Source organism: Thermogladius calderae 1633 (assembly GCF_000264495.1).
Classification (GTDB): domain Archaea; phylum Thermoproteota; class Thermoprotei_A; order Sulfolobales; family Desulfurococcaceae; genus Thermogladius; species Thermogladius calderae.
Map to the genome: position 1 here is coordinate 734,380 of NC_017954.1, position 57,671 is coordinate 792,050.

A 57,671-nucleotide genomic window follows, 5' to 3' on the forward strand; every position below is an offset into this window, starting at 1 on the left:
TCTCGCAAACTGGTTCAAGGACAGGGTGGGGCCGCTCATGAACCCTGTTTTGACCTTGCCTAAGTCCTTCGTGTAGACGTACTGCAAGAACTCGAAGGCGTCGCCGCCCCTCACTAGAAGCCTCCCCATGTGGGAGACGTCGAAGAAAGCCGCCCTCCTTCTCACTTCGAGGTGTTCTTCTATGGCGCCGCTGAACCTGTAAGGCACCTCCCACTCGCCGAACGTGCCCGGCTCGGCGCCTAGTTTTTCTATGTAGAAGTCTAGAAGCTGGATTTTAGGCATAGTCTCGATCTCCGTCTTATCAACTGTACAGATATGATTCCTCTAAGTAAATATAAACTCACGCGACATTCATTATCACGGATGAACGGAATGACCCCAGGACATTCGCAGCCGTGGATATCCACACTCAACGGCAAAGACGTAGAAAAAATGCTGAAGACGATCGGCGTCAAGAGCGTAGAGGAGCTGTTCAGCGACATACCGGAGACGTACAGGTTGAAGTTCGAAGACTGGTTGAGACTGGACATAGGGTTCGGCAGGCCCTTGTCCGAGGTTGAGCTAAAGAGGTTAATGGACGAAAAGCTTAGTAAGAACACGGTTCTGAGAACACCCCCGTTCATGGGCGGGGGCGTCTACCCTCACTACGTACCACCCGTAGTGAAGTACACAATATCGAGGGGCGAGTTCCTAACAGCTTACACACCCTACCAAGCCGAGATATCGCAGGGGCTTATGCAGGCTATCTTCGAGTACCAGAGCCTCATGGCCGAGCTTCTAGAAATGGACGTAGTGAACGCGTCGATGTACGACTGGGGCTCGGCACTGGCCGAAGCCGTTCTAATGGTCGCTAGAGTCAATAAAGGGAGGAGTAAGTTCCTCATACCGAAGAACACGAACCCGTTCCACAAGAGAGTGGTAGAAGCATACACCAGGCCCCACGGTATTAGGCTCGTGGAAGTAGGGTACGACAGGGTAACCGGTGAAGTCGACTTAGAGGACGTCAAAAGCAAATTAGACAGCGAGACGGCCGGCGTCTACGTCCAATACCCGAACTTCTTCGGGGTGATCGAGAGCGGTGTGAAGGAGGTGTTCGAGCTAGCACACGAGAGAGGGGCATTGACAGTCGCCGGGGTATACCCGGTATCCCTCGGCTTGCTCAAGCCACCGGGCGAGCTCGGAGCCGATATCGCGGTGGGCGAAGGCCAGTCCCTGGGTCTCGGAATGAACTATGGAGGACCCCACCTGGGGATATTCGCTGTCAGGTACGACATGAAGCTGATCAGGCAGATGCCCGGCAGGCTAATAGGCCTCACAACCACGAGGGACGGGAGCGAGAGGGCGTTCTCGATGGTCCTCCAGACAAGGGAGCAGCACATCAGGCGCGAGAAGGCGACCAGCAATATATGCACAAACGAGGCTCTAATGGCGATCGCCGCCGCGGTGTATATGTCGCTCCTGGGAGGTACCGGCTTGAGGAGGCTCTCCGAGATCAACTACTACAACGCCCACTACGCTCAGATGAAGCTGTCCGAGGCCGGCCTAGACACCAAGGTCTTCGAGTCAGACTTCTTCAACGAGTTCCCTGTTTCCTTCAACGGGGTCGGCTTGAGGTACAGGGAAGTCCACGAGGGGTTGCTGGCGAGGAGAATACACGGCGGGCTGTACGTCGGGGACTACTACCCCGAACTAGGCGAGACGGCCTTGTTCGCCTTCACGGAAGTGCACTCAAAGGACGACATCGACCTCCTAGCGGGCACACTGAGTGAAATCCTAAGAGGGGAAAGGGGGGTGCCGTGAGATGTTCAGGCAGGCCAAGTGGAACGAGCCAATAATTCTAGAGAACCCTGACAAGGGCTTCACGGGGCTCAGCCTAGACTCCTACAGCGACAGCACGTCTAGGGCCGTGGGCGAGATTAAAATACCAAAGGGCGTCCTCCGAGAAACCCCTCCTAGCATACCCGGTCTCCCCGAGGTCGAGGTGGTCAGGCACTATACACGGCTCTCTCAGATGTCCTACGGGGTCGACAACGGGCCGGTACCACTAGGATCCTGCACCATGAAGTACAACCCGAGGATAGCCTGGGAGATCGCATTCGACGAGAGGATCGCGAACCTCCACCCGCTCCAAGACGAGAGGACAGTGCAGGGACTACTGGAGATACTCTTCGAGCTACAGAAGTGGCTTGCCAACATCACGGGCATGGACGTCTGCACTCTCCACCCCGCGGCGGGCGCGCACGGGGAGCTGGCGGGCGTACTGACGATCCGGAGGTATCACGAGGTGAAAGGGAGGGCCGACTTGAAGAGGGAGATCATAGTTCCAGATAGTGCTCACGGGACTAACCCGGCCAGCGCCTCAATGGCTGGTTTCGTCACCGTCACCGTCCCAACGGGTGAAGACGGAAATATCGACATGGAGGCCCTCAGGGCGGTCGTCGGGAAGAGGACAGCTGGGCTGATGATCACCAACCCGAGTACCCTCGGATTGTTCGAGGAGAGGATAGGGGACATAGTGAAGCTGGTGCACGAGTACGACGCTCTACTCTACTACGATGGTGCCAACCTGAACGGCATCTTAGGGTACGCTAGGCCCGGTGACATGGGCTTCGACATCGCCCACCTAAACCTACACAAGACGTTTAGCTCCCCCCACGGTGGGGGTGGCCCCGGGGCAGGGCCGGTCTGCGTAAAGGACAGAGTGGTAGACGAGACCAGGAACATCAGACTAAGCGACCTCTTACCAGGTTACCTAGTGGTTTACGACGAGGAAAAGGGCATATACAGGCTGAAGCACCCTGGTCCTCATAGTGTCGGCCTGATAAAGTCCTTCTTCGGCAACGTCGTACCGCTGGTGTGGGCTTATGTATACATAGCATCTCTAGGGCCGCAGGGGCTAAGGAGAGTGTCCGAGCATGCCGTCCTGGCCACAAACTACTTTATCAAGCTCATCGAAGGAGTGAGAGGCTTCGAGATACCATACGGTAAAGGCAGGTTCAGGAAGAACGAGGTCGTGTTGAGCGCGAGGCCTCTCGCAGAGGAGACTGGTGTTACTGCTATGGACGTTGCGAAGGGGTTGCTCGACGCCGGCTTTTACGCGCCCACGGTCTATTTCCCCCTAATAGTGAAAGAGGCGCTACAGGTGGAGTTCACCGAGAGCGAGACTATAGAGAACATAGAGAGGTATGCTGAGAGGCTGAAGGAGATCAGTAGGGTGGCCTACGAGAACCCCGACGAGGCGAAGAAGTGGCCTATTAATACCAGCGTCAAGATCATCGACTACGTGAAGGGGGACCACCCCAGGACGCTAGCACCTACGTGGAGGGTTTACGTGAGAAAGCAGAGAGGTGAGCTATCGTGAAGCACGACGTTGTAGTTGTGGGGAGCGGTGTAGCAGGCTACCCGGCGGCGATTATGCTGGCCAGGAGGGGCCTCAAGGTCGCAGTCGTCGAGGAGCACTACCTCGGGGGCGAGTGTACAAACTACGGATGCGTACCCAGCAAGGCCTTCTACCACATTGCTGAAGCCGCTAGAACGGTGAAAAAGGTCGGGGGAAGTGCGGAGCTGTCTTGGGAGTCAATAGTAGAGTGGTCCAACTCCATGGTCGAGGCCGCTCGGCAAGGCATAGAGTACCTGTTCGAGTCTTATGGTGTTAAAGTCTACAACGGGAAGGGGGTCATCAAGGAAAACAAACGAGTGAGGGTCAAGAACGGCGAGAACGTCGAGATAGAGACGGAGAAGGTCCTTCTCGCCCTCGGTACAGACCCAAGGCCCTTGCCGGGTCTCGAGTTCGACGGGAAGCTCATTGTAAGTAACAGAGAGATCTTCCAGATGAGGGAGCGCCCCGGTTCTCTGGCTATTGTGGGTGGGGGTGTGATCGGAGTCGAGGTCGCCAATGCCTTCGTCAATCTCGGCGTAGAGGTAACTGTTGTGGAGAGGTCTAACCAGATCCTGTCGTTCCTCGACAGTGATGTAGCACAGGCAGTTAAAGGCCACTTGAGGCGTCGTGGAGTCAACGTACTAGAGGGTGTCGAGGTCGCTGGGGTGGAGAGGGGAGAGAGCGGTGTTCGCCTGAAACTGAGTGACGGGAAGGAGATAGCGGTGGATGAAGTGCTTGTTGCCGTAGGGCGTGTGCCTAAGACGTCCGGAGTTAACTTGGAGAACGTAGGGGTCGAGCTCGACAACGCTGGTTTCATCAAGGTCTCGCCTAGGCTGGAGACCAGCGTCCCCAGTATCTACGCTGCTGGAGACGTAGTCGGCGGCCCCCTGCTCGCTCACAAGGCGATGGTGGAGAGCATGATCGCGTCGAAGAACATCACGGGGATGGAGGCCCACAACATCGACTACAGGCTGGTCCCGTTGACGATTTTCACAGGCCTAGAAGTAGCCTACGTGGGTTACACGGAGAAAGAGCTCACTAAGCTGGGTATAAAGTACGTCAGGTACAAGGTACCATTGAACTTCCTCTCGGCTGTGAAAATAAAGGACGGGTCATACTCGTTCATAAAAATACTGGTCAGCGAGGACTCTTCGAAGGTCTACGGGGTCCACATAGTCGCGCCGAACGCCTCGGAGGTCATTTCGGCCTTTATCCCCGTCGTGATCGGGAAGATGATGTTCGAGGACGTCTCTCAACTCCCCTACCCGCACTTAACGGTGGGAGAGGCCCTTCGTGAGATAGCTCTCCTGATGCTGGGCGAGCCTGTGCACATTCTAGTGAGGAAGTAGGGTCTGAAGAAGGTGTGTAGGTAGCATATAGAGTGGACAAAAACTTTTTCACTCAAAAACGTATAGTTCCTCCTCGTATCTCCTGTCTAGTACAGTGCCCGGCGGCAACCTCATTATCCTTTTACTAGACAAAAGCCCCTTCACCCGCCTGTTGACCTCGTCTTTCGGCATTTCGCCCGTTAACCACTCGAGGGGGACGTTGATGTTCATGGGCCTCGCTGGTATGACGTGTCTCGTAGCCTTGTGCGTGAAGACTTCACCCCTCAAGGCGACTCTCCTCACCTCGTCTTTTGTTATCACGGGGGGTATCAGCGAGGCGGTAGCTTTACCGGATTTCACCGCGTCTATCGAGTCTTTTTCAGTCATGTAACTGATCTTGAAGCCCCTGCCCTCTAGTGCGGACTCGACCTCCTTGACTTGGTCGTAAATCCTCTTGATGTCGTTTTCTCCAGAGGACACTACATAGATGTCTGAGGGCGTGACGAGCACGCCAACAGCCTTCCTCTCGCTTAGGAGCCGTTGACCCTCCTCCATGCTACGCAGTTCCCCGACGTGGAACCCGATGCTTTTGATGGCGTCTACAAGCTGTCTCCAGTCGCCGCCTACGAAGACCCTGCCCCAAGCGTGCAGTTCTATCGACTCGTTGTCGTAGTCCACGAGGCAGACGGGTATGTACTTGAAGCCTATCTCCTTAGCCGCAGCCACCCTGTGCATCCCGTCTAGCACAACCAGCGTTTTCTCGTCGACTAGGATGGGGTCTTTAAACACCTTGTCGCTCCTTATTTTTTCTACAAGCCACTCAAGTATGCTGGGTATTATCTCCTCGTGTATGTGGAGTTTATCCAGGTCCTCTACCGATATCTTCAGTACGAGCCTGGGTGTCTTTATCTCGTAGAAGCTCGATACTATTCACCTCGCTGAGTACTGTGGGGAATGATTCAGGGTCTCACTAATTAAGTTTTACCCGTTGAGCTGGGGTATCGTGTCTTGGGTGCCCTACGATACCCTACGCCCCGTCAAGAAGGTCTCTATAAGCGTCCTCGCCTCGGGAGACCCTGGGAGGTACTCCCCAACTATCTTCCCCTCAACGAGGTGGTAGACCCTATCTGCTACGCTCATCGCATAGTCGACGTTTTGCTCGACCAGGAGGATCGACACCCCCATACTCTTGATCTCTAGGAGCTTATTGAGTAGGCTTTTACTGGCCTTGGGAGACAGGCCCGTAGTCGGCTCGTCTAGTAGGAGTAGTCTCGGCTTGGACATAAGGGCTCTCGCGATCGCTAACATTTGCCGTTCCCCCCCGCTCAAGTTCTTCGCCTTGCTCTTCGCCCTACCGGCTAGCTCGGGGAAGAGCCTGAAGACCTCCTCGACGTCGTCTCTCAACCTGTCGTGGCGCCTCGTGTAGGCCCCGAGTAGCAGGTTTTCCAGGACGCTAAGGTTGGGGAAGACGTTGTTGGTCTGCGGAGAGTAGCTCAAACCGAGCGCTACTCTCTTCTCCGTCTTTAACCCGGTTATGTCGGCGCCGTCGAAGTAGACCTTCCCACTGTAGACCTCGGCCAACCCCATGATCGAGTTTAGTAGCGTTGTCTTGCCAGCCCCGTTCGGACCCACTACAGAGACTACCTCTCTATCCCCAACCCTCAAGGACACGCTGTCTAAGACTTTCAGCTTCCCGTAACCGGCGACTAGACCCACGACCTCCAGCATCCTCACTTCCCCAAGTACGCCTTTATCACTCTCTCGTCCGAAACCACCTCGCCGGGTTTCCCCTCAGCGAGTAGGCTACCGTTGTGAAGCACATAGACGTAGTCAACACCCTCCAGTAGCTCGGTTATCCTGTGCTCTATGATCACGAACGTCGAGCCCTTCTCCCTGTTAATCTTCCTTATGGTCTCGGTCAACTTGCGCGCCATCCAGCTCTCCACTCCTGCGAAAGGCTCGTCGAGCATGAACAGCTTCGCGTCGGACATGAGACCCCTCAACGTCTCTACCAGTTTAAGGTGTCCTGCGGATAGCTCGGCCGGTCTTTTGCGTGCTATGCTCTCGAGGCCGAACTCTCTCAGGATGCTCATTGCTCTCGCTATAGCTGCCTCCTCGACGTCGACCCACTTCCTGCGGAGGCTGCAGGTGATCGATGCGCACGAGCCGTAGTCGTAGAACAGTAACATGTTCTCTAGTACGGTTAGCGAGGGTATGAGCCGCGGTATCTGGAAGGTTCTCGCGACACCTAGCCTCGAGATTCTGTCAGGGTTCCACCCAGTGATGTCGACTACTCTACTGGAGCCCTCGATCAGCACCTGCCCCTCATCGGGCGTGTAGTAGCCCGTAACCACGTTGAACAGCGTCGTCTTACCCGACCCGTTTGGACCTATTAATCCCACTATGAGTGAGGAGGGCACGTTTATCGAGACTCTATTTAACGCCACGACTCCGCCAAACCTCTTGGTGACCTTCTCGACAATAAGTTTAGCACCCATGCTCATCTACCCTCCCCGCGGCGTTGACACGCCCCCTCGTCTAGGTGCGAGACCCTCCGGCTTCTTCAGTAAGACGACGAGCATTACCAACCCTACAATGATCCAGCGGAGGTAGTCGGGGGTCACAAGCGTCGTGCCAATGAAGGGTATGACGAACCTCGTAGCGTAGTCCACGGAGGCGAGTAGAACGGTGCCCAGCACACCGCCCACAATGCTGTCTATGCCGCCGAGGATCACCATTGCCCATATGTTGAATGTGAGCGAGGGGGTGAACATGTTCGGGTTTATACTCGTGAAGTAGTAGGCCCAGAGGACTCCCGCTACACCCGTTAAGCCGGACGTAAGGGCCAGTACCTTGGACTTGACCAGTGGTGTAGACCAGCCCGCGTACAGGGCGACAAGCTCGTCGTCGCGTATCCCCTTCAGAATCCTGCCGAGGGGCGAGTTCATTATCCTGCTCACAGTGAAGTACGTGAGGCCTACGAAGCACCACACTACAGTGAGGTACAACGCCTCGGCCACTCTGGCTTGTGGAAGCCACGCGAAGGGGTTTGGTATACCCATGAACCCCTTGCTCTCGCCTAGCGGCTCCGTGTTCAGGTAGAAGAGCCTCAACACTTCGCTCGTGCTCAAGAGTGTGAACCCGACTAAAGCGCTTCCGACCCTGTGAATAGGGTACGTCAACAGCAGGCCAAAAAGAGCTGAGACAGCGAATCCGGCGGCGAGGGACAACAAGAAAACGGACAGGTCGAGTACGGGGTTGCTCTTCGATATCGTGTACAAGAGCTGTATCCCGTTCACGTCGAAAGGAGACGCTCTGCTGCCACTAATTACTAGGGGCAAGTAGGTTCCTATGAGTGCGCCCGTGTAGGCTCCTAGGCCGTAGAACGCCACCTTGCCGAAGTTCGTGATCCCGCTTGACACCTCGAGAGTGAGAGTCAGTGAAAGAACCAAGTAGATGCCGATATATGTGGTTAGGGTGGTCAGGAACCCTACCACATCGATCAACGTCTAACACCCCTCGTAAACCTGTACGGCACTCCACCCGCGACCCCGAGTGGGGGGCTCGCGATTAGAGTCGCGAGTAACACGATAAACGTTAGCATGGGCTTAATGCTCGTCGGCAGGCCCAAGTACGTGCTCAAAAGGTCTGTGCCAAAGTTCTCCACTCCGCTTATCAGCAGTGCGCCAGCGGCTGTCCGCGTTAGTGATGCGAGACCACCTATGAAAGCGATAGTGAAAACCTGTAGTATGAGCGAGTCTCCTACCTCGGGCGTTATTGCCCCACTGTACGTAGTCCACATGACACCTGCCAGTGATATGAGCCCGGCTGTGAGAAACCAGGTGAGGTTGACAACTCTTCCGACCGCGATACCCGAGAGCGACGCTAACAAGCTGTTGTCCGCAACCGCGAGCACAGCCCTGCCTACTCTAGTCGCGTTTAAGACCAGGTATAGGATTGCCATGGACGTTAGTGCGAGTAGTGGGAAGACTACAAGGCTCTGTTGTACGCCTACGAGCCCGGTTCTCGCCGTCAACAGGGAGATGTCATCGTAGTGGATCTGGGAGTACGAGACTAGGTTCGTCCTGCAAGCGGAGCTCGCGATATCGGACACGATGTAGAGAACGTACTTAAGGACGATCCACAGCCCCATGGAGGCGATCATGAGGACGTCCCCCTTCACTCTCATCTCGGTGAGAGGCTTGAACACGGCTAAATTCGACAAGACGGCGATCGAGCCCGTAAGCATAAACGAGAGGAGTACTGTTAGCAAGAGCGAGTTGTGCCCGAAACTGCTCCTCATGTAGTAGTCCAGTAGAACCGCCGTGTAGGCCCCGTAGGTTATGTAGTTTGCGACGGTGAAATTGATCACTTTGGTAACTCGGTAAGCGAGGACGAGGGGTATGGACACGGTGAGGTATAGAAGAGAGAATTGGAAAAAACCGACTAGGTCTTGGGCTATCAGCAAGGCTCGTCACCTGTACGGCGTCGTGGTGAAGATCACAGAGTCGCCCTGGACCACGCCGACGTCCATGAACTGGTATCCTTGGTCCGTCTTGACGATCGCCCACACGCCGTAGTCCTGGAAGGCCTTGTCACCGTTTTCGTCGAACATGGTCCAACCGCTCGGGCCGTAGTAGTGCTTAGCCACCTCGACGAGGGAAGCCCTTATCGCGTCGCCGTCGTACTTGCCGGCTCTGAGGATAGCCCAGCCAGCGAGCTGTATTGCGTCGTAGAGCGTGTCGCAGAAGACGGTGGGCTCCACACCGTACTTCTCCTTCAGCTTTTTAGCAAACTCGTCGTAGAGCGGGTTGTGGACGAAGAGGGGCCTTGTGCCGAGTAGCCTGACCTTCTGCGCGAACTGCCCTATAGTCGGGGAGAGGAGTTCCTGGGCCCCGTGTGGCCCCTCGGACAAGAACCACCTAACACTGGAAAGAACACTGTTGCCGGCGGCATGGGCTAGGATGTTCGCGGCGTCTGTGTCAAATGCGATCAAGACCACGGAGTCCGCGCCTGTGGACTGCACCTTGGAGGCGAGAGCGTTGACCTCGGAGGTGTAGTCGCTTAGGCCTGTCTGGTACGGCAGGTCGTAGACCTTCGTGTTGTTGAACTGGGAGAAGTACCTCGTGAAGAATTCGGCGAAGGCGTTGCCGTACTCGTCGTTACGGTGGAAGACGACCACTGTACGGGCGCCCTGCGTGTACGCTAGAGTAGCGAGGGCCTTAGCTTGCTTTGCGTCGCTACCCACGGTTCTGAATATGAAGTCGTTCGGTATCGCGAGGGTAGGCGCCGTCGATGAAGGGGATATGATGACGATGTGGTTGGCGTCCGCGAACGACTTGACAGCCTTGACCTGTGAGCTGGCGGCCGGGCCTATGACGACCTTTATACCCATCTGGGCAAAGCTCTGCACGTTGGCGAGGGCCTTGTCGTCCTGCGTACCGTCGTCCAGTATTACGGGCTTGAAGTTAACGTTGAAACCGTAGGTCTTGACCTCTTCATTGAGGTCGTCAAAGGCGAGGTAGACGACTTTCTCCCATATCTTGCCGATAGACGACAGTTCCCCTGATAACGGCAGGGTAACGCCTATACGGTACTCCCTAACCTGCCCCGTTTGCGGGGCGCTGGTCGACTGGGGGGAGATTATAGTGCTGGCTACGTATCCTAGCGGGAACCCCAATACGAGTCCTATCAGTAGGAAGGCCAAACTCGCTGGAGTCGACTTCAACCAGTTGCTCACCTTGTAGGAGAGTAATAGAGGTGGGAGTTGTATATAAGCTTAAATAAAAATGTGAATGTTCTATATAATTGCAACCAGAAAATCCTATCAGGTTAGGAGATGTGCGGAGGTGTATGTAGAAAAAAGGGTTGGGCTACTTCTCAGGGACTTGTAGCTTCCAGGGCTTCGCCGCTCTTTCAAGCCACGACCTGACCTGGTTGACTTCTTCCGCGGGTACCTTGCCTTCCTCGATGCAGAACCACCAGTCGAAGCACTTGTACTTCTGGAGCCTCTCAGCAGCCTCCTGTATTGTGGCAGCGGGCGGCACTATAACAGCGTCTCCGATCAGGGCGTTGTTAGGCCAGTTGGCTGGCAGAGCCCTGTTGTACTTGTCGTTGACCTGGAGAGCCTTGATGAGCCTTAGTATCTCGTCGAGGTTTCTACCAGTCTCCTGCGGGTAGTAGAGGACTGCCCTGACAATACCCTTGTCGTCCACGATGATGACTGCCCTCACAGTGTGCGTAGCGGACTGGGCGTGTAGCATGCCCAGCTTCCTGGCGACCTCGCCTGTCGGGTCCGCGATTATTGGGAATGGTATCTCGATTTTGAACTTCTCCTTAATCCACTCGACCCACTTGATGTGGGAGAAGGTGCTGTCAACACTGAGCCCAAGGAGTTCGGCGTTCAGCTTCTTGAAGTCCTCGTACCTAACCGCGAAGCCTATGAACTCGGTTGTACATACAGGTGTGAAGTCCGCGGGGTGGCTGAACAAGACGAGGTACTTCCCTAGGTAGTCGTCTGGCAGTTTCTTCGGGCCGTGTGTTGTCATAACAGTCATTTCAGGGAGCTTTTCGCCAATCAGAGGTATCATTCCGGGCACTTTCCCACCTGAGATTACTATATCTAGGGGTTCGATTTATAAACTTTTTGGTTTCTGAAACTAATTCGATAAGGAGCGTTTCTAACATCAAAATTTAATAGGGTTCCCAGCCAACCTCTGATCGGTTGTAGCAATGGAGTTAGAATGCCCGTTCTGTGGGTTCAGAGGTAAACCGAGTGACTTCTACTTCGTTTATGAGTCGGTCCTGTACGTAGCGGACTCGAAGACCGTCCCAGAAGAGAGGAGCCGCCCCGTTCTAGTTGTGTGCCCCGTGTGCGGGAACGGGTTTTTCCTCGAGTCGCCCTATAAGGCGTTGATGGAAAAGATGAAGTCTGGGAAGTAATATTTATTAAGATCGCAAGTATATTTTGTTGAAGGAAAATAGTACTCGTAGTGATCGAGTTGGAGTCGAGCCGAAGCCCCTTCCCGTGGATGCTCCCCTTTAACGCCCAGGTCAGGGACGTGATCTACAACTACATAGACTACATCAAAGGCGTCGAAGATATTGTAATGGACAGCTGGCCCCTTCAGAGGCTAAGGTACATTCTACAACTCCAGATGGCCCACTTCGTATACCCTAGTGCCACCCACACGAGGTTCAACCACAGCCTCGGCGTGATGCACGTTTCGTACAAGTACATCACGTACCTCCTCAAGGGGAGCTTAGAGTACCTCTCGCAGTCTAAGCACTACAACGAGCTCTCGTCGAGGCTCAAAGAGATCTCGCTCGCTACAAGACTGCTCGGGTTGCTACACGACATTGGGCATGGACCATTTAGTCATGCCTTCGACGAGTACGTTTACAAGACGAGGGACTTCCTACCGTACGTCATCGGCAATCACGAGATCCTCGGGTACCTTATTTATAGGGAGAACGTCCGCCGCCTCATCGAGCAAGCCCTCAAGGATAACTACAAGGTGCTCGGGGTAGACCCCGAGTACACTCTGAGCATGCTGGACGACGGATTGAAGCCGCCACTTGGTATGAAGGACCACACGGAGCTCCTTAAGAAGGGGCATATCAAGCCCGAGGACTACTTCGTTCCAACCCTTGACAAGGCTCTGAGCACGATCGTTAGGCTCGTTGTGAGGGACTACATCTTTACAAGCGATATAATGGACTACCTCAAGCGAGACTCTTACTACACGGGCCTCGCTATAGGGGAGATAAACGAGGAGTGGCTCCTGAGGAACACGTTCATAATAGAGCACGATGGCCGACTGAAGCCCGCCGTGTCTGGCAAGGCGATCGACGACCTCGTAAGGCTACTGGAGGCGAGGAAGCTGATGTACAAGAACGTGTACTTCCACCACGTGAACATAGCGTTCGTAGAGACTGTAGGGCGATTACTGAAGTGCGTCAAGAGCAAAATCACCAGCATCCTCGAAGACATGCTGGACAGAAACGAGTGGTCCAAGTACGTACTCTTGAACGATTTCAGCATCTACGGGATGCTCCAGTCCTTACTATACCAGCCGGCGTCTGAGCTCGAGTGCGAGGACAAAGACTTCGCTAAGAGGGCCCTCGAGAGCCTCTTTGTTACGAGGAAACCCATATGGAAGCTCCTCAGCAGAGAGGTCCTCAAGCTAGAGGACGCCAGGGTACTGTTCTCCACGAGGTTTAGCAGGGACATAAAGAACAAGATAAAGAGCGAGATCGTCAGCGAGCTCAACAACAGGTTCAGTAAGCTACAGCTCTCAGACGAGGACGTGCTCACCCTATACAACAAAGTCGACGTGTTCCCCTCCGCTGGTAGCGAGATAGTCAAACACCTCCTCGTCGTATCTCTGAAGGACTCCAAGGTTATCGGCTACAAGGAGGTCTTCTTCAACAGTTTCGCTGAGAGACACGGGCTAGTACCAGAAGCTCTGGTCTCGGTCTACCTAGAGAGACGCAAGTACAGGATGCTCGACGAGGACGAAGTCGCGGAGGCCAAAGAGATCGTTGCGAACGTTATAAGCGATTTGGTCAAGGCTAGGATAGCTGAAGCACCGGAGACGAGCTGAAGGACTCTCTCACGAACCTCCTTATAGCCTCGTCTACTATACTACTCAAGTCCTTGTTGTCTGAAGGGCACGTGTCCGTTGTCAGTCTACCATTGTTGCACACCCTGATAGAGCCGGAGTTTATCAGCTCCTCTACGACTCTTTCAAGCCTCTCACTGTACACACCGGTTATGGTCAGTGTCCAGTCCTTCAGTAACACCCCGTTCTTCAAGTAAACAATGGAGTGGAGGGTACTCCGGGACGGCTTGTACTCGCGTACTACGCTCAAGACTAGCTCTTCGAGCAATAAACCACCACGCTCTAATTGCACCTAGGTGAACTTAAAAGGCGGGCATCAGTTGAGTTAAAAACGTTAGGATTTATTACTAGTGTTATCACTGCTATTTGACCAGACCTAGGTGGGCTACTACTTGCCCATACCAGGTAAGCTGACGGGACAGTACGATTGGAGAATTGTTGAGGACGCTGTCAAGAGTTACTGGGCGGAGGTGGAGATATACCGGAAGATGAGAGAGAAAGCTCAGCGCTCGCCAAACGTGTTCGTCTTCATAGACGGCCCACCTTACCCCTCCGGCGACGTACCCCACATAGGCACGTTGTGGAACAAGACGTTGAAAGACGTGGTTCTCCGCTTCAAGAGGATGAGGGGCTTCCGCGTCTTCGACAAGCCCGGTTACGACTGCCACGGGCTACCCATAGAGGTGAAAGTCGAGCAGAGACTCGGCTTGAGAAGCAAGCGAGAGATAGAGGAGAAGATAGGGGTAGACAAGTTCGTTGAGGAGTGTAGGAGGCTCGCCCTCACAAACGCGGCCTCTATGACGAAGTGGTTCGAGGAAATCGGCGTAGCCATGGACTGGGAAAGCCCCTACTACACCCTAGATAACAAGTACATAGAGTCGGCGTGGTGGCTGATTAAGCGGGCTCACGAGTCGGGCTTGTTAGACAAGGACTACAGAGTCGTCCACTGGTGTCCCCGGTGCCAGACCACTCTCGCTGAGTACGAGGTAGAGTACCACGACCTCGAGAGCCCGAGTATAGTAGTGAAGATGCCGGTGGAGGGGGAGCCGAAGACTTTCCTATTGGTCTGGACTACAACTCCGTGGACTCTCCCAGCCAATACGTTCATCATGGTTAACCCCAAGGGCACCTATGTTAGGGTGGGGGTGGGCGATGAGGTCTGGATACTCGCTAAGCCGCGCCTCGGGGAAGTCATGGAACTAGCGGGGGTCGAGGACTACTCTATCATCGAGGAGTTCCCAGGCGAGAAACTCGTGGGTTTAAAGTACAAACACCCCCTCGAAGACCTGGTCGAAGCCCAGAAGAAGCTGAGCAAGTACCACGTCGTCCTCCCCTCGGAGGAGTACGTAAGCCTTTACGAGGGTACGGGCCTTGTACACGCGGCTCCCGGCCACGGCTTCGAGGACTTCGAGGTCGCCAAGAAGAGCGGTATTGACCTGGTTGTGAGCCCTGTCAACGACGAGGGCGTCTTCACGGAGGAGGCTGGTAAGTACAAGGGTATGTTCGTACGCGACGCTAACAGAGCGATCATCGAGGACCTGAGAGAGAGGGGCTATCTCGTGTACGAGGGTTCTATCATCCACAAGTACCCGGTGTGCTGGAGGTGTAAGACACCCGTCGTCCTGCGTGCAACGAAGCAGTGGGTTATCAGAGTATCTAGGTTAAAGGATAGGCTAGTACAGGAGGCAAAGTCTGTCAAGTGGATACCCGAGTGGGCGTTGCAGAGGATGCTACACATGCTCGAGAACGTCCAGGACTGGGTGGTGTCGAGGCAGCGCTACTGGGGGACGCCGCTACCGGTCTGGGTTTGCGAGAATGGACACTACGTCGTAGTGGGGGGCGTAGACGACATCAGGAGGCTGGGCGGCGAGGTCCCACCGGACCTCCACAGACCATGGATCGACAGGGTCGAGCTCAAGTGCCCCGTTTGTGGCAGGAGTATGAGGAGGGTCGAAGACGTCGTGGACGTTTGGTTGGACAGCGGTATAGCCTTCTACGCTGCCAGGGGGCGCCCGCTGGACCTCAAGGGAGGGGAGGTAGTCGTAGACTTCATCGTGGAGGGGCACGACCAGACGAGAGGATGGTTCTTCTCGCTCCTGAGGTCGGGTGTCATAGGCTTCGGTGTCAGCCCGTACAAGACTGTCTTGGTTCACGGTTTCGCCCTCGACGAGAAAGGGAGGGAGATGCACAAGAGTCTGGGCAACTACGTTGGAGCCGACGAGGCGATAAACAGGGCTGGTAGAGACCCGCTCAGGCTATGGTTGTTGAGCAACACTGTGTGGGAAGACCTGAGGTTCTCCTGGAAAAGCATCGAAGAAGTAGCGAGCGACCTGCAAGTGGCTTGGAACGTCTACCTGTTCGCCTCCACCTACATGAACCTGGACAAGTTCGAACCCTCGAGGAACGGCTTGGAGAAGTTTGTCGGCAAGCTGAAGTTCGAGGACAAATGGCTGTTGAGCCGTTTCACAAGGACCTTAATCAGGATAACCGAGAGCCTCGAGAACTACAGGATACACGAGGCCGTCAGGGAGTGGAGGAGGTTTGTCGTGGAAGACCTCAGCCACTGGTATCTCAGGATCGTTAGACCGAGGATATGGGTGGAAGAGGAGACCGAGGACAAGCTAGCAGCGTACGCGGTGCTCTACTACGTCTTGAAGAACATGCTAGTGGTAGCTGCCCCCTTCATACCCTTCTTCGCGGAGTACGTGTACCAGAAGGTCTTCAGGCCCGTCGAAGGCTTAGAGTCTATTCACCTCTCCGACTGGCCACAGCCAGACCACTCGCTCCTAGACGACTCGGTCGAGAAGGAGATGGAGGTCGTCAGGACACTCGCAGACCGGGTCGCGGCGGCCAGGATGAAAGCCGGGATCAAGCTACGGCAGCCAGTCAAAAGCGTGATAGTATACACGGACAAGAAGGAAGTCGCCGAGGTCGTGGAAAAGCACTCGGAGCTCTTAAAGAAGGTGTTCAATTCGAAAGCAGTGGAGGTGAAGGACGCAAAAAGCGTCGAGGAGATAGTAGTCTACACTCTGAGGCCAGTCTACAAGAAGCTCGGACCCAAGTTCAAGGAGCTCGCTGGCAGAGTGATAGAGTACGTCAAGGGTAGAGAGAGCGAGGTCGCACACGGGCTCCTGACAAAGGGCTACTTCGACCTCGAGATCGAGGGGAGGACTGTGAGACTAGAACAAGGCGACTTCGAGGTCGTCGTAGGTTACGTAGAGGGCTACGCAGTTGAGGTAAGCGAGCTCGGGACGATAGCGGTCGACAAGAGGTTGACGGAGAGAGAGGTCGCGGAGGGACTAGCCAGGGACGTTGTCAGGAGGATCCAGGTGATGAGAAAGATGATGAACCTAGAGCTCGACGAGAAGATCGAGACGTACATCGTCGCCCCAGCCGACAAGAAGAGCCTACTCGCCTGGTACCAAGACTACGTGAAGAACGAGACAGGGTCTGTGAAAGTCGAGCTCGTGGACACCATCCCTGAGCTAGACGGCTACACTAGGGAGTGGGACATAGGTGGAGACGTGTTCGTCATAATGGTGAGGAGAGTTGGACGATAAGACTATGAGGCTCCTCATAGAGGAGGCTAAACGGGTCCTACCACACTCCTACGCACCCTACAGTGGGGTCCACGTCGCCGCTGCTGTCCTGACCGACAAGGGTAACATCTACCGTGGCGTTAACGTGGAGAACAGTAGTTACGGGCTCACGATATGCGCCGAGAGGTCGGCGATATCCGCCATGGTAACAGCTGGGGAGAGGCGCCCAGTGGCGATCGCCATCGTAACAGACATGGACGAGCCTATCCCTCCCTGCGGAGCTTGTAGGCAGGTGATAGCGGAGTTCAACAGTGAAGCAGAGGTGGTTATGCACAGCGTGAAGACGGGTAAGACTGTCGTCGCGAACCTAAGAGACCTCTTCCCCTCGCCATTTAAGTTGAGGTCGACCGGGTAGACTAGCCGGTCCTCCCGTCCACCGGCATTTTTCGGACAGTGCTGGCACCTAGAAACGTACTCGCATCCCAGACATCTCCGTTGGGACTCTCCCACTCAATCATCGGCCTCGGGAGCCCGAGTCCTGACTACGACCTAGCCCTCTTGTGACATTTCCCATTAGAGTACTCGAGAGTCCAGTCCAACAACTAGCCGGACTCGCCGTCGCACAACATGTATACGAGCCGGTGGTGGTCAGCTGAGTAACTCCTCATCAGGTCTCAGCTGAAACCGAGGGTCATCACTACTTTAAAATCACTCAACACGGTGATAAAAGGCTGGTCGTCACGTTTGGTGAAAGGGCTCTACGTACTGGTGCTCGCTCTCGGCGAGGACTTGAGGGTTGTTACACGTGGAGGGAGGGTCTTCGACCTGCCTAGGGGTGTCTACTTCTACGTTGGCTCAGCCAGAGGCCCCGGCGGCGTGGAGTCGAGAGTGAGGAGGCACATCTCCAAGTCGAAGAGGCTCTTCTGGCACATAGACTACGTCACGTCTAACCCGGGAGCGAGGGTCTTAGGCTACTTTGCGGTGACCGGCAAGGGTATTCGGGAGTACGTTCTCTCAACTTTGCTCTCAGAGGTGTTCGAGCCTGTGAAAGGGTTCGGGTCTAGCGATGACCCGGCCGCAGTATCGCACATGTTCAGGTGCCAGTGGAGCATCCCCGAGTGTCTGGAGAGAGTCTCGAGGACGCTTGGCGGGCTCGGTGTGACCGTCAAGTTTATTAGAGCCCCTTAGCTTAGGGGTTAGCAACGTATCGGAGTCGAAATCGTAATGGAACGTGAGTCGGAAGAGGAGTCGGGGGGAAACCCCGTTAATATAATAGATCTAAAACCCGGAATGGAACACGTGAAGATCAAGGGCAGAGTTCTAGAAGCCGGTCCTCCCAAAGTGATCCAGACGAAGAAGGGTCCGCGTACGATCAGCAACGCTGTAATTGGCGACTCGACCGGTAGGGTAGAGACGACATTCTGGGGCGAGAAGGCGGGCACCATTAAGGAAGGGCAAGCGGTCGAGATAAACGGTGCCTGGACGACGAGCTTCCGGGGCAAGGTCCAGCTGAACGTTGGAAGGTCAAGCGAGGTAAAGGAGGTATCCGACGCCGAAGTCCCCCAGCCGAGCGAGGTACCGGCCGACTCGCCAACAGCGCCGGAGGAGGAGCGACGCCCTAGTTTCCAGGGCCGGAGGCGCGGCGGGTTCAGGCCGAGGCGAGGGTAATGAGCGAGGAGCACACTGCGGACACAGGGGCTAAGAGCCGTTACGAGGAGATAAGGGCGCTTAAGCCGCTGAGGCAGGGAACCTTCCTCGGGGAAGAGGGCGAGAAGTTCTACGTCGCGAAGAGCGAGGAAGAGGTGTACGAGCTGTCGCCACTAGCGTACTACATCTGGTTGTTGTGCGACGGCGAGCACACCGTGGAGGACGTAGCGAACACCATCAGTAGCGAGGTAAACATGCCTCTCGAGGACATAGTCGAACCCCTCGTAGAGGTACTCGAGAGCTTACACGGTGCTCAGCTAGTCGTGTACTGACTACGCCCCGGCCCCACTCGTATATAAGTCCATTTTTTAGATGATTACCCTTTGAGAGAGCCATGTCGAGGGCTATTCTAGTCGCAGTAATAGTCTTAGTCATTAGCCTTTCGGTCGCGCCAATTACCCTAGGGCAGGACTTCACGCCTACCCTACAACAGGTCTACGTCAAGATATATAACGAAGTCGTGAACACGGGGACTGCACCAGTCGCCCTTTCCAGAACGGGGCTCACGGAGTTCAACTACCCCCTCGAAGACCCAACTCAGAGGATAGTTCGTGTCGAGGCGTGGTTTAACGGGGTGAATGTTAGTTATGCTGTCTACGGGGGTGACGAACCCTACATCAGGTTCATCGCCCCAAGCTCGTGGACGAATCTGACACCGGGTACTAGGGCTGAGGCGTGGGTGGTGTACTTGGTCGAAGTAGATACTTTGTCCAGGTTCAAAGGCATAATAGACTTCTCGAACGCGTACATAACAGGAAACACTAGTAGACTGGAAGAGGAGTCCCAGCCTATAGCGTTGAACTCGACCTTGAAGCAGTACGTGTCCGCTACGAGCGGGTGGAACTACACCAACCCACTACTCCAGTTACTCGTCAGGTACATATCGTCTACTGCCGACTCTGACAAGCCCGTAGACCTCGTGAGGGCTGTCGTAGAATACGTGGACATCAACATTGTCTACTCGATCAGGATGCCTCCGAGAGAGCCGTGGGAGACACTCCTCTTCATGGAAGGCGACTGTGATGACCAGTCCAACCTCCTCGTGACAGTCCTCAGAGGGCTCGGGATACCCAGCTACCAGGAGTACGGTATGGTCTATTTGTCCAGCGATTTCCGCTTAGAGTCTGTGGAAAACAACGGGATGCTCAACATAACCATGATCGGTGGAGGAGGACATGCGTGGGCGGTCGCTTTCCTGCCACCCTGGGGGTGGGTTCGCATCGACACGGTTTTCGGCGTTAAGGGCAACTGGCTGTCGCACATCGTCTCGATACCCTATTACAACTACCCAACAGTCGTAATGGGGAGAAGCAGGGGCGAGGCTAGCCAGGTCGAGTGGCTGAGCTTCGATAAGCAGATCGCTATGGCAAAACTCAAATACGTAATACTGTACGAAGTCTCGGTTGTAGAGCAGTTTTAAAGGTCCAAGGACATTATAAGTTACCCGGATGACCGAAGACTTCAATGCTGAGTCGTGACGAGACTCCACCCCTAGGGAGCTCCCAACGGTGGTTTAATAAACGGGTCTACTGGCTGGTAGATGAACTTCTTCGGAGGTACACCAAACCTCTCAATGGGCTTCATCAAGTGCTTGAAGGCGTGCTTCGGAGGCTGGTAGAGACCTGGAGCTATACTCCTCTCGACCCTTATCTTTACCTTCCCCAACTCCGTTGATCGGTAGCCGCACTTAGGGCACTTGAACCCCTTTCCATACCCTGCACTAGTCATCCTAGCCCCACACCTGGGGCATAACGGGTTCTCGAACCTATAGACCTCAGTAAGCCTCACCACCAGCAATTTCTCGAGGTTGAGGGTCGGCGGGTGGGTCGTAGAGCCGGGCCTCACGCACCCCATCACCTCGACCTCGTCCCCGACCGCAAGCTCGGAGACGACGTCCCTGAACTCCTTGGTGGGCTCGTAGGCCGCGACGTCGATCGAACAGTGTCCGTCGGACACACCGAACACGACGTGCCCGCCCTGGATCCTCCGTGGGGCTCTCGTGACGAAGCCCCTGACTCTTACACACCTGTAGGGGTATGCTTCGCAGACCGACTCCACCTCCTGGAGGTGCTGGTCTGTGTGCTGGTTAGTCCTGAACAACACCACTGCCTCTACTTCCTCGAACACTCTTATCGACCTCAACGCCGCCACAATGTGCTCCGGGCTCTCTCCTCTGACCCCCATTAGAACGGGGTCCGGGCCTCTCGGTGTCGCCAACAGCCTGCCCGTATCGTGGTCGTAGTTGAGGAAGAGAGCTCCCTTAGACCTCAGCTCGGCGTCTTTGACAGATTCAGCGTCTACCAGCCTCGGCTTGCCGATGTTATCCCTCACTCTATATAAAATCGCCTCGTACGTGAAGTCGCCTTCGAGGAGGTCTACGCCTATCGCGGCTGTAGCCCCTACAAGCCCTCTTTTCCCCTTAACAGATTTTGCCAGAGCCCCCGACTTCTCTATGACCCTCTCCACGACCTGTAGGGGGATCAGGTCCCCTACCGCTCTCGTGCCGACCCTCTTCAAGTACTCGGGTATCTCTCCTTCGAGCACGACGATCGCAGGCTGGTGCTTCGGGTTGTCGAACTCCCTAGCGTAGTCCTCTGCTATCACCTCGACTATGTCGAGTAGCTCCCTAGCGCTCCTCTCCGTCTCGAGTCTCAGGGCTACAGCACCGTTCCCCCTCGTCTTCCAGGGCACTGCCGGGTTGAGCCTTACTAGGTTGGGGTAGTCGACCAGCCTAGCCTTCCTACCTGTTAGCTCCCACGCTATTTTGACAGCCAGGTGTGTGGTACACCCGCCGGTATGGGAGTCGAAGTCGTCTATCCCCACGTGTACTAGCAAATTACCCACGCTTCATGAAGCACTTTGCCCCCACTATAATTATTGGCAGGAGGACTGTAGCGTCACCGTAGACCACCACGCTCTTCCCGCTGGGCTTCACTTTCCCCCACGTTATGGCCTCCCTCAGGTGGGCCCCGCTAAGGCTGCCGTCGTACTCGACCGCCGTGGTTATGTAGACGCTGTACTCCATCCCCTCTTTGAACTGAGACCACCACAGGGCGTGGTGCTTTGATATGCCACCACCCACTATTAGCCCCCCAACTTTCCTCGCCGAGAACACTTTCTCCGCCAGGAGCTTCTCGTCCGCCAGGAGGTCTAGTCTCAGTCCGCTCATAGTACTGTGGAAGACTATGTTCGTCCCGAACGCCCCGTCGAGTAGGCCTGGGACTACTACGGGGACGCCCTTCTCGTAGGCTGCTCTCAGGAAGCTGTTCTCGTCTCTCAACCTCTTCCCGACCTCCGCGAGTAGCTCCACGCCGCTCCACTCCTTCTTGACTTTCACAAGCTCGTCCAAGAGGCTCCTCGTGAACTTCTCGATCGATATACCGTAGCCCTCCCAGGGTATTAGCACGTTCCCGAGCCTGTGCACCTCCACGCTCCTCAAGAACGCGTCGTCGTACAGCCAGTCGCCCTTATAGTACCTCGAGCCAGTAGCCCTCGCTATGTCGTGGTCTACGGCTCCACACGTCGTTATAACCACGTCGGCGAAGCCCTCCCTTATAAGCTGAGTGATAACGCCTCTCAGGCCGGTCGCCACGAGGTTCCCCGTGAAGGAGAAGATCTTGAGGACCTCAGCGTCCTTCAACATAGCGGCCAGTACCCGGGAGGCGTTGTAGACGTGGGCGGCCATGAAACCGTGGGACATACCAAAAGCTTCGACGAGATCGCATACGGTCATCTCGTGTGAGACTCTGTAGTCTGAGATACTCTCTACTAGAATGTCCGCCCTGGCGCTCTCTACAAAGTCCGACATCGGCGAACGCCTCGGTCCGATGCAAATTGGTCGTGCTCATGTTTCTTATCGCTGTTCGGCTAAAATACCTATTTAACTCGATCAACGAGTACTTGAGAACGCACGGCAACAGGGTTCAGCGATGATAATAAACCCGCTGGAGCTCCTACTAAAGTACCGCGTTTTAACGTTTGAGGAGTTGTCGAGGTTGTCGGGTTACTCCCGCGAAGTCCTAGAGAGGGTGGTAAGAGACCACGGCACAGCTCTACGCGTCGAGGGCGAGTTGGTCAGGGTCGTCAACCCGGTAGACATAGCCTTAAGGCTTTTACAGCGGGGTATGAGCCCCACCAGAGTCAGCGAACTGATCTCGTGGAGGGACTTCGAGGAGTTCTCCGCGGAGATCCTCTCCAAGAATTCGTACGAGACGGTCACAAACCTCTTGCTGACTAGTCCCGTGAGGTTCCAGATAGACGTCTTAGGTGTTGACACGGTATCGGGTATAGCCTTAGCCGTCGACTGTAAGCACTGGAGTAGGAACACGAGGGTCTCTCTAACGGCAGCAGCCCAGAGACACCTCGAGAGGCTCGAGAAGATGAGGAGGTACCGTAGCTTTGTGGTGGCCCGCTATCCGGTCGTGAAGAGAGCTGTCAAGGTCGCCGGTGTCATACTCACGCTGGTAAGGCCTCTATTCAGGGTCTACTCGGGTAGCGTCGTGCTCGTCTCTATAAGCGAGTTCAACTCCTTCCTCCGAGACCTGAGGGTGGTGATGGACGAGCTGGGTGTTAAGCCTCTCAAGCTCTACTGAATAAACTCGACTCTGACACCCTTCCCCTCGAGGTACTTCAAGAGCATCCTAGCCACCTCGAGCTTGAGTTTCTTCACACCTAAGTCCTTTACGATGTCGGAGGGGCAGTAATGTGGGGTGTCTAGGTCGAACCCCGCGAGTATTACGCGACTACTCCCGAGAGCCCTGGCGAGGAATACGGATCTGTCGCCGTCTGTGAACCCCCCGAAGTTATAGACAAAGGGCCTCGGCTCCACCTGGGTCGAGCCTATGAGCATCCCGTCCAGCCTCGGCACTACTGCTCTAAGCCTCTCCACGTTGTCCCCGTGGGCGTGGACCACTACGATAGAACCCCTCTGGGCCGCTGCATTTATGTACCTAACGTCGCCGTCGAGGTCTGTCACCACTATTAGTGGTTGGACGCCCTCCTCGAGCAGGTACCTCGTGGAGCCGTCTGCTGCTATAACGGGTAGGTGGCTGTACTTCTCTATGTAGAGCCTGACGTCCTTCTCCAGGTTCTTGCCGCAGCCGAAGACCACTACGGAGCCCATAAGCCTTGGTAACTGTTCGAGCGTGGTCTTCCCTTTGTGAGCCGAGATCAGGCCGCTCAGTACGTCTGTTGCGTACTGGTCTCTATCGAAGGACAGGGGCAACTTGGACTTGATCACGCTGTAGAGCACCGTCCACTCGCTCCTGTCTACGACCCACGTCAACGCCTGGCCCACCTAGCGTAGCTCCACTCTCAGTATCGCCTCGACGTTGTACTCGTGTATGGACTCGAATGAGAGGGCTCTGACGGTAGCATAGCCCTTGAACCACTTCAGGTTGCCTCTTATCCAGCTCGCTACCTCCCTTACCACGTCCTCGACGAACATAGGCCTCTCGACAAGCCCCTTTATTAGCTCGACTTCCTCGACCCTACTCAAGTACCCTTTCAACGAGGGCTGGACAACGCTCGAAAGACCGCTTATCAACGCCTCCTCGTCGACCTCCACGTGGCCGCTCCCGGCTCTCAGGGTCACCTCGACGACCACACGCTGCATGTGGGTCAGCGGCCTCCCAGTCAACTCGAGAGAGGTCTGGAGAGCACAAGGACAGGCGTTCGAGGTGGTGAACCTGTAGCTCCAGACCCTCCTAATCACGCCTACCCCCCTCGCGTACAGCACTCTCTTGGAGGCTTCGAAAGACCTGTAGTCGTCCTCCTCTCTCACGAGACCGCTGGCCTTCAGCACCACGAGAGCCTTACCGGAGTACTCGTGGCGGGACAGCAGCCTTTCAGCGAGGACCTCTGGCTCTCTGTAAACCTGCTCGCTCGTCATGGACCTCACGGCTTTGTAGCTCCTCGACAAGTGAACACCCCGCATGTAGGGTGGTAGGTCCACGTAGGCCTTCAGCACCGGGACAAGCGTTATACGCCCCCATGTAAACGGGGGCAACCTCATCCACCCTATACCGACGAAGTCTATGTAGATCTCATGCGCTGGCCTCTCGTCGTGGATATCGCGGGTCGACATACCGGGCTACACACCTTTAAAAAGGCGTATCAGCGTTATAGCATAATAGGATTTAGTGTTAGGATAACCTAACAAAGGGGGGAGTATGCTTACACTCGATAAGGCGAGACCTGGTGCGAGGCTTAGGATTGTGAGCATGGACGGGAGAGGTTGGGTTCAGCGGCTTTACCAGATGGGTCTCCTACCCGGTAGTATAGTGGAGATCGTGTCAAACTACGGTGCTGGACCTGTAGTACTGAGGGTGATGGGTGCCGAGGTCGCTGTCGGCAGGGGGATCGCCAGAAGGATCTACGTTGAAGAGGTGAAGGAGAGCTGAAGGAGATCACCGTAGCAGTAGCAGGACAGCCCAATGTCGGCAAGTCTACCTTCTTCAACCTGCTGACTAAGAACAGGGTCTTGGTCGCCAACTGGCCGGGTGTCACAGTCGAGAAACACGAGGGGTCTCTAGAACACAGAGGGTACCGCATCAAACTAGTGGACCTGCCGGGAGTCTACGGCCTCTCCGCGTTGACTTTAGAGGAGAGGATTTCGAGAAGCTACATTCTCGGAGGGGAAGCCGACGTCATAATAGCACTCGTGGACACGACTATACCCGAGAGGACGCTGTACCTGCCTATCCAGATCCTAGAGGCATACAAGAACGTCGTGATAGCCTACACAAAGTACGACATGGCACACGAGATGGGTATACACATAAACTTCGACACGTTGGAGAAACGGCTCGGTGTCCCAGTAGTGCCTGTGTCCGCGGCGACAGGCTACGGTATAGAGTACCTCTTGGACAAAGTAATAGAAGTAGCAGAGAAGGGCGGTAGAAGAGACTACTTGAGAATCGACTACGGAGAGCTAGAGCCTTTCATAGAAAGCGTTGAGCGAGAGCTGAAGAAGTGCGAAGGCTTGAGAGAGTACCCCTCAAGGTGGCTTGCAATAAGGCTACTCGAGGGAGACGAGGAACTGGCCGAAATGCTGTCTAGTAAATGCGGTAGCGAGGTGTACCGGGCATTTGAGGAGGCGAGGGATGAGGCACGTAAGGTCGTAGGGAAGGACGTATCCATGTTCGCCTCGGCGAAGAGGTTTAGCTTCATTATGAGCCTAACGCGCGAGGCGGTAGTCAGAGCCAGGACCCCCGAGAGGAAGGCGAGAAGCATCTTCTACCACCCTGCCATAGGAACAGCGCTCAGCTTAACTCTGTTACTGTCGATCTTCATGCTAGTCTTCATAGTCAACACAGGGTTCCCCTTGAACGTCGTATTGTCTTTACTGGGGCAGGAAAACCTAGCAGCGGTCGTTGAGGAGTACAGTCTGTCAGGTATGTTGGGGAAAGGTCTGGGCTGGCTTATGGACATTGCGAGGTCTTCTATAGCTAACCCGCTGTTGGCGAGTTTTGTAGCCGACGGCGTCATAGGCGGGGTAGCCTCGATACTCACTTTCCTACCACTGATATTCGTTGTAATGTTTGTCCTGTCCGTGGTAGAGGACGCGGGCTTACTCCCGAGGATGGCCGTGGGGGTCTCGGCGTTAACAACAAAGATAGGCTTGTCAGGTAACGCGCTGTTCCCGATAACTGTATCGCTTGGGTGCAATGTTCCCGGTATAATGGGAGCAAGGGCAAGCCTGACGGCAGGTGAGAGGATTAGACAGATACTGACATTACCGTTAATCCCCTGCCAGGCCAGGCTCGTCGTCTTACTAGCTCTAGCTACGGCGTTGAAGACTCTAGGTGGTTGGGTGATGGTGTTCACTGGCTACGTGGCGGCTTTCTCGGCGTTCATAGTGTTGAACTACGCCTTGTACAGGCTTTCGAGGAAAAGGGAGCCCATCCCCGAGATGCTCCTAGAGATCCCTGCTTACCATAAGCCGCTCGGTAAAGTCGTGTGGTGGATGACGTGGAACAACGTAAAGCACTTCCTAGAGAAAGCGGGCACGATAATATTCGTGTCCAGTGTCGCCGTGTGGGCTATGTCGTCGTTTACTCCCGCGCTCACGTACACCGATAACCCGTCTAACAGTATAGCGGCAGAGGTGTCCAGGCTCCTCATCCCCGCGGTCTACCCGTTCCACGTCGCAGGGGAAAACGCCTGGATGGTGGTGTTCGGGCTACTCATGGGGTTCGTCGCGAAGGAGGTCTTCGTGACGAGCATTCTCACGATAACTGGGACTCCCAGTATGGCCGAGGCGGTCTCGGTGATGGGCTTGACAGATGCTCAACTCATCGCGATAGGTGTCTTCACGACACTCTACGTTCCGTGTCTAGCCACTCTCTCTACCATATACAGCGAGACGAGAAGCGTCAAGCTCACGGCCCTCGCAGTACTCCTGTTAATGGGCACAGCTTACCTCGTATCCGCCCTCCTGTACTACTTTTTAACGTTATTAGTGTGAACCCGGGATCTAGCTGGTTCAGGGTCCGTTTTTGAGGGAGGTCTGCACACGTATCTACGAACTGTTGTCTAGGAGGTACGAGATAAGAGAGGGAGAGTTCGTCGGACTAGTTGCGAGGAGAAACCTCTTCGAGCACCTCGTTGCCGTTCTACTGAGCCAGAACACCAACGACAAGAACGCTATCAGAGCGCTTTCTAACTTGAAAAGCAGGCTCGGCAAACTCACCCCCGAGAAGGTCCTTTCGCTGGACGTAGGCGAGCTAGCGCAGTTGATAAAGCCTGCTGGTCTACACCTTCAACGCGCTAGGAGGATCGTGGAGTTGGCGAGTTACCTAAGAGACCGGCTCGAGGAGTTCGAGTCGGAGGTCAGAAGAATGGACGTGCTCGAGGCCAGGGAGGTGTTGATGAACTTGCCAGGGGTAGGCGACAAGACAGCTGACGTAGTACTACTGGTCTACTTCGGGAAACCGGCTTTCCCGGTCGACACGCACATCAAGAGGATAACCACACGGCTAGGCTTCGTGAAGGGAGGCTCGTACAAGAAGGTATCCGGCTTCTGGCAAAGCTGCCTCCCACCAGACAAGTACCTGGAGACCCACCTCCTTCTAATCCAACACGGCAGGGCAATTTGTAAAGCCAGGAAGCCCCTGTGCCACGAGTGCCCTATCAAAGAGTTTTGCGAGTACTATAAGTCCAGGGGTCTCCGTCAACAGTAGTCAGGAAACAGCGTAATCGTGGGGGTAACATTGTCCAGGGGTAAGATACTGAGGAAGCTGGCTAGCGAGACACTGGGCGAGGAGTTGGCGAGCAAGCTGTGGGGGCGGATCGAGTTCGTCGGTGACATAGCTCTGATCAGGATACCGCCCGGTATAGAGGCTGACGCGCTCAAGCAGCTCGCCGAGAGGATCTTGGAGGAGTTCAAGTACGTCAAGAGCGTGTGGGGCGGCCACCCTGGTGTCCAAGGGGAGTACAGGCTCCGGAAGTACGTTCACCTGGCCGGCGAGCCGAGGAGCGAGACTGTTTACAAGGAGCACGGCTGCCTCTTCAAAGTGGACATCACGAAGGTGTACGTGTCCCCTGTCCTAGGCTACGAGCACAAGAGAGTCGCTGGCCTCGTCCGCCCGGGTGAAGTAGTTCTAAACATGTACGCGGGTGCCGGCTTGTTCAGCATCATAATCGCAAAGCATAGTAGACCGTCCAAAGTCTACAGCGTCGATATCAACCCGGACGCGTACAAGTACATGGTGGAGAATGTCAGGCTAAACAAGGTCGAAGGAGTGGTAGAGCCTATTCTAGGGGACGCCGTAAGGGTGATCCAAGAGAGGCTCGCCGGCTCAAGCGACAGGGTCTTAATGCCCTACCCGGACATCGCCTTAGACCACCTCCCCTACGCCATCATGGCCTTACGTGACGGCAGAGGAGTCGTACACGTATACCTCCACGTTAAGGCGGCTAAGGGCGAGGACCACTTCGAGAAGGCCGCCTCCCTCCTAAGCCGGAGGCTTGGTGAGATAGGCGTACAATGGTTTAACGTCGCGAACAAGAGGGTCGTCAGGATGGTCGGGCCGCGAGTTTACCAGGTCGTACTCGACGTCGAAGTGAAAAGTTTTTAATTGAATGCAAATGCGAAGTATAAAGCGGGGTGTTCACTGTGAGCAAGACTGTAATCGCGGTCGCACTCCTCGCCACCTTCCTAGCCGGCTTCGCGGGCGGCTACTTGTTCAACTTCACGAGTAAGCCGACCGGGGCGCAAGCACAGACTATTAGAATTACGGTGTCGACGACGACAAGCTTATACCAGACCCACCTGCTAGACGACCTGCTGGCAGACTTCAAGAACACGACTGGGTTGAGCGCCGAGTTCAGCGTCCTCGCCAAGGGGAGTGGCGAGGCGCTAAGACTGTTGAGCGACGGCTCGGCTTGTCTGGGCTTCACTCACGCCCCCTCACTCGAGCTGAAGTACATTCTCAACGGTAGCATCGTCAGGTTGAGCATCTTCGCTTACAACGAGTTCGTGATAGTGGGCCCCAGGGACGACCCAGCGGGGGTCTCCAACGCCACATCGGCTGTCGACGCCTTCAAGAAGATCTACGATGCGGGTGAGAAGGGCTTAGCCAAGTTCGTGAGTAGGGGCGACAACTCGGGGACTCACGTGAGGGAGTTACAGCTCTGGAAGCTCGCTGGGCTAGACCCCAGCAAGAAGACCTGGTACCTGGTCTCGGGGCAGGGCATGGCTCAGACGCTTCTAATGGCCGACAACACTGGGGCGTATACCCTAACCGACGTCGGGACGCTCCAGAGCCTCGTATCACAGGGCAAGATCAGCAACCTGGTCGTGCTCCTTAGAGACCCCAAGCTACTTATCAACGTCTACAGCTTCTACGTCTCGTCCAGCCAGAGCTGCAGGAGCAAGGACGTGAGTAACCTGGCACTCCTACTCGCCGAGTACTTGAACACGAGAGGGCAGCAGTTAATAGCCTCAAAGTATAAGGACCTCTTCAGCCCAGCCCTCCAGAACCTGACAACTATTGAGTCCGCCTGGCTCGAGCTAAGTAAGCTTGCCTGACGCGGCCACGCCTATATCCCACGAGAAGCATTTTTCCACCCTGGTGTTGAGCCTTGGAGAGCCTCCTCGACATCACGCTGAGAAGCCTGTGGATATCCGGGCTGGCTTCACTCGTGTCCTTCATGGGAGCCCTGGCTTTGTCGTTTTCCCTGGCCCGCACCCGGGAGAGCGTGGGCAACGTCGTCGCAGGCTTTATCGAGTCGCTAGTTGGCGTCCCTACGACTGTCATAGGCCTTCTGACCTATATGCTACTCTACCCTAAAGGCCCTCTCGCCCCATTGAAGTTGCTCTACACGCCTTGGGCTATCGTGATAGGCGAGAGCCTCGTGGCCCTACCGGTCTCGACGGTCGTCCTGTACAGGTCTGTCAAGAGGAGCCTTAGCGTGGTAGGAGAACTGGCAGCATCGCTGGGTCTAACAGGTGGAGACCTCCTCGGGTTGGTGGCGAGGGAGGTCATACCCGACCTCTTCACGTCGTATCTGGTGGGGTTCTCGAGGGCCATTGGAGAGCTAGGGGTAGCCCTCATTGCGGGTGGCGGGATTCAGGGGTACACGAACGTGCTGACGACGGCTATAGCCCTCGAGACGTCTATAGGAAACTACGAGGACGCCATCAGCGTCGGGCTGGTCCTGATCTCGATCACCGCCCTGATAACATTAGCGTTGAAGGCTGTGGGTGAGAAGCTTTGGAGGTCGTTCTAGAAGGCGTGAGCCACACGTACAACGGTAAGGAGTACGCTCTCGAGGAGATCGACCTGTCTATCGATGGCCCGGGGATGTACCTCGTCGTGGGGCCCAACGGGTCGGGGAAGACCACTTTGCTGAAGATAGTCTCGCTCAACCTGAGACCCAGCCGAGGGCGCGTAACCGTCGACGGCGTGGACGCCTGGAACACCAGTAAGAAGGAGTTCGCCGAGTTAAAGAGCAGGTTTGTCTACTCCCACGACAAGCCTATTCTGCTACGAGGGACCTTCAGGTACAACCTGACGATGGGGGGCAGGCTGTCGGGTAGAGTCGACGAGGACTTCATGAAGCGCCTGGTCGAGCTCTTCAGAGTGGAGAAGTTACTTGAAAGGAAGTCGTGGGAGCTGAGCGCGGGGCAGGCAAAGATATGCTCGTTGATAAGAGCCCTGTCTGTTAAGGCGGAGGTCTACGCGCTGGACGAGCCGTTCAATAGTCTAGACTCGTCCAACGTGTCCAGGCTCCTATCGGTGCTGAGGGAGCTCTCTAATACGAAGGCCGTCCTCGTCTCGACACACTTCCTGTACGAGGGGTTGTTGAACTCGGCGAAGAAGACGATAAGGCTGATCAACGGAAAAATAGCCTGAGATAATCTACTTACCGCTCTTCCTCTCCTCTCCACGCCTCTCTTTAGGGGCCTCGACCTCTATGACTCTGACCCCGACCCCCATTAGCCTCCTCATAACCGCGTCGATGAACCTGACGTGGCTTCCCTTCTGTCCCACGAAGGCAGGGTAGGCGTCCGAGCTCACCTTGACTAGGAGGTCTGGGCCCGCGAAGTCGGCGTCGATGATGTGCTTGTGGATCCAGCCAATGGGGTGTATCGACCTCACCAGCGGCTTCAGGTCCAGAGTCAGCTCCACGGCGCGGAGTTTAAGGCCTGTATCGCTCTCGACAGCGGTTATCCTCTCACCACCCTTCCCTATCAACCTCCCGATGTAGCCTTCTTTGACTACTATGAGTGCGTCGGGCAGGGTCTCCGTCTTTAGCCCAACAGACTTCTTCTCGTCGATGAACTCGACAGCGGTGATCACCTCGGCGTCGGGGGCCCTGATCTTTGTGGCGTCGATGATCATCTTCTCGCTGTCCTTCAGCTTCCTCGTCCTCAGCTTGGTCTCTAGTATCAGCTTCACCCCTCTGCGCGCGCCGGGCCTGACTATGTCTTTGAGCCCGAGGTCGACTACTCTCGCCGACTCTTCGCCCAGGAGCACCTCTCTCAGTAGCGACGCGCTATCTTTACTACCGTGCTCTCTCTGGAAGACCGGGTCTCCGGCCACGATGAGACGACTGTTCCTGCCTATCCTAGTTATCAGCTCCACAGCGCTCTCGACTGACACGCTGTGGACGTCGTCTAGGAATATGATCGAGTCGTCGAACGTCCTACCCCTCAAGTAGTGGGTGTCGGCTATGACGATCCTGCCCTGCTTGATCAGCTCCTTTATCTTCTCTACTTCGATATAGCCCGACAAGACGTCGCCCATGTAGTTCGAGGCGACATCGTAGTACATCTCTCCAAGCTCGACCATCGAGAGCTCCCGTCCAGTCGTTACGTCGACTACGGGCCTCGAGATAACGAACCTCCTGTACTCCCCGCTAAGCACGGCGTCTACACCGTAGAGCAGGCTGAAGAGGCTTTTACCAGACCCTGTCGGTCCGAAGAGCCCTACGATCTCGTACTTCTTGTTGGACAGCGCTATCTGCATCTCCTCCTGGCCCGGCGTCTGGGGTTTCAAGCTCTTGAACAACTCACCCATACAGTTTTCCCTCGCGGGGCTGATGAAAACACAGCCTAGTTAACAGGATTCTAGTAAATAGCCATTATAAGTTTTCGAGCAAATCGTGGACAGCACTCTCCTTGAGCCGTAGAGGGGTTAAGCCAGAGGCCAGCTTCCACGCCTCTGCTAGCAGCGCTTTCAAGACTGCTGGGTCGGCTCCACTCTTCTCAAGAGACTTCTTGAGGCGGTCTCTGGACAGGCTGTCCGCCCACGCCATCATGAGCGCTAACCCCTTCGCAGTGTAGGGGTACTGACCTCTCGCGACCAACTTCGCGATCAACCCCTCTAGTGGGGGAAGCCTGACCTCGAACCCGAGCAGGTTATACGCGAAAGACTCTCTAAGTAGTTCGACGTCAAGCCCAGTCACGGCCGTCTCGATCACTAAGAGAGGGAGTGTGACAAGGTTTACAGCGGCAACACCCTTTTCTCTCAACGACGTCCTCAGCTTTGCTTGTATATAACCCATCTGTGTCGCAGAAGTCACGGCTTGAATAACGTCGTCTTCTCTACCCGCGTCGACGAGCACCCTCGCCTCTTGTAGGGGTTGGACAAGCCCGTAGAGTCCGGTGGCTAAGTCGTCTAGGACGACGTAGTTCACTCCAAGCCTTCTCAGCTCTCTCCCAATCCCCTCGACGAGCCTGAGCGTCTCCTCTAGAACCCTGCTCGTCATGCCGGTCCATCTACAGTGCGGGGGCTAGTAGGTACACTATCTTCCCTACCCCAAGTGAGAACTCTAGCTGGAGTGGGGAGTCGGTACTGAACCTGACGGCTATTGTGTCGGATATTTTGCTGAGCCCGATCACCGAGGAGACGTAGGAGACTTGGTAGCTAGCCTTGCTCCTCTCCTTTACCTCGAGGGACACGAGAGCAGGTGACCCGACTTGGTACTTGGCCTCGACGGTCCCGGTGCCCTTCCCCCTCACTATTAGCTCCTCCTCGGTTGCCTCGAACTCTATCTTCTCCGAGACGCTTTCCACGTCTTTAACTGCCTCCTTGAGGCCGCCCGCTATAAGCCTGGCGTCCACTTTAAACTCCAGGTTCGCGAGAGATATCTCGGGCGGCTTAACGTCGAGGTTCCTGAACTTGTAGAGCCTCTTCGTCGCAGAGACTAGCGTCAGCTCGACGTACTCCTCGTCGCCTTCGATGTTGAGCCTGTCCCCTTTCTTCGCCTTTTTGAACAGCTTGTCCAGGTTGGACACCGAGACTCCAATGTTGAGTGGGGCCTCTACGTTGTACTCGCTGAATGCTTCCGCGGGCAACTCTATGTCTATCAGCGCGATATTGCTTATGTCCATTGCCGTGATCCTGAGCTTATCTTGTTGAAACTGGAAAGCCACTTCATCGACTATCTTACTCAAAGCGTCTACAATCTCCTTGAAGTACCTGGCCTCCGGGTAAACCACTTTTATCAATATGCTACACCATACATGTGATTATACGTTGAGCCTAGGTAATTAAACTCAGTGGTCGGTTCTATGACTGACCGGGCAGCCAAGTACTTCACCACCAAGGCGACGGAGAGAGACCGTGCGGTGTTCGAAGCAGGCCTTGCACTGGGCATGGTGGTCCACCAGTTTACGGGTATACCACTGAGGAGCAACGAGGACGCAGAGATGCTGGAAAGGCTGATCGAGAGGTCGATCTTGTCGCAGCCGTACAGGACAAGGGCGAAAGTCGCGATAAAGAGGAGGTTCGACCACAAGCCCGAAGACCCCTACGACTATAGCACCCTTAAGACAAGCGACCTCGACGTCCTAGTAGAGGTGAGGTACGGTAGGTTCGTGGTAAGGGCCAGGCTTAGGCGTGTTGAAGAGCTCGACTTCAACCTCGCCTACATCGAGGACATCGAGGAGGTGTGAGTTGAAGGGCGTAGCGTGGGCTATAACCGGGTCCGGGGTCTTCATCAACGAGTCGCTACAAGCCATACGGGCCCTCAGGAGTAGGAACGTCCCGGTTACCGTGTTCGTCTCGAGGGCAGGCGAAGAGGTCTTGAAGATGTACGGTATGATCAGGTTGCTAGAGGAGCTCGTGCGTGGCGAGTACCCGAACGAGGTAGTGTACGAGAGGGACGAGGGTCACAGCTTCCCGAAGACCGGTAGGTTGTACAAGGGTGTGTACAGCTTCGTGGTAGTTTCCCCGGCTACGACCAACACGGTGGCTAAGATAGTCCACGGGATAGCGGACTCGCTGGTGTCGAACCTCGTAAGCCACGCGATAAAGACGGGTACGCCTGTTCTCGTGGTCCCCTCTGACCTGGTTGAGACGACCTCGAGGATACCACTACTAGTAGACCGAGACGTGTGCGAGTCCTGCAGTAGTTGCGTCGCAAGCACGGCCTGCCCCACAGGGGCAATGAGTAGAGACCAAGTGTTCAAAGTACGGGTAGACTTGTTGAAGTGCGTCCTATGCGGTTTGTGCGTTGAAGCGTGCCCGTACGGTGCTATAAAGTTGAACGTCGAGATAAGGGTCAATCCCCACCCCTACTACGTGGGTATCATAAACAGGTTAACCGAGATACCGGGTGTGAGAGTCCTCGAGAACCCAAACCGCGTTCTCGACGTTCTCAGGGAGAGAGGTGTCTACGCTTGAAGACGCTTTTTGTGACGGGTAGGCTGGCTAGTGAGATGCTAAAGAGGGTGCTCCACGAAAGTGGCTTGAACCCCAGCGAGTACGACGTCTTAGTGGCCGATATAGACGTGGCAGCCTTCATGACAGCGTCCTATGTAAAGCGGGTACTCGAGTCCCGCAGAGACCTCCTCCGGGGCTTCGACCTAGTTGTAGTCCCCGGCTTCACACGAGGCGACCTATCCCAGGTTGCCCGCGAGCTCGGTGTGAGCATAGTCAAGGGGCCTCGGTTCCTCCAGGACATACCGCTGTTTATTAAGGCCCTCAGGGAAGGCGTGAGGTTCTCACCCGTAGACCCCGCAGACACGCTACTTGAGGGGTATAGGTCTCTACGCGAAAGGGACTTGGTTAGGAGAGTCGAGGAGAGCTCGTGGGAGAGCCGTGTTTTCACCATAGGGTCTGGCCCTACCGCAAAACCGGTGTCGCGTGTAAGGCCACTCGTGGTAGCCGAGGTCAGCAACGCTGTGGAGCTAAGCGAGGAGGAAGCCGTTGCCACAGCTAAGAGATTCGTCGAGAGCGGCGCTGACGTGGTAGTCGTCGGTGGAGAAGCGGGAGAGGATAGGCCGGAAAAAATCGGGTCCATCCTAAGAAGGCTCCGGGGTGGGCTAGGCGTCCCAGTAGGGGTAGACGCGTACCACCCCAGCGAGGTGGAAGTGGCGCTTAAGGAAGGCGTCGACCTCGTTTTCGTGTCCAACGAGGAGGTTCTAAGGCTGGTAAAGTTGCTCGTACCTTGTGACACGGCAATCGTGGTCACGCCAGCAGCTTTGAAACCGGGCGGGCAGACACCCATCGAAGGGCTCGGAGGGCTAGTGAGCGAGCTGAGAAGAGAAGGCTTCGCTAAAGTAATCGCGGACCCCGTCCTTCACCCACCCCTCATGGGGTTGTTGGAAAGCATTAAATCGTACATCGACTTCAGAGAGAGGTTCCCAGACACCCCTCTAATGATGGGGGTGGGCAACGTAACAGAGTTCATCGACGCCGACTGCCACGGGGTCAACGCGATCCTCGCCTCGATAGCAGTGGAGCTAGGGGTGGAGCTACTGCTCACAACCGAGGGGAGTACCAAGACGAGGGGTTGCGTAGGCGAGCTCGTCAAGGCGGCCAGGCTCGCGTCCATGGCACGCTACGAGGGGAAGCCCCCCAAGGATTACAGCGTGAACCTCCTCTACTTGAAGAGCAAGAGGAGCCGGGAGGTGAAGGGCACTCTTCCCGAAGACGCCGTGAGGGTTGAGTTACTAGAGCCCGTGAGGCTCGACCCCCGGGGCTTTTTCAAGGTCTGGGTGGACAGGGGGCTCGGCTGTATCGTTGTAGAGCACTACAAGACAGGTGAGAGCAGGCCCGATCACGTCTTCTGCGGTAGTGAACCGGTGTCTATTGGTAGGGAGATAGCCAGGAGGGGTCTAATAGAGTTACTAGACCACGCTGTCTACTTGGGTAGCGAACTACAGAAGGCATGGATTGCGCTCAAGACGGGGAAGGACTACGTCCAGGACGAGGACTTGTTCTGAACACCCAAGCCTTTTATAGTCAATACACACATACTGGGCTTTGTCAACGGTGCCCTAAATGGAGGATTGGCTTGTCTACGCACTCCTAGATGCTTTCATGGCCGCGCTCGCGACGATCTTGGCGAAAGTAGGGCTGTCTGGTGTAGACTCTATAACGGCGACTGCCGTGAGGTCTGTTGTCATGATGTTGTTCACAGTGGGGTTCATGTTGGTGGTCCAGGGCCCAGGGCTACTGAGGACCCTGACCTCTAGAGACGTAGTCTTCATCGTGTTGAGCGGTGTAGCCGGCGCGCTCTCCTGGCTTCTCTACTTCATGGCGCTCCAGAAAGGGCCTACTACCCCGGTCGTCGTTGTAGACAAGTCGAGTCTCCTCTTCGTCGTCGCGATGTCCGTTATTCTGCTGAGAGAGTCGTTGACCTTGAAGAAAGCCGTTGCGGCGGCGCTGATGTTCGCTGCTATCATTCTACTCAGTATGTGATTTTTAGTCCTCTCTCTCCTCGTACTCCTTAGTTAGTACTGGGCACCACTTCTCGGGGTGCTCTACTCCGTCGGGGCAGCCCTTCCCGTGCCTAATAGGCTTGTCGATTCTGCTCAACAGCACAATCCTGCTCGGTATGCTCTCGCTGAGTACCTTGTACCCCGTCAGCTCGCTCAGCCTCTGGGCGACCCTCCTTATGTCCTCGTGTTCGGGCATGTTCGCGAGAGTTAGCCTACCCCTGCTACCACCGAGGAACATGTAGGCCTTGACCTCGATGTAGGTCGGGTTGCCTCTCTCAACCATCTTAGCGAAGCTCCTCAGAGCCTCCTCGTGGTCGTTATACCCTTTGACTATCGTGAACCTGAACACTGTGGGAGATCTGAAGCTCCTCACTATCTCGAGCGTCTCCTGGAATAGCTCCCAGGCTCTCGGGACGAGCGGCCTGTTGAACTCCTCGTAGGACTTCTTGTCCCACGACTCGATACTGATGTAGAGCTGGGTCGGCTCCTCCTCTAGGTTTGCTAGCACGTCGGGTCTCGTACCGTGGGTGACGAGGAAGGTTGTTATCCCCCGCTTGTGGTACTCCTTAATGAGCTCGCCCAGCCGTGGGTAAAGGAGGGGTTCCCCCGTCAAACTTATGGCGGCGTGCTTCGGGTTCATGGCCTCCTCCACCCTCTTCTGGTCTGCCTTGGGGTTGCCCTTGAAGCCCGCCATTATCTCTCTGTGTACCTTGATGCTCTCCTCTACGAGGACCTCCGGGTCGTCGACCACTGGGACTCTCGTCTCGTCCCAGTGGAGGCCTATGTCCTCGGGCTGTATCCTCCAGCAGTGGAGGCACCTGTTCCAGCACCACGCGGCAACAGGGGACATCTGGATACACCTGTGGCTCTCGATACCGTACCAGAGGCACTTGTAGCAGAACCTGTTCCTCAGGACGGCCTCTTTGCTCCAGTGGCACCTCTTAACAACTCCTATAGTGCCTATGAAGTGGTAGCCCTGCTTGACCATTCTCTCGTAGATAGCCCTGTACGCCGGGCTGCTGTTCCAGAACTCCTCCCTCTTCCTCTTCACTTCGCCCCAGTCTATGCTCTTTAGCACTGTTCGAAACACCCAACTCCTAGGATTGGAAACGGCTCTTATTAACTGTGTTGTCACGCTTTTATACCGTGGAGCAAATAATCCTATCTGGGCCCTGCACGTGATGAGCGAACCCGTGTCAGAGCTTTTTGCCATGAAGACGGTTGGCGTTGCTGAGGTGCAACCTGTTTGGTCAAGGCAGTTATAATGGCTGGAGGAGAGGGCTCTCGCCTCAGACCCCTGACAGTGACAAGGCCTAAGCCGATGATCCCTCTGGCAAACACGCCGATTATTGTAAGGCTGATCAAGCACTTGAAGGAGAACACGGGCATCAGCGACATAGGCATCACCCTTCACTATCTACCCAACGTAATAATGTCCCACCTCAACGACGGGGCAGACCTAGGGGTTAGGCTTCACTACGCTGTAGAGGAGAAGCCGCTGGGGACGGCAGGGGGTGTCAAGAACCTCGTCGAGGCAGAGGGCTGGGACGACACTATACTAGTGATCAGCGGCGACGTCGTCACGAACATCGACTTGAAGAGGCTGGTCGAGTTCCACTTCGATAACCGTGCTGACTTGACCATGGCCGTCAGGAGGGAGACGGATGTCACGAGGTTCGGTATCGTGGCGCTAGACGAGAGGGGGAGGGTGCTGAGGTTTAAAGAAAAGCCGTCGCCGAACGAAGTCTTCAGCGACATCGTAAACACGGGTATCTACGTTATCGAACCCCACGTTTTCAAGAAGTTGGAGTCCAAGCGTAGCATAGACTTCGCCTCCGACGTGATTCCCCGGCTCCTCGCAGACAACTTCAGGGTCTTCGCCATGAGAGTGGACGACTACTACTGGAGCGACATAGGGGACATAGAGCAGTACAGGGCCACACACGCGGACCTCTTGTCCCGGAGGCTCGCTTTACCGGGCGGGGTAGAGGGGCGAGAAGTCAGGCCGGGCGTTTTCATCGGCAGGAACGCGCACGTCGACGTCGAGAGGGTCATACCGCCTGTGGTGGTCGGTAACAACTCCAAGATCATATCCTCCACGTTGGGCCCCTATACTGTTATAGGTAGCAACGTTGTGGTAGAGGAGGGCAGTAGAGTCGAGAACTCGATCGTTTTCGACAACGCCTACATAGGTAGCGCGAGCGTTGTAGAGGGGGCGGTGATCGGCGAGAAGGTCACCCTCGGAGACCACGTCGTCGTGTCGGAGGGGGTTGTTATAGGCGACGAGACACGCGTAGGTAGGGGGGCAAGCCTAAAAGCGAGGGTCAAGATCTGGCCTATGAAGATCATCGACCCGTACACAACTGTCTCCTCCGACATTAGGTGGGGCGTGAGGTGGAGTAGGGTACTCTTCGAGCCCTGGGGCTTGACCGGTATACTGAATATCGACATAACGCCGGAGTTCCTCGTGAAGCTGGGCTCGGCTATCGGCAGTATAATGAGGGAGGGCGAGAGCGTGATAGCGGGCAGCGACATCTCGCCGGCCAGCCACGTAGGTTTACAGAGCATGATAGCCGGGTTCATGTCTGTCGGGGTCGGGGTGAGGTACGCCGGTTACACGCCCCTCCCCTTCATTGCGTTCGGCGTGAAGTGGCTGAAGACGAGCGGCGGGGTCTACGTGAACACTCTACAAGGCGAGTACGCAAAGATCCGCGTCAAGGTCTTCGACAGGGAGGGCAAGTTCCTGTCCAAGAACCTGGCGAGGAAGATCGAGGACGTCTTCTTCCGCGAGCAGTTGAGGAGGTCTGCCGAGATAGACGCCGGCTTCCTCGTCGAGGAGAACGGGCTCGAAAAGCTGTACGCGGAGGAGGCGTCCACTCTACTCGACCTAGAGGAGGTTGATGGTAGTAAGCTCTCGAAAGTCCTAGTGGACTGCGGCGGAGGCGTGGTCTCCAAGGTTATAGCGGACGTCTTCTTCAAGACGAAGCTCCCCCTGTACTACTCGAACTGTACAGATGTGAGGACGCCGAGGGCTATTAGGAGACAGGCCTTCACGGAGCTGGTCGATTCCAGCATCGCTATAGTGAAGGGCACGGGGTTCAGACTAGGGTTCATCTTCGATAGCGACGGGGACAAGCTGACGCTGGTCACTGACAGGCACGGCTTGGTCGCCGGCGACAAGCTCGTAGCATTAATGGCGCAGGTGGTCCTGGCCGAGAGGCCTGGGAGCAGGATACTCCTCCCAGAGACGACGCCTAGGGCCATAGTCGAGTTCGTGGAAAGGCTCGGCGGTAGAGTAGAGCTGGCCGAGACGGGGCTCATGGGTCTATCGGAGAAGATTAACACCTCCTACGCTCTGGCGGCGGACGAGAGGGGCTCTATAATCTACCCGGAGTTCCACTACGGCCCGGACGCGATATTCACGGCCATGAGGCTCCTGGTGTTCGCGAGCAGGTTCGACATCAACGAGGCAGTCTCGAGACTCCCTCTGATACACAGGGTGGTCAAGGAGATCTACCTCCCGTTCGAGAAGCGAGGCTTGTTTGCCAGGGAGCTGACGAGGGCCTTAGACATGAGGGAGATCGAGATGATAGACGGGCTAAAGATATTCGATGAGGGGGTTGGCTGGGTCTACCTCAGGTTCTCGAGGACAGACCCCGTGGTCGAGGTTATATTCGAGCCCATAGAGGAGGGCAAGCTGGAGTACATGATCAAGTCGGTGATGGACCTGATCGGGAGGGTTCTCGGAAAGATATAAAAGAGCTCTTCCGGCTTAAATCAAGCACTGTTACCTGCTCTCTTGGCTCTCAAGATAGAGGTGTGGCCCTTATGGTTAAGATTGTTATTGTAAACGGTAGCCCACACGAAAACGGGGCAACCAGCAAGTTGGCCAGGGTGGCTGCCAGGGGCGTCGAGGACGCAGGGGGGAAGGTCGAGGAGGTCCGGCTGTACTCGTACAGGATAAACCCCTGTATGGGTTGCGTGAGCGAGGATGTAAAGAAGTGCTACTTCCCCTGCCCAGCATATAACGACGACTTCAACTATGTGGCGAAGAAGCTCATCGACTCGGACGGGTTCATCTTGGCTACTCCAGTCTACTGGTACGCGCCGAGCGGAGTGTTAAAGAACTTTATCGATCGCCTCACGAGCCTGGAGAACATGATATTCCACGTGGGTAGAAGCCTCCTGGACGGCAAGGTGGCGGGCTTTATAGCAGTGGGAGCTGACAGCGGGGTTATGACAGCGCTCTCCTACATGGTGATCGTTATGAACAGTATGGGAGTACTAATACCCCCATGGGCTATAGCCTACACGCACAGCGTCGACCCGCTCGAGGACGAGCAAGCCGTTAGAGACGCCTACAACGTAGGTCTAAACGTGGTGCGAGCAACCCTACTCGCCAGGAGGGGAAGCGGGGTCTGGTACAAGCCAGACGTGCCTATAGACTACTTGAGGTCAGTGTACATTACTCAACAAGCCCGTTGAATACGGTTAAGCAGGGCCGTAAACACCGCGCTATCCTAGTAAAAGACGAGAGTTTTTTATCATATCAGGCCTTGTACTTTGGCAAGCATGTAAAACCCCACAGACACGGTGATGAGACCGTATAGAACCCTCAGCTTGTCTCTAGGGGCCTTGACCGAGAGGTTTGTCCCGAGGTAGCCCCCGACTACACCACCTAGAACGTAAAGGAAGGCTATGCTGGGTATAACGTGGCCGGTTAACGCGTACTCGACCCCGCTGGCTACGCCGAACGTGCCCACGCTTATCAGGCTAGTACCGATGGCCCTGGTTATGCAGAGACCGGCCGAGAACATCAGGCTTGGGACTATTAGGAACCCTCCCCCAATCCCGAAGTATCCGCTGAGCAATCCTACGAGGAAGCCGAAAAACCCTACCTTGACGGTTGTACCCTTCGTTATCCTCCGGCACTCCTCGAACGCCTTGACCACCCTGTCGACCTCGTGGATAGTCCCAGCCCTCGGGGCTTCCCTCCTCGCGGCCATGTAAACACCGAGCGTGATCATCGCTATAGCGAAGTACGTCAACAGGCTTTTCCCCGGCGTGATCCTCCCCAGGTAGGCGCCCGTCAGAGAGCCGAACAAACCCACCCCGGCGAACACGAGGCCTATACAAGGCGACACGTTCTTCTTCCGTAGTTGCATGAAGGAGTTGATGTAGGCGTTCACACCCACAGCAAGAGCTGTTGTACCTATCGCTACGTGCGCCGCGTCGGGGGCGTTCTCGAGCCCCACGAAGTAAAGTAATAGTGGGACGGCTAGGATGGATCCTCCTCCCCCTATCAGTCCCAAAGAGAATCCGACTATCAGCCCCGAGACTAGGGAGGCGAGTACCTGGTAGAGGCTCACCAGGGTCACCTGTCAACAGAAATCGAATATGAGGATAATACATTATACGCCTCACGTCAGAACCGCTCCTCCACGTAGCTGTGGCACCGTAGGACCCATGGCCGTGACTAGTCTGCGTCGTGTAGGCGTGGTAAGGTATTTATCTCTTGGGCTTAGAGGAGACTCTTGAGACCCGGGGAGGTGCCTCGTGGTCAAAGTTGTCGTCGCCTCCTCTAAGCTGGGGCTCGAGTTTGGCATGGGTTTGTCGAAGGACGTGGAGCGGGAGCTTGCATCAAGGGGGCTCGGGAGCCTGTTCGCCGGACTGGTAACAGAGACCGAGCATGTTAGTAGGCTGACCGACTGCGACGTGGGTGTCGTGGTCGTGGCCACGGGCGGCACCGAAGAGCTCATCGTGGCCCTCGGCGAGACGTGCCAGGTAGCGTATGTATTGTACCACGACGCCTACAACAGCCTCCCAGCCACGCTAGAAGCCGCGGCACTCCTCAGGAGGCGTGGAAGGAGGGTCTGGCTCAGCGAGTACAGGAGCCCCGTGGACGCCGCAGGGCTCGTCGAGAGAGTCGTGAGAGTCGTCGACGGCGTACACACCCTGAGGGGGTGTAGGCTCGGCGTTATCGGGGGTGTCAGCGACTGGCTTGTCTACAGCCGCGTCGACCCCGAGGTGGTCAAGAAAAAGCTGGGCTCCGAGGTCGTCTACATACCCATGGAGGAGCTGTTGAAGGAGTTCGACGAGTCGCCACCCCCAGCTGAAGAGTCAGTGTTGAAAGAGGCGAGAGAGGTGCTAGTGGACAGTAGTGAGGTCAGGAAGGCCCTCCGCCTCTACAGTGCTCTCGAGAGCCTCGCTAAACGGCACAGGCTATGCGGGTTAACCGTGAAGTGCTTCGACCTGATCACGCTGAGGAGGGTCACGGCCTGTCTGCCTCTGGCGCTATTCAACACCCGGCTATTCCCCGCGGCCTGTGAAGGAGACGTCCCGCTACTCCTGTCCATGGCCCTAGGGGAACTCGTGACCGGGCAGCCCGTCTTCATGGGGAACCCGGCGGTCGTGAGGAGAGACGAGGTGCTGATAGCCCACTGTACAGCACCACTGGTCTCCTCTTTTAGGCTGATGACGCACTTCGAGTCAGGCCTCGGCGTGGGGGTCAGCGTTGACTACCCAGTCGGAGCAAACGTGACCGTGTACAGGCTTACCCCCGACCTCGAGACCATCAGGGTCGGCGTGGGGAGGATAAAGCAGTGGTCTTGGCGGAGCAATTTGTGTAGGACGCAAGTGCTGGTAGAGATGAAGGGGGCTGAGAGGATCGTCAGGGAGAGCATTGGGAACCACTACGCGCTGATACTAGGAGACTGGTCCAATGAGCTGTCACTAGCCGGGGAGCTACTCGGGCTGAGAGTCGAGGAGCTGGAGTAGTAGGGCGTCACACCCACACCAACACGATGCTCGCGATCACGCCCAGCCCCAGTAAGACCTTGTACGGCTCTAACACCTGGCCCAGCACTAAGTACGCGAGGACCGAGGCCCCGATCGGCTCTGTGAAGACTATGCTCGTTACGATGTTCGACTTGAAGAACCCGAGCAGGTAGTTCATGAGCGTGTGACCGCCGATCATCGGCACCAGGGCCAGGAGTAGGGCGAACAGGATTTTGTGAGGAGTATCAGGTACTTGGAAAGAGCCCCTTACCAGGCTGTAGAGGAGCGCGGTGAGAGAGGCCGTGGCGTACGTGGGTATCACGTACTCCACTGTACCGAGGCCGAACCTAGACCTCGCGACCCTACCGAGCAGGAAGTACGAGGCGACGAAGAGGCTCGATATCATAGCGTAGACGTCTCCCTCTGACAGTTTGAGACCGGGGCCGCCCAAGAAGAGGTACAGGAACACCCCACCGGACAAGAGGCCGGCTACCTCCCTAGCCCTGACTTGGCCGCCAAGGGCTAGCCTCTCCATCACGAGCAATAGAAGCGGGTAAGTGTCGACCAGTAGCGTGCTCTCGAAGACAGGTACGAGGAACAGGCTCTCCATCCACAAGGCGAAGTGTAGCCCCAGGAAAACACCTGATAGCGCCGAGACCACGAGAGCTCTAAAACCGCTGGGTCTAACAAACTTCCTTCTCGAGAGCAACAAAAATACCGTGGCGATAAAAAGTCGCCAGAAAGCCGCCGAGCTTGCGCTAAGACCAGAAAGTATGACGAGAATACTCGCCGAAGATATCGAAACAGAGATTACCAATAGGTATATCGGTAGGAGTCTGACGATTCCCCTGCTCTCATAAATGGGTGAGTCTTGGCGACCCGCGTGTACGCTTGTCATGTTAATGAGGGATACACAGCCATCTTATAAGCCTGCCACTCCACTTCTTGCTGGTAGTGCCCTCTCGGAAAATTCAAGTCTCGAACAACCACATCTCACCTCGGATGCCTTAACGGCCGACTAGAGCACATCACCGAGGCCGCCCGGTCAAAGAGCTATGTCTGTGCCGGCCCACCCTCTTCACAGCTCTTGTTTTTTAACACCACCTATCTGGCTACAGACCCTCCTTATAATGCCGCTTGTACTATAGAGGTCGTCCCCTATCCGCTCGGGCAACCTCATTACTCTCACCCCGCGTATTCCCCTCCCCTCTAGTTTGTCGCTAAGCCCTTCTGGTGTTATCCACTGGTCGGGCCCTAGTAGTATGATGTCGGGTTTTATGTGCTCGACGGGCTTGAGGAAGTCCTCCTCGTCTCCGAGGACGGCTGTGTCCACGTACTTGACCGCGCTGACTACCTCCAGTCTCTGTTGCTCGGGTACCACCGGCTCTCTCCCCTTAATTCTTCTTATACTACTGTCCCTCGCGACTATTACGTGGACTCTACCCAGCTCCCAGGCCTTCTTCAGTAAGTGGAGATGACCCGGGTGCAGTATCTCGAAGGCGCCTGCTACGAGTACCTTGGGCCTCGCCAGTAGCTTGGACAACGGCTCCCACCCGAATTCGGCCTTGCCGAGCCTCTTCAGTGCGTCTAGGAGACCCTCGGCATACGCTATGCAAGCCAGGCTCGTGAATACGTCACCCTTCTCGAGGTAGTACTTAGAGTCGCTCAGGTACGCCCTCGCGAGCTCGACTATCCCCCGGGACTCCTCGTCTAGGCTCATACTGCTGAGAGTGCTTATCGCCTTCTCGACGTTCAGCACGTACGCTCTCACACGCTCCTCCAAAGCGAGGCACCACTATAGTGATCCAGGCTAGCATACTGATTAATTAGTAGACACGGTAATATCCCAGTATTACAATTGGGTCATCTTTATAAACTAGTCTAACATACGTAGTGGTTGGTAAAGCACGTGGGGTTTTGGCGGCTGGGAGGGGAACCCCTGAGAGATGTCAGATAGCGAGTGGAGCGTTGAGCTGGCTAGGGAGCTATACGGATTGAACAACTACATGAGACAGGAATTCATCGACGTCGACGACGAGGGCTTTCTGGTGGTAAAAGTCAACGGTTACAGGGCCAGGCTACTCGACCTCATGAAGAAGTTCGGGTTGTCAAACGCCTACGTTCGTGTACTCCCCGCGATCCGCTGGGCAATGGACCAGGTGGTGAGGGCCTACCTGGAGACCTCAGAGGAGGCCCAGTACAGAGGGAGGCTCATACCCGTCTACCCGCTGAAGGTAGACGCCAACCCTGTGGTCGTTGAGACGATTTGGAGGCACGGGCGCCGCTACAACTGGGGCTTCGAGGTAGGGACTCTCCAGGAGTTGAAGAGCATCGAGAAGTACCTGAGCGAGGAGACGGGCGTCCTCGTAGTAGACGGCTTCAAGACCAGCGAGGAGCTCGAGGCTCTGAAGAAGCATGCTGAGAGGGGCTGGCGGGTCATACTCACAATCGAGAGCGAGAGAGAGGCAGAGCTGGCTGGGAGGTTCCTCGACTCGATCGAGGTCGGTGTCAGGCTGAAGCCTATGACTCGTACAGGTAGCAAGTGGAGCTTCACGATGGGCTTCGCGTCGAAGTTCGGGATGACGCTAAACCACCTCATGATGATGGTCAAGGACTTCCCGTTCTTGAAGAAGGCGTTGACCACAATACACGTACACGGGGGGTCGCAGATAACGGACATAAAGGCGGTTGCCAGGCTGGCGCACGAGGCTGTCAGCATACTGGAGGACTTACGCGAGTTGGGCTTCGAGAACCTGAACGTCATAGACCTGGGCGGAGGTCTGGCCTACCCTTACTTGGATTTGAGAGACGGGTCTCACGAGTCCCCCAACTACACGGTGAGAGACTACTTCAAAGCGGTACTGAGCGCGTTCAGGAAGAGCAAGAGACACCCAGACCTCGTCTTCGAGAACGGGCGCATCATAACCAGCGCCCACAGGATCGTAGTTGCGAAGGTGCTCGAGACTAGGGAGTACGGCCCAGAGGAGTACGAGGAGAGCCTGGACTTGGACTTCATCGAGAGAGCGAAGGACATGAAGGAGCTTGAGAGAAGCCTGGTCGAGTTCAGAGAGGTGCTTGCTAAGATGGAGGGTAAGGAGGAGTGGGGTATACGGGCCAAGCATATCATTGAGACCACGAGAGCCAGGATGATCAACAGCGTTGTTTCGAAAGTGATGAGGATGGTGCTCGACAACCCCTTGGAGTTGAGCGAGGTCCTCAAGTACCCGACCCTGTTCAAGATCGTGACCTCGCCGAGTAAGAGGTTCATCGTCTCCTACAGCCTTTTCGCCGATATACCTGACAAGACGATAGTCAACCAGTACTTCCAGGTGGTGCCCCTCACACGCTTGAACGAGAAGCCCCACGTACTAGCCTCGCTGAGCGACTTGACGTGCGACAGTATGGGGGAGTACAGGGAGTACTACTCCTACGTCTCGAGGGTCTACGACAAGAGGCAGGCCTTCACAGGCATGGACAGTAGACTAATGGCTGTGCCCGGGGTTAAGGTTAAGCTGGGGGGCATACCGCTACACCTGCCCTCGAGCGGGGAGGACTACTACATCGCCTTCCTAGACACCGGCGCTTACCAGGACATGCTAGCGATGAAGCACAACCTGATCGGCGAGCCACCCGAGATCATTATCGACGAGTCTAGCGAGGGCGAGCTGAGGGTCGAGTGCTTGAAGTGCGAGAGCAAAGGCTACACGGACATGAAGACGGCCGGCCAGGTCTAACGAGAGACCGCTTGAGGGCTTCTAGGCGGCCTAAATACTTGGTCGAGTAACCTATCTATCCTCTTGTTCACCGCCTCCTCAGGTAGTAGACCGCCGTGACACCGACTACGGCTAGCCCCACGGCGATCGCCACTAGCCCCACCGTCTTGGCGGCCTCTGGGAAGATGGCGAGGTAGGCTGCGGCAGAGAGGGCTACGAATAGTAGGGTGGTCAGCGCAGTGAAGAGCAGGGAGAGCTCTGTCGGTACTCCTTCTTTGACAAGCAGGTTGTAGACCCAGTTTGTGAGAGATAGCCCAAAGAGCAGGAGTATAGACCCCACGGTGACCGCCATAACCACCTCCGCCCTGATACCTAGGAAGTCTAGTGCTACCACGATAAACGCGACAAGGACTGGTACTACCATGTAGACGTCTGCCAACTCGAGGGGTATCGATGTGGCGCCTTTGAGCGCCGAGATCTTGCTCTTAACATACACAGAGAAGACCAAGCCCACAGCCGCTATGGTAAGCGAGACGGCTACCCTGGTGATGACGTCGGATATAGTGGAGAGAACAGGGTAAGACGAACTCGCTAGGTAGACTCCGGCCGAAAAGGATAAGAGCGTGACGAGAACCTTGAGGGCCAGCGTCACGGAAGTCTTGATCTCGCCTCTCCACTCCGTGTACGACGTTACGTAGTCGCTCAAGAGTAGTGCGAGAAAGGACCCCGCAATGGTCACCGTGGCCAGTAGTAGCGCTAGGGGGAGGTAAGTCTGGAAGGAGTCCAAGACTACCGTACCGCCTCCCGCGATGTCCACGCCCAACCCGACTATCGGTACAGCGATGAAGAACATCCCGGTGTACAAGACAATCTGCGCCAGTACCCCGTACTTCGTCTGAACCCTGCTCACAACCCACGATGCCACCGAGTACACGCCGACGAGGACGGTCATCAGAGTCACGATGACGAGTAGGCCGGCGAGGACCCGGCTGATCGCGAGCATCACGGCCTCCGAGCCGATGACGAGCGGGTGCTGGCTCCCAGAGACGAGTAGCCCGTAGTAAATACTATAGGTGAAGACTACAGAGAACAGCAACCATCCAATGAAATGACCTACGCTACCACCGCTCTCGTACAGCCTGTTGAACAAGGGGTACTTCCTCATTTTCCACTTCACGTAGAAGTCGATCGCTAGACTAACTACGACTTTCAAGAAGTAACCTACCAGGTAGCCGATCACAGCGACAGCGAGGAAGACGAGGGCATTGGGCAGGTAGCCCGTGACCCTGGAGAAGATTCCAGTGATCAGTTCGTAGAACTGCCCTATTGGGTCAGGGGACATTGAGACCACGTCCACAAATATCACACAAGCTGGTGGTGAAAATAAGCTTAACCAGGGACAGCCACGCTAGTAGTCGACTTGCTCGTAGCAGAGTTATGCTGCGACGCAACCGATTGGACTAGTATGGGAAGCACTTCTATCGGAGTACGAGGGGGCTATGACCTAAAGAAGCTTAGCTCGTCCAGCGAGGGGGAATCGTTTTCAAGACCCTTCTAGTTGCCCGGTCTGCCATCTTTGGCTCGGAACACCCAATAGTACAAGGCTCTCGCGAATCTCTCTACTTGTTTTTAAGCAGCGTGCTACTTATTACCGGCACGTTCTCGGCCCAGATCCTGCACGTTCCCTCTACACTCACCATGCATGGTCCGTACGGATTGCTCGGCTTACACGCCTTCATGAACAGAGGGCAGTCTAGAGGTGTTGCGAGCCCCAGCGTCACCTCGGGGCACTTGCACCCAGGTAGCTTGTCGTCCACAACCCTATCTTCCAGCCCGAGCCTCGTGTAGGCGTCGTGCTTCTTGAACTCTTCTCTGTGGACAGCACCGCTCGAGGGGATAACTCCTATCCCCCGCCAGTAGGCGTCTACCACCTTGTAGGCCCGCGACATAGCCTCTTTAGCCCCAACGTTCCCCTCCGGCTTGACCACCCTCGTGTACTCGTTTACTATACTGGGCTTCCCAGCGTTAATCATCTTCAGGATTAAAAGGACGGCGAGTAGCACGTCGAGGGGCTCGAAGCCCGCCACCACGGTGGGGACGCCGAACTCCTCGGCTAGAAACGACCAGCTTCTCCAGCCGATCACAGACGAGACGTGCCCAGGCGCGATGACGCCGTCTATACGGGCCTCGGGATGTTTTTCTAGTAAGAACCTCATAACGGGCGGTGTAAGCCTGTAGGCTGGGAAAATGAGCAGGTTCTCCGGTAGGTTACCCCGAACGAGCGGTACAGCGGTCGAGGGCATTGTAGTCTCGAAGCCTACCGCGAAGAAAACGAAGGTCTCACCCTTGTTCCGGGAAGCCAACTCGATAGCGTCGTTGAAGCCGTAGACTACTGTGACCTTGCCGCCGTACGCCTTGGCGTCGTAGAGACTCCTCGGTTGTTTGAGACTCGAACCAGGCAACCTGAAGCTGTCGCCGTAGGTCAGGACGTGGTAGCCCTCGAGGGCTAACTTGACGAGCGTGTCGACGTAGTACCCCGGAGTTATGCAAACGGGGCAGCCCGGCCCCGCTATGAGCTTGACGTTCTCGGGCATGAGGCTCCTTATACCGTAGTGGGTGATAGTCCACTCGTGCGTCCCGCAGAAGTTCATGATCCTTACTTCTCGCCCCACCCTAGAGGCCTCCTCTCTTATAGACTCTACGACCTTCTTCGAGCTGGCGGACCTCTCGTATAGCAGCTTAATCCTCGCGTCCACAGGCGAGGGCATGGCGGCCCAGGACCTCTATTTAGTACGTCTCAAGTCACCACATTAAAGTTAGACCCACGCCTGCTCTTTAACCCTGTTGAGGTCTGTTATAGTGTCCAAATCTAGCAGTACAGAGGGGTATGGGAGCTCGACTTCCCTGACATCGAACCAGAAGTCCCTCACCACTCTCTTAAGCCCCCGGGTCTCCTCGTCGATACTCATGAGGAAGGGTATCATGTGCGAGGAGAACAGTATTGGGTGCCCCCTCCTCTTCAGGTGCGTCGGGACTACTATCTTCCAGCCGAACTCCTCGTGCTTGTCTACCAGGATGTCGTAGACCACCCCAGGGATCCAAGCAGCGTCGCCAGGCGACACTAGAACGGCTCTCAGGCTCCCGTATTTACGGAGGGCGTACTCAAGCCCAGCCTTGATACTACGGCTCATCCCCTCCTTGTAGAAGGGGTTCTCGACCACTTCGACTCTACTGGTAGAGCTGAAGTAGTCCTTTAGGAGCTCTGCTACAGCCTCCCTCATGTACCCTACTACTACGACTACTTTCTCGACTCTACTGTCGAGCGCGGACCTAACAGACCTCACTATGAGGGGGTCGCCAGAGTACCTGTACAGCAACTTGTTCCCGGGGAACCTAGTGCTCTCCCCGGCAGCCGTGATGAGAGCAACGTACATAGTTCCGGCACGACCTTGCGAATTCTAGAGCCTCCTGCTGAACATCAACTTCAGTATTACCCCCACGTCCTCGCACACGTCCGTAATAGACTCAAGGTCGTCGACCAGCCCGGGGAGTATCACACACTTCGGCGTCAGGGATGCCACACACTCTTTGTAGAGCTCCTCGAGTATTTTCAACCTCAAGTCGTCGACCTCTTTCTCGAGCTTCTCTACATTGCCCAACCTCTCGAGCGAGCTTATCGACCCCTCGATCACCGACTTAATCGTGTCAACCAGCTCGTTCACCGCCTTACGAGAGGCCTCAATGATCGTCTTAATATCGCTAGAGTAGGGCTCGTCCACCCTCAGGCCTCCCTTCGTGTAGGCTAGTATCCTCTTGGAGGCGGACTTGCTGAAGCCGGCTATGTCGTCGACGAGCGTGACCATCTTCAACAGGTCCTCCCTATCGATCGGGTGTACGTACGCCATCCTGAGCTCGGAGATTATCTCCCTCTTCAGCTTATCGGCCTCCCTCTCAAGTCTGTAGACTTTCTCGAACAGGCTGTCTAGCTCGGGAGAGCCCGCCAGCGAGGCGGAGAAGAGGGTCTCGAGAGCTACTACCGTCTCGAGGACTTTAAGAGCGTGGTCCACTATCTTCAACTTTATTACGTCGACCCTCCTCTTCCCGGTCCCGTGCTCACTCATCTCAACACCTTAGATATGTGATGACTAGAAGCGTATTAAGCCTAGACTAAAAAACTTTAAAAAGGAAGCTCTACACCCCTTTCATACAAGCGGTGCCCTCTATGTCCTGTATAAGGTTTAGAAAGCGGGTTGTTACCCCGTTTTTGAGCGTCGAGGAACTTGTCCAGTTCTACGAGATCAGTTTGAGGAAGTTGGTCAAGACGCAGAACACTGAGTTGATCGAGCACATAGTGAACGAGGAGCCGAACACCCTCTTAGTCGTGAAACAAAGTGGTCACACAGCATACATGTTGAGTACAGACGACAAGGTACTCGTCGAGGGGCTAAGCGAGGAATTATGTAGTGAGGGGCTGAAGGAGTTGATGGTTTACAATGCCAGGCCCCCATTTACAAGCCACGAGCAGTTGTTTGCTTTAGGACTAAGGGTCTTAGACGAGGTTCACACAGAGATGTTCAGGCTGATTAGAGACGTTTTCGACAAAATCGTGGAGGGGGACATAGAAGGTGCCGGCAGAGATCTCCAGGCGCTGGTCGACCACACGAGGAACAGGCACTTCAAGTTGGAAGAAGCCCTCATGGTAAAGTACGGTTACTTCCGTTACGACAAACACAGCTACGACTCCCATTTGAAGAGGCACGCGGAGTTCCTGGACGCACTTAGCGACGTGATATCGAATTACAGGAGAAAAAATTACCGCGACTTCTTAATCGACTTCATGGGGTTCGTAGACGAGTACTTAAGGTACATGTCGTCCGATGACAAAAAGCTGGTCGTTTATTTGACCAAGGTCTGCGGCACAGGCTGCACGGTTTAAACTATATTAGTTTTCCAGCCAAAATCATGTCAAGACCGAGCGGGAGTTCCATGACTGAGACTGTTCGCGACTACTCGTTGGTCGATGAGTACATAAGGAGTATGAAGTTCGAGAAGATCAACAAGGGCCTGTTCGTGCTACCGGGGCTACTCCTATTCCCCGCCTCCCTGGGATTGATCGCCGAGCTAGCCTATTTGATTACCTTGAGCCCTGTGCCTTGGCTAGTCCTGGGAGCCCTCACAGTCATGTTCTCCGGCTTCCTCGTGTCGTCAGCCGTCGCGTCTTACACGCTGCTAAAGAAAGCCTCTCTACACTTCTACGACAGCGCTGTAGTTGTCTACTACTGGTCTAGAAAGGAGAACTTCGAGAACGTGCTTAATTACCTACAGGAGAGGAGGGAGGTTAGGAGTCTGCCCTCCCCTGTAACCGGTTTACTCCTCAACTTACTAGTCGGCGGGATAGGCTACATAGCGATCCTATACTACGTGGAGAAGAGTATTAGAGAGCACATTAGAGTTGAAGAGAAGGCCTTGTTCGGGGTGTGGACGATCGAGCCCGCCGGCCCTGGAGACCTCGTGAGAGACGTCTTTTTAACGGTAGCGACGCTCGGGCTATACCTCTCCTACTGGGCGTGGAGAGTCGTCTCTCTCTACAACGAGCACGTTGAGGAAATTCACGGTCAGCATCCCAACCCGCCCTCAAGGAGGGGGCTATTAGGGGTAGACCACCCGGACTTAACGCTGAGCGGTGTCCTCGGGGTTGTTCTAGCAGTGGGCGGGCTAGACGCCCTCTTAGCGTGGTTAGGCCTGTACGCCCATGTCCACTTCGCGGTAGTACTCGGGCTAGCATTGTCCTACACGGGGTTGAAGCTCTCGGACAAGCCCATTAGAGGGCTCGCGGTTAGCTACGGCCTTGTCTACCTAGGGTTCGCGTTTTCCACGCTCGTGGGGTTTGCCGGCTATACGACGTATACAAATTTGGCAAAGCTCTTCGAGTCGTCGGCGAGTGAGGCCTACAAACTCGGCGCTCTCGGCATCCTCTTTTACATTTTCTTCAACAACTTCTCCATAGCCTTGTCCTCCGCTCCTCCCCTACTAGGCCCCCTCGTAGTGGGTTACGGCCTGTCCAACAGCGGCGTAATATACGGGGCTCTACTAGCCAGCGGCGAGGCCACACCGCTACTTTTCATAATGCCACACACGCCCGTAGAGCTACTCGGCTACGCCGTGTTCACCGTGGCGTCAGCTCAACTTGCGAGCGGGAAAGGCTCTCCATGGAAGACCATCGTGGTGGGCTCGCTTGTCCTGCTGGCGGCAGCCGCCGTAGAGACGTCCTTGATAGCGAGCCGCCTACACTAGGCGAACCCGGAGTCAAGCCTAGACGGGCCTGTAGACAGCGAGTGCTAAGGCGCCGTACAGTACTACGTCGTCTCCCAACTTCGTGGGGACTATGACAGGAGGTCTCACCACAATGTTCTTTTTAACGATCTCAACGACGGGCTGGTAGAGAAGGTCGGTGTTGTACAGGAATACGCTCCCCCCGATCGATACGAACTCCGGGTCGTAAGCGTTTATCACGCTGGCGAGGCCCGCAGCGTTCGCCTTGACTATCTCGTCGACGATCAGCCGGCCCAGAGGGTCACCTCTCTTGGCCGCCTTGAAGACCTCACGCGGCTCTAGCGACCCGTTTAAGGCCCTCTCGCCTATGACAGATACCTTTGAGATCGAGGGGTTTCTCTCGGCAACGTACTTTGCGAGTCTGGGTATGTTGGCCCCTCCAGCATACGCCTCCCAGTGGCCGTAGCCGCCGCAGCCGCACCTGAGGTCCGAGTCGTATTTTACTACTATGTGCCCGATCTCGTGGGCGTTACCGTCCTTCCCTAGTATGACGCGGCCGTCCACTATGACCCCTCCCCCCACACCAGTGCTGATGGTGACGTAGACGAGGTTGTTGTAGCCCACGCCCTCTCCGTAGTACTTTTCGGCCAGGACACCAGCCACTGCGTCGTTCACTACATAGACCGGCCTATTAAAGAAGTCTTCGAGCGGCTTCTTAAGCTCGAACGTCCCCAGGGGGAGGTTTGGGGTGTTCACGACAACGCCCCGCCTCATGTCTAGTGGGCCGATGGTGCCGATGCCTATTGCCTCAACCCTCTCGCGGTACTCCTTGAACTCCTTTTCGAACGTCCGGGCGACCTCCTCCGCGACTGCCAGCCTGCCGCCCTCGCGGGGGGTCCTGACTACTACCTTTTTGACAAAAACTTCGTCAACAGCGACAGCAAGCCTAGTCCATGTCGCCCCTACGTCAACTGCTAGGTGGACTCTCCTCGCCACTTTGAGACTCCCTTCTAGCCTGGACTTTCCTGAACAGTATGGGGGCTTCGACTATGTTGTACCTCTCCACGCTGCCCACCTTGAAGTCACGTGGGGATACCAGCTTGAAGCCGAAGCTCTCGGATATCACTGTCGAAGCCCTCGGCGTTACGGGTGAAAGCATGACGGTCACGGCTCTTATGCCCTCTAGGAGGCTGTAAAGCTCCTTGCTAGGGTCGCTCTTCTCCCAGGGCTTGACCTCGTTTATGTAGGTGTTCAGGGCCTTACCGAGCTCCTGGACTTCCGAGAGCGCTTTGGACACCTCGAGGGACTCCATGTCTTCAACGTACTTGCCTAGGGCTGTCTCGATGCTCTCCTCTATCTTCTTGTCCACGTCCCTCCTGTACACCTTCCCCTTAACCTTCTTGGCCGCTAGGACGCCCACTCTCCTAACGAGGTTGCCGTAGGTGTCGGCAAGCTCGGAGTTGTATATTGAGTCCATTAGGTCTATTGTGACCTCAACGTCCTTGTCTAAGTTGAACAACTTCATCAGCACGTACCTGGCGCCGTCGCTCCCGTTGTACCTCTCCACGAGGAACTCGATGGGGATCACGTTGCCGGCGCTCTTCCCGATCTTTAGGCCTCTGTTTATCAGGAAGGAGTGTACGATTAGCCTCCTAGGCGGGGATATGTCGAGGGCCTTTAGGAGAGAGAACCACACCACTGTGTGGAACCACAGTATGTCCTTCCCTATGACGTGGTGTACATTTGGCCAGTACTCCTGGAACCGGGCGTCGTCTGTCAAGTAGCCTATCCCGCTGACGTAGTTGAGAAGCGCGTCGAACCACACGTATATGGTGTAGTCCGGGTCGAAGGGTACCGGTATACCCCACGCGACCCTGTCTTTCGGCCTGGCCACGGAGACGTCTCTTAGGCCCTCGGCCTGGACGCGGTTCAAAACCTCCTTGGCGTAGGACGGCGGATAGACGATGTCGGTCTCGGACAGAGTCTTAGTAACGTAGTCTTTGAACTCGCTCAGCTTGAAGTAGTACGTCTCCTCCTCCAGCCACTCTAGGGGCTTGTTGTGTATTGGGCAGTGCGGCTTGTCGTCGACCAGTACATACTCGCCGGGCGAGTAGTACCTCTCGCAGTCCACGCAGTACCAGCCGGCGTACTTGGCCTTGTAGATCAACCCCTTCTCGTGGAGCCTCTTGAAGGCCTCCGACACGACCTTTTCGTGGTAGCTGTCCGTTGTCCTTATGAAGTGGTCGTAGCTTATGTTGAGCATAACCCAGTACTGCCTGTAGACACCGGCCATCTTGTCCACGAACTCCTTCGGGGTAATACCCTCCTTCTCGGCCGCTCTCTGTATTTTGAGGCCGTGCTCGTCGTTGCCCGTCAAGAAGAAGACTTTCCTACCCACCAACCTGTTGTACCTGGCAAGGACGTCCGCGTAAACGGTCGTGTAGGCGTGCCCTATGTGAGGGGGGGCGTTAGGGTAGTATATCGGCGTGGTGATGTACAATCTCTCCATCTACTCCACCGTTGCCTTGTAATTGATGTTTGTGATAGATATCGACGAAATTAGCTTTTTAACTGATACTCTAGGCTCTTAATGAACTTGTCGGCCCTCCTGTTCACGTACCACACGAAGTATCTGAGTATGAAGCGCAGAGGCGCGTGGACGGGCGAGGAGAGGTAGTACTTGTTCATGATCTCCCTCGCCCAGTACGTAGTGTGCTTCAAGGTCTTGTAGAGCACCTCTATGTGCTCCCTCTTTACGTGGTCTTTCAAGAACCAGTCGCCCTTCTTGAGGGCGCCCATCGGTACGAAGAACATGGGGACTATGATGCTCCTGTAGGACCTCAGTTTGTCTAGTAGCTCGGAGGTCTTGACGACGTCGTCGGGCGTCTCCTCTGGGAGCCCCAGTATCAGGGTCGCGGCAGGGATTATGTTGTTCTCGTGCATTATGCGGAACGCGTCCTCGACTATATCGGGCCACATCTCCGGCGGGTACGGGGCGGACTTGCCTATCATTATCTTCCTTGCTAAATTGACGCTACCGGTCTCTATCCCAACCTCTACGCCGAGGAACTTCCTGCCGTTGGTCAGCACGTAATCGTTCATGAGCCTCGAGATCAAGCGGTGCTCTTCCTCGGCGTACTTGATAGCCGCCAGGCTAGCGTGAGACCAGGCGAAGCTGCCGTCACCCACTTTCTCGAGCACTGCCTTGTGGAGCTTGATAAGGGGCTCCGGCCTAGGCTTAACGCCGTCTGCTTGGTACAGTAGGACGTCTTCGCTGTGGAGTATAACGCCCTTCACTCCGTTCCTGACGTTGACCTCGACCTCGGCCAGTATCTTGTCCAGTGGGATGAACCTCAGGGGCCGCAAAGTGACGCTACAGAACTTGCATCCACGTGGACAGCCCCTCATTATCTCCACGAGGCCATTCACGCTGGGGGCCTTTATGACCGGGATCTCGTCGAGGCTAGGGGCGTCGGAAGGGCCTACGTAGACGTACCCCGGTAGCTCCTCGTTGTTCAGAGCCTTCTCGACCAGCTTTACAACAACCCTCTCCCCCTCCCCGTCGATCACCGTGTCGACGCCCCACTTCTTCCAAAGCTCGAGCTCCCATAGCCATTGCCAGGCGGCGGGCCCGCCGACAATGAACTTGACTCCCTTCTCTTTAGCCTTCCTCACAGGCGGGCTCTCCATGAGGCGCTTAAAACTCCTCCTGTTCACCGGCTCTAGGCCGGTAATACTCCACCACTCGCTGCTCGGAGGGCCGTATGCGAAGTAGTCGTGGTGGCTGAACATGAGGACCTTCATGGAGTCTAGGTGCTTCCCCAGGTAGTCGGGGTCGATAATGGCGGCTTTAAACCCGGCTTCGACGAGTTTGGCCTCGATCTTCCTCATCCCGTAAGGTGCCTCTAGTGGCTTGCCCTCCTCGTCGACTTTAGGTCTCGGCGCCGTTATCCAGAGCCACACCTTCTCCGGTAAAGCTATCGGGGGGCCGGTCGCCACGAACCCCAGGAACTCTTTGCCGTGGTGGTTGGTCATCATAGTTCTGTCTGTTGTGAGGACCACGTCGTAGCCCACTAGACCACCTCGACTTCGGCGTTGTAGAGGCCCTTAAGTAGGTCAGCGCACTTTTCGCTAGCCACAATGATAGGTATCT

Annotated in this window: 57 protein-coding genes (2 of these 57 only partly in view); 29 read left to right on the forward strand and 28 right to left on the reverse strand. The window is 55.8% G+C overall.

Features of this window, described 5'->3' with window-relative positions; translation table 11 throughout:
* Window positions 1–282: the 5' portion of a glycine cleavage system aminomethyltransferase GcvT gene (gene gcvT, locus TCELL_RS04190; protein WP_014737477.1), read on the reverse strand. It extends 834 nt beyond the left edge of the window; only the first 282 of its 1,116 coding nucleotides appear in the window; its start codon is at window positions 280–282; the stop codon falls past the left edge of the window.
* A 90-nt stretch (window positions 283–372) separates the two neighbouring features.
* Between gcvT and gcvPA the strand changes: the two genes are divergently transcribed.
* Genes gcvPA through lpdA form a run of 3 tightly spaced genes read left to right on the forward strand, consistent with a single transcriptional unit; the run spans window position 373 to window position 4,728 of the window.
* Window positions 373–1,800 carry an aminomethyl-transferring glycine dehydrogenase subunit GcvPA gene (gene gcvPA / locus TCELL_RS04195; protein ID WP_048163093.1) on the forward strand — a complete coding sequence of 476 codons (1,428 nt, stop codon included), beginning with the start codon at window positions 373–375 and terminating at the stop codon, window positions 1,798–1,800.
* Window position 1,801: 1 nt separating this feature from the next.
* Window positions 1,802–3,361: an aminomethyl-transferring glycine dehydrogenase subunit GcvPB gene (gcvPB, locus tag TCELL_RS04200; protein ID WP_014737479.1), complete on the forward strand. Its 1,560-nt coding sequence runs from the start codon at window positions 1,802–1,804 to the stop codon at window positions 3,359–3,361.
* The gene (gene lpdA, locus TCELL_RS04205) at window positions 3,358–4,728 is read left to right on the forward strand and encodes a dihydrolipoyl dehydrogenase (RefSeq protein WP_014737480.1); all 1,371 of its coding nucleotides are present in this window, start codon (window positions 3,358–3,360) and stop codon (window positions 4,726–4,728) included. Before gcvPB ends, lpdA begins: the two co-directional genes overlap by 4 nt.
* 48 nt (window positions 4,729–4,776) lie before the next feature.
* On the opposite strand, the gene TCELL_RS04210 is transcribed toward lpdA, so the two are convergent.
* The 7 genes from TCELL_RS04210 to TCELL_RS04240 form a co-directional block, all read right to left on the reverse strand.
* The gene (locus TCELL_RS04210; RefSeq protein ID WP_014737481.1) at window positions 4,777–5,496 is read right to left on the reverse strand and encodes a ParB N-terminal domain-containing protein; all 720 of its coding nucleotides are present in this window, start codon (window positions 5,494–5,496) and stop codon (window positions 4,777–4,779) included.
* A 228-nt stretch (window positions 5,497–5,724) separates the two neighbouring features.
* A complete protein-coding gene (locus TCELL_RS04215; protein WP_048163096.1) occupies window positions 5,725–6,435 on the reverse strand; it encodes an ABC transporter ATP-binding protein in 711 nt (236 codons plus the stop codon).
* Between the two features lie 2 nt (window positions 6,436–6,437).
* Complete coding sequence (locus TCELL_RS04220; RefSeq protein WP_014737483.1) at window positions 6,438–7,211, reverse strand: ABC transporter ATP-binding protein; 774 nt, start codon at window positions 7,209–7,211, stop codon at window positions 6,438–6,440.
* Window positions 7,212–8,204: a branched-chain amino acid ABC transporter permease gene (locus tag TCELL_RS04225; protein ID WP_014737484.1), complete on the reverse strand. Its 993-nt coding sequence runs from the start codon at window positions 8,202–8,204 to the stop codon at window positions 7,212–7,214.
* Between the two features lie 5 nt (window positions 8,205–8,209).
* Entirely contained in the window at window positions 8,210–9,175 is a 966-nt protein-coding gene (locus TCELL_RS04230) for a branched-chain amino acid ABC transporter permease (protein ID WP_014737485.1), read from the reverse strand.
* A 6-nt stretch (window positions 9,176–9,181) separates the two neighbouring features.
* Window positions 9,182–10,447, reverse strand: a complete 1,266-nt coding sequence (locus TCELL_RS04235; protein WP_014737486.1) for an ABC transporter substrate-binding protein — start codon at window positions 10,445–10,447, stop codon at window positions 9,182–9,184.
* Between the two features lie 133 nt (window positions 10,448–10,580).
* A complete protein-coding gene (locus TCELL_RS04240) occupies window positions 10,581–11,306 on the reverse strand; it encodes a peroxiredoxin (RefSeq protein WP_048163099.1) in 726 nt (241 codons plus the stop codon).
* Between the two features lie 133 nt (window positions 11,307–11,439).
* Between TCELL_RS04240 and TCELL_RS04245 the strand changes: the two genes are divergently transcribed.
* Both TCELL_RS04245 and TCELL_RS04250 read left to right on the forward strand, forming a co-directional pair.
* On the forward strand, window positions 11,440–11,649 hold the full coding sequence (locus TCELL_RS04245; protein ID WP_014737488.1) for a hypothetical protein: 210 nt from the start codon (window positions 11,440–11,442) through the stop codon (window positions 11,647–11,649).
* Between the two features lie 50 nt (window positions 11,650–11,699).
* The gene (locus TCELL_RS04250) at window positions 11,700–13,313 is read left to right on the forward strand and encodes an HD domain-containing protein (RefSeq protein WP_014737489.1); all 1,614 of its coding nucleotides are present in this window, start codon (window positions 11,700–11,702) and stop codon (window positions 13,311–13,313) included.
* Here TCELL_RS04250 and TCELL_RS04255 read toward each other — a convergent pair.
* Entirely contained in the window at window positions 13,282–13,599 is a 318-nt protein-coding gene (locus TCELL_RS04255; RefSeq protein ID WP_052307217.1) for a hypothetical protein, read from the reverse strand. The two genes, TCELL_RS04250 and TCELL_RS04255, sit on opposite strands and share 32 nt — an antisense overlap.
* Before the next feature lie 112 nt (window positions 13,600–13,711).
* Here TCELL_RS04255 and ileS point away from each other — a divergent pair, with 112 nt between their 5' ends.
* From ileS to TCELL_RS04285, 6 genes are all read left to right on the forward strand, one after another.
* On the forward strand, window positions 13,712–16,891 hold the full coding sequence (gene ileS, locus TCELL_RS04260) for an isoleucine--tRNA ligase (RefSeq protein WP_014737490.1): 3,180 nt from the start codon (window positions 13,712–13,714) through the stop codon (window positions 16,889–16,891).
* 4 nt (window positions 16,892–16,895) lie between these two features.
* Window positions 16,896–17,285 (forward strand): cytidine deaminase, encoded by a 390-nt coding sequence (locus tag TCELL_RS04265; RefSeq protein ID WP_014737491.1) that lies wholly within the window; start codon window positions 16,896–16,898, stop codon window positions 17,283–17,285.
* 332 nt (window positions 17,286–17,617) lie between these two features.
* Window positions 17,618–18,058 (forward strand): GIY-YIG nuclease family protein, encoded by a 441-nt coding sequence (locus TCELL_RS04270; protein WP_014737492.1) that lies wholly within the window; start codon window positions 17,618–17,620, stop codon window positions 18,056–18,058.
* Window positions 18,059–18,160: 102 nt separating this feature from the next.
* Window positions 18,161–18,538 (forward strand): OB-fold nucleic acid binding domain-containing protein, encoded by a 378-nt coding sequence (locus TCELL_RS04275; RefSeq protein WP_014737493.1) that lies wholly within the window; start codon window positions 18,161–18,163, stop codon window positions 18,536–18,538.
* The gene (locus TCELL_RS04280) at window positions 18,538–18,849 is read left to right on the forward strand and encodes a PqqD family protein (protein WP_014737494.1); all 312 of its coding nucleotides are present in this window, start codon (window positions 18,538–18,540) and stop codon (window positions 18,847–18,849) included. Before TCELL_RS04275 ends, TCELL_RS04280 begins: the two co-directional genes overlap by 1 nt.
* Window positions 18,850–18,911: 62 nt before the next feature.
* On the forward strand, window positions 18,912–19,997 hold the full coding sequence (locus tag TCELL_RS04285) for a transglutaminase-like domain-containing protein (RefSeq protein ID WP_014737495.1): 1,086 nt from the start codon (window positions 18,912–18,914) through the stop codon (window positions 19,995–19,997).
* 71 nt (window positions 19,998–20,068) lie between these two features.
* Here the strand turns inward: TCELL_RS04285 and TCELL_RS04290 are convergent, their stop codons facing one another.
* Window positions 20,069–21,421 (reverse strand): TiaS agmantine-binding domain-containing protein, encoded by a 1,353-nt coding sequence (locus tag TCELL_RS04290; protein WP_420834835.1) that lies wholly within the window; start codon window positions 21,419–21,421, stop codon window positions 20,069–20,071.
* A complete protein-coding gene (locus TCELL_RS04295; protein WP_014737497.1) occupies window positions 21,414–22,385 on the reverse strand; it encodes a deoxyhypusine synthase in 972 nt (323 codons plus the stop codon). The genes TCELL_RS04290 and TCELL_RS04295 overlap by 8 nt, the downstream gene beginning before the upstream one ends.
* 121 nt (window positions 22,386–22,506) lie before the next feature.
* Between TCELL_RS04295 and TCELL_RS04300 the strand changes: the two genes are divergently transcribed.
* A complete protein-coding gene (locus tag TCELL_RS04300; RefSeq protein ID WP_014737498.1) occupies window positions 22,507–23,169 on the forward strand; it encodes a hypothetical protein in 663 nt (220 codons plus the stop codon).
* Here the strand turns inward: TCELL_RS04300 and TCELL_RS04305 are convergent.
* The gene (locus TCELL_RS04305) at window positions 23,163–23,861 is read right to left on the reverse strand and encodes a 6-hydroxymethylpterin diphosphokinase MptE-like protein (RefSeq protein WP_048163110.1); all 699 of its coding nucleotides are present in this window, start codon (window positions 23,859–23,861) and stop codon (window positions 23,163–23,165) included. The two genes, TCELL_RS04300 and TCELL_RS04305, sit on opposite strands and share 7 nt — an antisense overlap.
* 12 nt (window positions 23,862–23,873) lie before the next feature.
* Complete coding sequence (locus TCELL_RS04310) at window positions 23,874–24,662, reverse strand: GTP cyclohydrolase, FolE2/MptA family (RefSeq protein ID WP_014737500.1); 789 nt, start codon at window positions 24,660–24,662, stop codon at window positions 23,874–23,876.
* 85 nt (window positions 24,663–24,747) lie between these two features.
* Between TCELL_RS04310 and TCELL_RS04315 the strand changes: the two genes are divergently transcribed.
* Genes TCELL_RS04315 through TCELL_RS04345 form a run of 7 tightly spaced genes read left to right on the forward strand, consistent with a single transcriptional unit; the run spans window position 24,748 to window position 30,936 of the window.
* Window positions 24,748–24,978, forward strand: a complete 231-nt coding sequence (locus TCELL_RS04315) for a FeoA family protein (RefSeq protein ID WP_014737501.1) — start codon at window positions 24,748–24,750, stop codon at window positions 24,976–24,978.
* A gap of 5 nt (window positions 24,979–24,983) precedes the next feature.
* Window positions 24,984–27,044 (forward strand): ferrous iron transport protein B, encoded by a 2,061-nt coding sequence (gene feoB / locus TCELL_RS04320; protein WP_083830014.1) that lies wholly within the window; start codon window positions 24,984–24,986, stop codon window positions 27,042–27,044.
* Between the two features lie 31 nt (window positions 27,045–27,075).
* The gene (locus TCELL_RS04325; protein WP_014737503.1) at window positions 27,076–27,759 is read left to right on the forward strand and encodes an endonuclease III domain-containing protein; all 684 of its coding nucleotides are present in this window, start codon (window positions 27,076–27,078) and stop codon (window positions 27,757–27,759) included.
* 30 nt (window positions 27,760–27,789) lie between these two features.
* The gene (locus TCELL_RS04330; protein WP_048163116.1) at window positions 27,790–28,656 is read left to right on the forward strand and encodes a class I SAM-dependent methyltransferase; all 867 of its coding nucleotides are present in this window, start codon (window positions 27,790–27,792) and stop codon (window positions 28,654–28,656) included.
* Window positions 28,657–28,694: 38 nt separating this feature from the next.
* Window positions 28,695–29,609: an ABC transporter substrate-binding protein gene (locus TCELL_RS04335; RefSeq protein ID WP_048163119.1), complete on the forward strand. Its 915-nt coding sequence runs from the start codon at window positions 28,695–28,697 to the stop codon at window positions 29,607–29,609.
* A 53-nt stretch (window positions 29,610–29,662) separates the two neighbouring features.
* Window positions 29,663–30,310, forward strand: a complete 648-nt coding sequence (locus tag TCELL_RS04340; protein WP_014737506.1) for an ABC transporter permease — start codon at window positions 29,663–29,665, stop codon at window positions 30,308–30,310.
* Window positions 30,295–30,936, forward strand: a complete 642-nt coding sequence (locus tag TCELL_RS04345; protein ID WP_014737507.1) for an ATP-binding cassette domain-containing protein — start codon at window positions 30,295–30,297, stop codon at window positions 30,934–30,936. Before TCELL_RS04340 ends, TCELL_RS04345 begins: the two co-directional genes overlap by 16 nt.
* 6 nt (window positions 30,937–30,942) lie before the next feature.
* Here the strand turns inward: TCELL_RS04345 and TCELL_RS04350 are convergent, their stop codons facing one another.
* From TCELL_RS04350 to pcn, 3 genes are all read right to left on the reverse strand, one after another.
* A complete protein-coding gene (locus TCELL_RS04350; RefSeq protein ID WP_014737508.1) occupies window positions 30,943–32,103 on the reverse strand; it encodes a PhoH family protein in 1,161 nt (386 codons plus the stop codon).
* A gap of 64 nt (window positions 32,104–32,167) precedes the next feature.
* Window positions 32,168–32,794: a hypothetical protein gene (locus TCELL_RS04355; protein ID WP_014737509.1), complete on the reverse strand. Its 627-nt coding sequence runs from the start codon at window positions 32,792–32,794 to the stop codon at window positions 32,168–32,170.
* Window positions 32,795–32,804: 10 nt separating this feature from the next.
* On the reverse strand, window positions 32,805–33,527 hold the full coding sequence (gene pcn, locus TCELL_RS04360; RefSeq protein WP_238529055.1) for a proliferating cell nuclear antigen (pcna): 723 nt from the start codon (window positions 33,525–33,527) through the stop codon (window positions 32,805–32,807).
* Window positions 33,528–33,599: 72 nt separating this feature from the next.
* On the opposite strand from pcn, the gene TCELL_RS04365 reads away from it, so the two are divergent.
* Genes TCELL_RS04365 through TCELL_RS04380 form a run of 4 tightly spaced genes read left to right on the forward strand, consistent with a single transcriptional unit; the run spans window position 33,600 to window position 36,735 of the window.
* Window positions 33,600–33,983: a dihydroneopterin aldolase family protein gene (locus TCELL_RS04365; protein WP_014737511.1), complete on the forward strand. Its 384-nt coding sequence runs from the start codon at window positions 33,600–33,602 to the stop codon at window positions 33,981–33,983.
* A gap of 1 nt (window position 33,984) precedes the next feature.
* A complete protein-coding gene (locus TCELL_RS04370; protein WP_014737512.1) occupies window positions 33,985–34,713 on the forward strand; it encodes a flavoprotein in 729 nt (242 codons plus the stop codon).
* Window positions 34,710–36,257, forward strand: a complete 1,548-nt coding sequence (locus TCELL_RS04375; RefSeq protein ID WP_014737513.1) for a dihydropteroate synthase-like protein — start codon at window positions 34,710–34,712, stop codon at window positions 36,255–36,257. Before TCELL_RS04370 ends, TCELL_RS04375 begins: the two co-directional genes overlap by 4 nt.
* A 58-nt stretch (window positions 36,258–36,315) precedes the next feature.
* Window positions 36,316–36,735 (forward strand): EamA family transporter, encoded by a 420-nt coding sequence (locus tag TCELL_RS04380; RefSeq protein ID WP_014737514.1) that lies wholly within the window; start codon window positions 36,316–36,318, stop codon window positions 36,733–36,735.
* A 3-nt stretch (window positions 36,736–36,738) separates the two neighbouring features.
* Here the strand turns inward: TCELL_RS04380 and twy1 are convergent, their stop codons facing one another.
* Window positions 36,739–37,833 carry a 4-demethylwyosine synthase TYW1 gene (gene twy1, locus TCELL_RS04385; RefSeq protein ID WP_014737515.1) on the reverse strand — a complete coding sequence of 365 codons (1,095 nt, stop codon included), beginning with the start codon at window positions 37,831–37,833 and terminating at the stop codon, window positions 36,739–36,741.
* Window positions 37,834–38,001: 168 nt separating this feature from the next.
* Between twy1 and TCELL_RS04390 the strand changes: the two genes are divergently transcribed.
* Window positions 38,002–40,512: a sugar phosphate nucleotidyltransferase gene (locus TCELL_RS04390; RefSeq protein ID WP_014737516.1), complete on the forward strand. Its 2,511-nt coding sequence runs from the start codon at window positions 38,002–38,004 to the stop codon at window positions 40,510–40,512.
* A 71-nt stretch (window positions 40,513–40,583) separates the two neighbouring features.
* Window positions 40,584–41,240: a flavodoxin family protein gene (locus TCELL_RS04395; RefSeq protein ID WP_014737517.1), complete on the forward strand. Its 657-nt coding sequence runs from the start codon at window positions 40,584–40,586 to the stop codon at window positions 41,238–41,240.
* A gap of 59 nt (window positions 41,241–41,299) precedes the next feature.
* Here TCELL_RS04395 and TCELL_RS04400 read toward each other — a convergent pair whose 3' ends face one another.
* Window positions 41,300–42,133, reverse strand: coding sequence for a sulfite exporter TauE/SafE family protein (locus TCELL_RS04400; RefSeq protein ID WP_014737518.1), 834 nt, complete (start codon window positions 42,131–42,133; stop codon window positions 41,300–41,302).
* A gap of 178 nt (window positions 42,134–42,311) precedes the next feature.
* Between TCELL_RS04400 and TCELL_RS04405 the strand changes: the two genes are divergently transcribed.
* Window positions 42,312–43,532 (forward strand): L-fucose isomerase-like protein, encoded by a 1,221-nt coding sequence (locus tag TCELL_RS04405; RefSeq protein WP_014737519.1) that lies wholly within the window; start codon window positions 42,312–42,314, stop codon window positions 43,530–43,532.
* Between the two features lie 7 nt (window positions 43,533–43,539).
* Here TCELL_RS04405 and TCELL_RS04410 read toward each other — a convergent pair whose 3' ends face one another.
* Entirely contained in the window at window positions 43,540–44,430 is an 891-nt protein-coding gene (locus tag TCELL_RS04410) for a DMT family transporter (RefSeq protein WP_048163124.1), read from the reverse strand.
* A gap of 180 nt (window positions 44,431–44,610) precedes the next feature.
* Window positions 44,611–45,315 carry a DUF357 domain-containing protein gene (locus TCELL_RS04415; RefSeq protein ID WP_014737521.1) on the reverse strand — a complete coding sequence of 235 codons (705 nt, stop codon included), beginning with the start codon at window positions 45,313–45,315 and terminating at the stop codon, window positions 44,611–44,613.
* Between the two features lie 163 nt (window positions 45,316–45,478).
* Here TCELL_RS04415 and TCELL_RS04420 point away from each other — a divergent pair, with 163 nt between their 5' ends.
* Window positions 45,479–47,266 carry a type III PLP-dependent enzyme domain-containing protein gene (locus tag TCELL_RS04420; RefSeq protein WP_014737522.1) on the forward strand — a complete coding sequence of 596 codons (1,788 nt, stop codon included), beginning with the start codon at window positions 45,479–45,481 and terminating at the stop codon, window positions 47,264–47,266.
* A 67-nt stretch (window positions 47,267–47,333) separates the two neighbouring features.
* Here TCELL_RS04420 and TCELL_RS04425 read toward each other — a convergent pair whose 3' ends face one another.
* The 4 genes from TCELL_RS04425 to TCELL_RS04440 form a co-directional block, all read right to left on the reverse strand.
* Window positions 47,334–48,587, reverse strand: a complete 1,254-nt coding sequence (locus tag TCELL_RS04425) for a hypothetical protein (RefSeq protein WP_048163127.1) — start codon at window positions 48,585–48,587, stop codon at window positions 47,334–47,336.
* A 277-nt stretch (window positions 48,588–48,864) separates the two neighbouring features.
* Window positions 48,865–50,013, reverse strand: coding sequence for a hydrogenase formation protein HypD (hypD, locus tag TCELL_RS04430; protein ID WP_014737524.1), 1,149 nt, complete (start codon window positions 50,011–50,013; stop codon window positions 48,865–48,867).
* Between the two features lie 48 nt (window positions 50,014–50,061).
* Window positions 50,062–50,679, reverse strand: coding sequence for a nucleotidyltransferase family protein (locus TCELL_RS04435; protein ID WP_014737525.1), 618 nt, complete (start codon window positions 50,677–50,679; stop codon window positions 50,062–50,064).
* 24 nt (window positions 50,680–50,703) lie between these two features.
* The gene (locus TCELL_RS04440) at window positions 50,704–51,366 is read right to left on the reverse strand and encodes a DUF47 domain-containing protein (protein ID WP_014737526.1); all 663 of its coding nucleotides are present in this window, start codon (window positions 51,364–51,366) and stop codon (window positions 50,704–50,706) included.
* Window positions 51,367–51,509: 143 nt separating this feature from the next.
* On the opposite strand from TCELL_RS04440, the gene TCELL_RS04445 reads away from it, so the two are divergent.
* Both TCELL_RS04445 and TCELL_RS04450 read left to right on the forward strand, forming a co-directional pair.
* Window positions 51,510–52,181: a bacteriohemerythrin gene (locus TCELL_RS04445; protein ID WP_162097835.1), complete on the forward strand. Its 672-nt coding sequence runs from the start codon at window positions 51,510–51,512 to the stop codon at window positions 52,179–52,181.
* 50 nt (window positions 52,182–52,231) lie between these two features.
* Window positions 52,232–53,539, forward strand: coding sequence for a hypothetical protein (locus TCELL_RS04450; protein WP_014737528.1), 1,308 nt, complete (start codon window positions 52,232–52,234; stop codon window positions 53,537–53,539).
* Window positions 53,540–53,557: 18 nt separating this feature from the next.
* On the opposite strand, the gene TCELL_RS04455 is transcribed toward TCELL_RS04450, so the two are convergent.
* The 4 genes in view from TCELL_RS04455 to TCELL_RS04470 are tightly spaced (at most 50 nt apart) and all read right to left on the reverse strand, a layout consistent with a single transcriptional unit that may run on beyond the window.
* Window positions 53,558–54,514, reverse strand: coding sequence for an ROK family protein (locus tag TCELL_RS04455; protein ID WP_014737529.1), 957 nt, complete (start codon window positions 54,512–54,514; stop codon window positions 53,558–53,560).
* The gene (gene metG / locus TCELL_RS04460) at window positions 54,486–56,027 is read right to left on the reverse strand and encodes a methionine--tRNA ligase (RefSeq protein WP_014737530.1); all 1,542 of its coding nucleotides are present in this window, start codon (window positions 56,025–56,027) and stop codon (window positions 54,486–54,488) included. Before metG ends, TCELL_RS04455 begins: the two co-directional genes overlap by 29 nt.
* A 50-nt stretch (window positions 56,028–56,077) precedes the next feature.
* Complete coding sequence (locus TCELL_RS04465; RefSeq protein WP_014737531.1) at window positions 56,078–57,592, reverse strand: B12-binding domain-containing radical SAM protein; 1,515 nt, start codon at window positions 57,590–57,592, stop codon at window positions 56,078–56,080.
* Window positions 57,592–57,671, reverse strand: partial view of a hypothetical protein gene (locus TCELL_RS04470; RefSeq protein WP_014737532.1) — the end only. It continues 289 nt past the right edge of the window; the window shows 80 of its 369 coding nt (coding positions 290–369); the start codon falls outside the window, past its right edge; its stop codon occupies window positions 57,592–57,594. The genes TCELL_RS04465 and TCELL_RS04470 overlap by 1 nt, the downstream gene beginning before the upstream one ends.

Bases quoted from the DNA above. Each gene is read 5' to 3' on its own strand.
- gcvPA (WP_048163093.1), top strand. From the start codon at position 373: ATGACCCCAGGACATTCGCAGCCGTGGATATCCACACTCAACGGCAAA.
- gcvPB (WP_014737479.1), top strand. From the start codon at position 1,802: ATGTTCAGGCAGGCCAAGTGGAACGAGCCAATAATTCTAGAGAACCCT.
- TCELL_RS04215 (WP_048163096.1), bottom strand. From the start codon at position 6,435: ATGCTGGAGGTCGTGGGTCTAGTCGCCGGTTACGGGAAGCTGAAAGTC.
- TCELL_RS04220 (WP_014737483.1), bottom strand. From the start codon at position 7,211: ATGAGCATGGGTGCTAAACTTATTGTCGAGAAGGTCACCAAGAGGTTT.
- TCELL_RS04245 (WP_014737488.1), top strand. From the start codon at position 11,440: ATGGAGTTAGAATGCCCGTTCTGTGGGTTCAGAGGTAAACCGAGTGAC.
- TCELL_RS04265 (WP_014737491.1), top strand. From the start codon at position 16,896: ATGAGGCTCCTCATAGAGGAGGCTAAACGGGTCCTACCACACTCCTAC.
- TCELL_RS04275 (WP_014737493.1), top strand. From the start codon at position 18,161: ATGGAACACGTGAAGATCAAGGGCAGAGTTCTAGAAGCCGGTCCTCCC.
- TCELL_RS04280 (WP_014737494.1), top strand. From the start codon at position 18,538: ATGAGCGAGGAGCACACTGCGGACACAGGGGCTAAGAGCCGTTACGAG.
- TCELL_RS04285 (WP_014737495.1), top strand. From the start codon at position 18,912: ATGTCGAGGGCTATTCTAGTCGCAGTAATAGTCTTAGTCATTAGCCTT.
- TCELL_RS04295 (WP_014737497.1), bottom strand. From the start codon at position 22,385: ATGTCGGACTTTGTAGAGAGCGCCAGGGCGGACATTCTAGTAGAGAGT.
- TCELL_RS04300 (WP_014737498.1), top strand. From the start codon at position 22,507: ATGATAATAAACCCGCTGGAGCTCCTACTAAAGTACCGCGTTTTAACG.
- TCELL_RS04310 (WP_014737500.1), bottom strand. From the start codon at position 24,662: ATGTCGACCCGCGATATCCACGACGAGAGGCCAGCGCATGAGATCTAC.
- TCELL_RS04315 (WP_014737501.1), top strand. From the start codon at position 24,748: ATGCTTACACTCGATAAGGCGAGACCTGGTGCGAGGCTTAGGATTGTG.
- TCELL_RS04350 (WP_014737508.1), bottom strand. From the start codon at position 32,103: ATGGGTGAGTTGTTCAAGAGCTTGAAACCCCAGACGCCGGGCCAGGAG.
- TCELL_RS04355 (WP_014737509.1), bottom strand. From the start codon at position 32,794: ATGACGAGCAGGGTTCTAGAGGAGACGCTCAGGCTCGTCGAGGGGATT.
- TCELL_RS04365 (WP_014737511.1), top strand. From the start codon at position 33,600: ATGACTGACCGGGCAGCCAAGTACTTCACCACCAAGGCGACGGAGAGA.
- TCELL_RS04380 (WP_014737514.1), top strand. From the start codon at position 36,316: ATGGAGGATTGGCTTGTCTACGCACTCCTAGATGCTTTCATGGCCGCG.
- TCELL_RS04395 (WP_014737517.1), top strand. From the start codon at position 40,584: ATGGTTAAGATTGTTATTGTAAACGGTAGCCCACACGAAAACGGGGCA.
- TCELL_RS04410 (WP_048163124.1), bottom strand. From the start codon at position 44,430: ATGACAAGCGTACACGCGGGTCGCCAAGACTCACCCATTTATGAGAGC.
- TCELL_RS04420 (WP_014737522.1), top strand. From the start codon at position 45,479: ATGTCAGATAGCGAGTGGAGCGTTGAGCTGGCTAGGGAGCTATACGGA.
- TCELL_RS04425 (WP_048163127.1), bottom strand. From the start codon at position 48,587: ATGTCCCCTGACCCAATAGGGCAGTTCTACGAACTGATCACTGGAATC.
- hypD (WP_014737524.1), bottom strand. From the start codon at position 50,013: ATGCCCTCGCCTGTGGACGCGAGGATTAAGCTGCTATACGAGAGGTCC.
- TCELL_RS04435 (WP_014737525.1), bottom strand. From the start codon at position 50,679: ATGTACGTTGCTCTCATCACGGCTGCCGGGGAGAGCACTAGGTTCCCC.
- TCELL_RS04440 (WP_014737526.1), bottom strand. From the start codon at position 51,366: ATGAGTGAGCACGGGACCGGGAAGAGGAGGGTCGACGTAATAAAGTTG.
- TCELL_RS04450 (WP_014737528.1), top strand. From the start codon at position 52,232: ATGACTGAGACTGTTCGCGACTACTCGTTGGTCGATGAGTACATAAGG.
- metG (WP_014737530.1), bottom strand. From the start codon at position 56,027: ATGGAGAGATTGTACATCACCACGCCGATATACTACCCTAACGCCCCC.